Annotated in this window: 50 protein-coding genes; 19 read left to right on the top strand and 31 right to left on the bottom strand. The window is 45.1% G+C overall.

The window, feature by feature from the left end; genetic code table 11:
• Positions 1–190: 190 nt before the first annotated feature.
• Complete coding sequence (locus MHH92_RS22025) at positions 191–1,405, top strand: MFS transporter (RefSeq protein WP_340906291.1); 1,215 nt, start codon at positions 191–193, stop codon at positions 1,403–1,405.
• Positions 1,398–1,961 (top strand): TetR/AcrR family transcriptional regulator, encoded by a 564-nt coding sequence (locus MHH92_RS22030; RefSeq protein WP_340906292.1) that lies wholly within the window; start codon positions 1,398–1,400, stop codon positions 1,959–1,961. Before MHH92_RS22025 ends, MHH92_RS22030 begins: the two co-directional genes overlap by 8 nt.
• 85 nt (positions 1,962–2,046) lie before the next feature.
• Here MHH92_RS22030 and MHH92_RS22035 read toward each other — a convergent pair whose 3' ends face one another.
• Positions 2,047–3,681, bottom strand: coding sequence for a DUF1593 domain-containing protein (locus MHH92_RS22035; RefSeq protein ID WP_340906294.1), 1,635 nt, complete (start codon positions 3,679–3,681; stop codon positions 2,047–2,049).
• Between the two features lie 336 nt (positions 3,682–4,017).
• Between MHH92_RS22035 and MHH92_RS22040 the strand changes: the two genes are divergently transcribed.
• Genes MHH92_RS22040 through MHH92_RS22050 form a run of 3 tightly spaced genes read left to right on the top strand, consistent with a single transcriptional unit; the run spans position 4,018 to position 5,961 of the window.
• Positions 4,018–4,668 carry a hypothetical protein gene (locus MHH92_RS22040; RefSeq protein ID WP_340906295.1) on the top strand — a complete coding sequence of 217 codons (651 nt, stop codon included), beginning with the start codon at positions 4,018–4,020 and terminating at the stop codon, positions 4,666–4,668.
• Between the two features lie 34 nt (positions 4,669–4,702).
• Positions 4,703–5,260 carry a DUF1697 domain-containing protein gene (locus tag MHH92_RS22045; protein ID WP_340906298.1) on the top strand — a complete coding sequence of 186 codons (558 nt, stop codon included), beginning with the start codon at positions 4,703–4,705 and terminating at the stop codon, positions 5,258–5,260.
• Positions 5,261–5,313: 53 nt separating this feature from the next.
• A complete protein-coding gene (locus MHH92_RS22050) occupies positions 5,314–5,961 on the top strand; it encodes an Imm50 family immunity protein (RefSeq protein ID WP_036668648.1) in 648 nt (215 codons plus the stop codon).
• Between the two features lie 122 nt (positions 5,962–6,083).
• Here MHH92_RS22050 and MHH92_RS22055 read toward each other — a convergent pair whose 3' ends face one another.
• From MHH92_RS22055 to MHH92_RS22065, 3 genes are all read right to left on the bottom strand, one after another.
• Positions 6,084–6,527, bottom strand: a complete 444-nt coding sequence (locus MHH92_RS22055) for an Hsp20/alpha crystallin family protein (RefSeq protein ID WP_047843886.1) — start codon at positions 6,525–6,527, stop codon at positions 6,084–6,086.
• A 191-nt stretch (positions 6,528–6,718) separates the two neighbouring features.
• Positions 6,719–7,921, bottom strand: a complete 1,203-nt coding sequence (locus MHH92_RS22060; protein ID WP_340906300.1) for an MFS transporter — start codon at positions 7,919–7,921, stop codon at positions 6,719–6,721.
• A gap of 315 nt (positions 7,922–8,236) precedes the next feature.
• Positions 8,237–9,196: a helix-turn-helix transcriptional regulator gene (locus MHH92_RS22065; RefSeq protein WP_036617408.1), complete on the bottom strand. Its 960-nt coding sequence runs from the start codon at positions 9,194–9,196 to the stop codon at positions 8,237–8,239.
• A 320-nt stretch (positions 9,197–9,516) separates the two neighbouring features.
• Here MHH92_RS22065 and MHH92_RS22070 point away from each other — a divergent pair, with 320 nt between their 5' ends.
• Entirely contained in the window at positions 9,517–11,103 is a 1,587-nt protein-coding gene (locus MHH92_RS22070) for a choice-of-anchor I domain-containing protein (protein WP_340906303.1), read from the top strand.
• A gap of 133 nt (positions 11,104–11,236) precedes the next feature.
• Here the strand turns inward: MHH92_RS22070 and MHH92_RS22075 are convergent, their stop codons facing one another.
• The gene (locus MHH92_RS22075; RefSeq protein WP_340906305.1) at positions 11,237–11,443 is read right to left on the bottom strand and encodes a hypothetical protein; all 207 of its coding nucleotides are present in this window, start codon (positions 11,441–11,443) and stop codon (positions 11,237–11,239) included.
• Positions 11,444–11,588: 145 nt separating this feature from the next.
• Positions 11,589–13,832, bottom strand: a complete 2,244-nt coding sequence (locus MHH92_RS22080) for a carboxylesterase/lipase family protein (protein WP_340906306.1) — start codon at positions 13,830–13,832, stop codon at positions 11,589–11,591.
• 653 nt (positions 13,833–14,485) lie between these two features.
• On the opposite strand from MHH92_RS22080, the gene MHH92_RS22085 reads away from it, so the two are divergent.
• A complete protein-coding gene (locus MHH92_RS22085; protein ID WP_340906308.1) occupies positions 14,486–16,138 on the top strand; it encodes an alkaline phosphatase in 1,653 nt (550 codons plus the stop codon).
• Between the two features lie 164 nt (positions 16,139–16,302).
• Entirely contained in the window at positions 16,303–16,668 is a 366-nt protein-coding gene (locus MHH92_RS22090; RefSeq protein WP_036668661.1) for a VOC family protein, read from the top strand.
• 119 nt (positions 16,669–16,787) lie between these two features.
• On the opposite strand, the gene MHH92_RS22095 is transcribed toward MHH92_RS22090, so the two are convergent.
• From MHH92_RS22095 to MHH92_RS22110, 4 genes are all read right to left on the bottom strand, one after another.
• Positions 16,788–17,996 carry a GNAT family N-acetyltransferase gene (locus tag MHH92_RS22095; protein ID WP_340906311.1) on the bottom strand — a complete coding sequence of 403 codons (1,209 nt, stop codon included), beginning with the start codon at positions 17,994–17,996 and terminating at the stop codon, positions 16,788–16,790.
• 196 nt (positions 17,997–18,192) lie between these two features.
• On the bottom strand, positions 18,193–19,671 hold the full coding sequence (locus tag MHH92_RS22100; protein WP_076328198.1) for a methyl-accepting chemotaxis protein: 1,479 nt from the start codon (positions 19,669–19,671) through the stop codon (positions 18,193–18,195).
• A 303-nt stretch (positions 19,672–19,974) separates the two neighbouring features.
• Positions 19,975–21,018 carry a pectate lyase family protein gene (locus tag MHH92_RS22105; protein WP_445744681.1) on the bottom strand — a complete coding sequence of 348 codons (1,044 nt, stop codon included), beginning with the start codon at positions 21,016–21,018 and terminating at the stop codon, positions 19,975–19,977.
• Between the two features lie 290 nt (positions 21,019–21,308).
• Entirely contained in the window at positions 21,309–22,151 is an 843-nt protein-coding gene (locus MHH92_RS22110; protein WP_340030987.1) for an AraC family transcriptional regulator, read from the bottom strand.
• Positions 22,152–22,265: 114 nt separating this feature from the next.
• Here MHH92_RS22110 and MHH92_RS22115 point away from each other — a divergent pair, with 114 nt between their 5' ends.
• Positions 22,266–24,251: a beta-galactosidase gene (locus tag MHH92_RS22115; protein WP_340906312.1), complete on the top strand. Its 1,986-nt coding sequence runs from the start codon at positions 22,266–22,268 to the stop codon at positions 24,249–24,251.
• A gap of 123 nt (positions 24,252–24,374) precedes the next feature.
• Here the strand turns inward: MHH92_RS22115 and MHH92_RS22120 are convergent, their stop codons facing one another.
• From MHH92_RS22120 to MHH92_RS22150, 7 genes are all read right to left on the bottom strand, one after another.
• Entirely contained in the window at positions 24,375–25,514 is a 1,140-nt protein-coding gene (locus tag MHH92_RS22120) for a DUF4179 domain-containing protein (protein ID WP_076328200.1), read from the bottom strand.
• Positions 25,504–26,052: a sigma-70 family RNA polymerase sigma factor gene (locus tag MHH92_RS22125; RefSeq protein ID WP_340906315.1), complete on the bottom strand. Its 549-nt coding sequence runs from the start codon at positions 26,050–26,052 to the stop codon at positions 25,504–25,506. Before MHH92_RS22125 ends, MHH92_RS22120 begins: the two co-directional genes overlap by 11 nt.
• A 173-nt stretch (positions 26,053–26,225) precedes the next feature.
• Positions 26,226–26,627, bottom strand: coding sequence for a hypothetical protein (locus MHH92_RS22130; protein WP_076328201.1), 402 nt, complete (start codon positions 26,625–26,627; stop codon positions 26,226–26,228).
• Between the two features lie 34 nt (positions 26,628–26,661).
• The gene (locus MHH92_RS22135) at positions 26,662–26,988 is read right to left on the bottom strand and encodes a hypothetical protein (RefSeq protein ID WP_340906318.1); all 327 of its coding nucleotides are present in this window, start codon (positions 26,986–26,988) and stop codon (positions 26,662–26,664) included.
• Positions 26,989–27,002: 14 nt separating this feature from the next.
• Positions 27,003–27,650, bottom strand: coding sequence for an SMI1/KNR4 family protein (locus tag MHH92_RS22140; RefSeq protein ID WP_340906319.1), 648 nt, complete (start codon positions 27,648–27,650; stop codon positions 27,003–27,005).
• Positions 27,651–27,678: 28 nt separating this feature from the next.
• Positions 27,679–28,359 (bottom strand): hypothetical protein, encoded by a 681-nt coding sequence (locus MHH92_RS22145; RefSeq protein WP_340906321.1) that lies wholly within the window; start codon positions 28,357–28,359, stop codon positions 27,679–27,681.
• A gap of 28 nt (positions 28,360–28,387) precedes the next feature.
• Entirely contained in the window at positions 28,388–28,855 is a 468-nt protein-coding gene (locus MHH92_RS22150; protein WP_340906324.1) for a DUF6386 family protein, read from the bottom strand.
• Positions 28,856–29,043: 188 nt separating this feature from the next.
• On the opposite strand from MHH92_RS22150, the gene MHH92_RS22155 reads away from it, so the two are divergent.
• Entirely contained in the window at positions 29,044–29,421 is a 378-nt protein-coding gene (locus tag MHH92_RS22155) for a PilZ domain-containing protein (RefSeq protein WP_036617371.1), read from the top strand.
• A gap of 74 nt (positions 29,422–29,495) precedes the next feature.
• Here the strand turns inward: MHH92_RS22155 and MHH92_RS22160 are convergent, their stop codons facing one another.
• Both MHH92_RS22160 and MHH92_RS22165 read right to left on the bottom strand, forming a co-directional pair.
• Positions 29,496–30,839 (bottom strand): uracil/xanthine transporter, encoded by a 1,344-nt coding sequence (locus MHH92_RS22160; RefSeq protein ID WP_340906328.1) that lies wholly within the window; start codon positions 30,837–30,839, stop codon positions 29,496–29,498.
• A 50-nt stretch (positions 30,840–30,889) separates the two neighbouring features.
• The gene (locus MHH92_RS22165) at positions 30,890–31,477 is read right to left on the bottom strand and encodes an ankyrin repeat domain-containing protein (RefSeq protein WP_340906331.1); all 588 of its coding nucleotides are present in this window, start codon (positions 31,475–31,477) and stop codon (positions 30,890–30,892) included.
• Positions 31,478–31,661: 184 nt separating this feature from the next.
• Here MHH92_RS22165 and MHH92_RS22170 point away from each other — a divergent pair, with 184 nt between their 5' ends.
• Positions 31,662–32,564 (top strand): LysR family transcriptional regulator, encoded by a 903-nt coding sequence (locus tag MHH92_RS22170; RefSeq protein ID WP_340906332.1) that lies wholly within the window; start codon positions 31,662–31,664, stop codon positions 32,562–32,564.
• Positions 32,565–32,636: 72 nt separating this feature from the next.
• Here MHH92_RS22170 and MHH92_RS22175 read toward each other — a convergent pair whose 3' ends face one another.
• From MHH92_RS22175 to MHH92_RS22200, 6 genes are all read right to left on the bottom strand, one after another.
• Entirely contained in the window at positions 32,637–34,547 is a 1,911-nt protein-coding gene (locus MHH92_RS22175; RefSeq protein WP_036668683.1) for a beta-glucoside-specific PTS transporter subunit IIABC, read from the bottom strand.
• A 128-nt stretch (positions 34,548–34,675) separates the two neighbouring features.
• Positions 34,676–35,527: a BglG family transcription antiterminator LicT gene (licT, locus tag MHH92_RS22180; RefSeq protein ID WP_036668684.1), complete on the bottom strand. Its 852-nt coding sequence runs from the start codon at positions 35,525–35,527 to the stop codon at positions 34,676–34,678.
• A 233-nt stretch (positions 35,528–35,760) separates the two neighbouring features.
• Entirely contained in the window at positions 35,761–37,185 is a 1,425-nt protein-coding gene (locus MHH92_RS22185) for a glycoside hydrolase family 1 protein (RefSeq protein WP_445744682.1), read from the bottom strand.
• A gap of 48 nt (positions 37,186–37,233) precedes the next feature.
• Positions 37,234–38,916, bottom strand: coding sequence for an S-layer homology domain-containing protein (locus MHH92_RS22190; RefSeq protein ID WP_340906336.1), 1,683 nt, complete (start codon positions 38,914–38,916; stop codon positions 37,234–37,236).
• Positions 38,917–39,051: 135 nt separating this feature from the next.
• Positions 39,052–40,509 carry a glycoside hydrolase family 1 protein gene (locus MHH92_RS22195; protein WP_036668687.1) on the bottom strand — a complete coding sequence of 486 codons (1,458 nt, stop codon included), beginning with the start codon at positions 40,507–40,509 and terminating at the stop codon, positions 39,052–39,054.
• Between the two features lie 291 nt (positions 40,510–40,800).
• Positions 40,801–41,094, bottom strand: a complete 294-nt coding sequence (locus tag MHH92_RS22200) for an antitoxin Xre/MbcA/ParS toxin-binding domain-containing protein (RefSeq protein ID WP_340906338.1) — start codon at positions 41,092–41,094, stop codon at positions 40,801–40,803.
• A 147-nt stretch (positions 41,095–41,241) separates the two neighbouring features.
• Here MHH92_RS22200 and MHH92_RS22205 point away from each other — a divergent pair, with 147 nt between their 5' ends.
• The 3 genes from MHH92_RS22205 (at position 41,242) to MHH92_RS22215 (ending at position 43,986) form a co-directional block, all read left to right on the top strand.
• On the top strand, positions 41,242–42,306 hold the full coding sequence (locus tag MHH92_RS22205; protein WP_340906340.1) for a suppressor of fused domain protein: 1,065 nt from the start codon (positions 41,242–41,244) through the stop codon (positions 42,304–42,306).
• Between the two features lie 26 nt (positions 42,307–42,332).
• On the top strand, positions 42,333–43,094 hold the full coding sequence (locus MHH92_RS22210) for a LuxR C-terminal-related transcriptional regulator (RefSeq protein ID WP_340906342.1): 762 nt from the start codon (positions 42,333–42,335) through the stop codon (positions 43,092–43,094).
• A gap of 112 nt (positions 43,095–43,206) precedes the next feature.
• Positions 43,207–43,986, top strand: coding sequence for a hypothetical protein (locus tag MHH92_RS22215; RefSeq protein ID WP_340906343.1), 780 nt, complete (start codon positions 43,207–43,209; stop codon positions 43,984–43,986).
• Between the two features lie 109 nt (positions 43,987–44,095).
• Here MHH92_RS22215 and MHH92_RS22220 read toward each other — a convergent pair whose 3' ends face one another.
• Positions 44,096–45,847 carry an ABC transporter ATP-binding protein gene (locus tag MHH92_RS22220; RefSeq protein WP_340907744.1) on the bottom strand — a complete coding sequence of 584 codons (1,752 nt, stop codon included), beginning with the start codon at positions 45,845–45,847 and terminating at the stop codon, positions 44,096–44,098.
• Between the two features lie 150 nt (positions 45,848–45,997).
• On the opposite strand from MHH92_RS22220, the gene MHH92_RS22225 reads away from it, so the two are divergent.
• From MHH92_RS22225 to MHH92_RS22235, 3 genes are all read left to right on the top strand, one after another.
• Positions 45,998–47,440 carry an ABC transporter permease subunit gene (locus MHH92_RS22225; RefSeq protein ID WP_245838168.1) on the top strand — a complete coding sequence of 481 codons (1,443 nt, stop codon included), beginning with the start codon at positions 45,998–46,000 and terminating at the stop codon, positions 47,438–47,440.
• A 36-nt stretch (positions 47,441–47,476) separates the two neighbouring features.
• The gene (locus MHH92_RS22230) at positions 47,477–48,988 is read left to right on the top strand and encodes an ABC transporter permease (RefSeq protein WP_340906348.1); all 1,512 of its coding nucleotides are present in this window, start codon (positions 47,477–47,479) and stop codon (positions 48,986–48,988) included.
• A 76-nt stretch (positions 48,989–49,064) separates the two neighbouring features.
• Positions 49,065–50,885, top strand: a complete 1,821-nt coding sequence (locus MHH92_RS22235) for an ABC transporter substrate-binding protein (protein ID WP_340906349.1) — start codon at positions 49,065–49,067, stop codon at positions 50,883–50,885.
• 60 nt (positions 50,886–50,945) lie between these two features.
• On the opposite strand, the gene MHH92_RS22240 is transcribed toward MHH92_RS22235, so the two are convergent.
• From MHH92_RS22240 to MHH92_RS22250, 3 genes are all read right to left on the bottom strand, one after another.
• Positions 50,946–51,590: a sugar O-acetyltransferase gene (locus tag MHH92_RS22240; RefSeq protein ID WP_340906351.1), complete on the bottom strand. Its 645-nt coding sequence runs from the start codon at positions 51,588–51,590 to the stop codon at positions 50,946–50,948.
• Positions 51,591–51,648: 58 nt separating this feature from the next.
• Positions 51,649–52,656, bottom strand: coding sequence for an ROK family protein (locus MHH92_RS22245; RefSeq protein WP_340906354.1), 1,008 nt, complete (start codon positions 52,654–52,656; stop codon positions 51,649–51,651).
• Between the two features lie 547 nt (positions 52,657–53,203).
• Positions 53,204–53,659 (bottom strand): hypothetical protein, encoded by a 456-nt coding sequence (locus tag MHH92_RS22250; RefSeq protein WP_340906357.1) that lies wholly within the window; start codon positions 53,657–53,659, stop codon positions 53,204–53,206.
• 207 nt (positions 53,660–53,866) lie between these two features.
• Here MHH92_RS22250 and MHH92_RS22255 point away from each other — a divergent pair, with 207 nt between their 5' ends.
• Together MHH92_RS22255 and MHH92_RS22260 are read left to right on the top strand one after the other, a co-directional pair.
• Positions 53,867–54,067: a hypothetical protein gene (locus tag MHH92_RS22255; protein ID WP_026080945.1), complete on the top strand. Its 201-nt coding sequence runs from the start codon at positions 53,867–53,869 to the stop codon at positions 54,065–54,067.
• 189 nt (positions 54,068–54,256) lie between these two features.
• On the top strand, positions 54,257–54,757 hold the full coding sequence (locus MHH92_RS22260; protein WP_253502460.1) for an AAA family ATPase: 501 nt from the start codon (positions 54,257–54,259) through the stop codon (positions 54,755–54,757).
• Between the two features lie 388 nt (positions 54,758–55,145).
• On the opposite strand, the gene MHH92_RS22265 is transcribed toward MHH92_RS22260, so the two are convergent.
• Complete coding sequence (locus MHH92_RS22265) at positions 55,146–56,312, bottom strand: cation:proton antiporter (protein WP_340906361.1); 1,167 nt, start codon at positions 56,310–56,312, stop codon at positions 55,146–55,148.
• A 477-nt stretch (positions 56,313–56,789) separates the two neighbouring features.
• The gene (locus tag MHH92_RS22270) at positions 56,790–57,527 is read right to left on the bottom strand and encodes a cyclase family protein (RefSeq protein ID WP_340906363.1); all 738 of its coding nucleotides are present in this window, start codon (positions 57,525–57,527) and stop codon (positions 56,790–56,792) included.
• Between the last annotated feature and the right edge of the window lie 144 nt (positions 57,528–57,671).

Raw genomic sequence — 57,671 nt, forward strand, 5'->3', positions numbered from 1 at the left:
CTTGAATCATTTTATCTGGTTATTATACCGGAAAATGTTGGGATATGAATTAAAAATAATTAATAACTTCTCTCACCCATCAAAAAATCATGAACCCCTGCTCTGAATATGCGCTTTACAATCTGACCATCGTCAGGTAAAATCAGTTCAACATGTCGCGCGACAGAGATCAACATTACGGAGGAAAACCATGAGTACTTCAACACATAGCTCTACACCTCAGCAACTCTGGGGAAGATCATTCCTATTTATCATGTTAGCCAACGCATTATTGTTTATGGCATTTGAAATGTTGCTTCCCACCTTGCCTTTGTTTGTCTCAAGTCTTGGTGGCGAAGCCTCCCAAATTGGGCTTGTTACCGGCGTATTTATGTTTTCTGCCATCTTGATTCGACCCTTCACTTCTGTTTTGGCAGCTCAAATAGATAAAAAATATCTATTGATTATCGGCATCACTATCTGTGCATTAATGACAGGCGCATACTACCTATCGTCAGGTATTTGGATGATTCTTGTATTTCGAGTGATCCACGGATTCGGATTTGGTTTGGCAACGACATATTTTGCAACGATTGCCACTGAAAACATACCAAGAGATCGCCGGGGAGAAGGTATGGGGTATTTCGGCGTAGGGGAGACGGTCGCTATATCCATCGGTCCATTGATTGGAACAAGCCTGTTGTTCAGGTACGACTACCAGAGCCTGTTTATGGGAGGTATGTGCATTTTGCTGTTAGCTCTCCTAATGACAGTGTTTGTATCCAGAAAGCCGAAAACAGAAGGTAGTAGCGAGTCTATGCAAACTCATGTCCCTTCGGTGAAACTGATTGAAAAGAAGGTACTCTTCCCTTCCCTTCTCATTATGCTCGTTGGCATTGCAGCGGGTTCAATCATGTCCTTTGTGGCTTTATTTGCCGCCGAAAGAGGGTTCGAGAATATAGCCTGGTTTTTCTTCATCGTTGCCATCGCCAGCTTCGCCGTTCGACTGTTTTCGGGGAAAATGTTTGATCGATGGGGACCAGATTCCGTGTTGTTACCTTCTGCCGTGTTTGCAATCGCGGGGCTACTGGTTCTGATTATCGCCCAGAGTGATGTGCAATTCCTGATCGCCGGTGCGTTATACGGCTTTGGTTTTGGTGCTATATTCCCGGCGATTCAGACCTGGTGTGTGAATCTTGTAGAAGAACATGAGCACGAAAGTGCGATGGCTTCCTTCTTTAACTTCTTTGACCTCGGAATTGGCGGTGGTTCGTTGATCCTGGGCGTGGTGGCTTCTGCATTTTCCTATACGGTGGTGTATGCTATCTCTATAGGCATTTTTGTGGTATATATCTTGTTATATTTGGTATACTCCCAAAAACAGCAGAGGTATACAGCTCGCCAACTGGAGGTAGACATTGAGTAAAAAACGAATCAAAGAAATTGCCATTCAACATTTTAATCGTCTGGGTTACGAGGGGACAAAGATGGCGCAGATTGCCGAAGAGGCAGGCATTCGCAAGCAATCCCTGGCTTATCATTATTCATCCAAAAAAGCGTTATTGCTGGAGTTATATGAGGAAGTTGTGGAGGAGGAACAACAGTTTGTACGCCAATTCTTCAGTGAGTCTGTTACCCAAACTCTGGATCAGCAGCTATATGCCTTTTTGCATGAACACAAAAATCGCTTTCTGACTCACCCAAACGTTGCTTTTATGTATATCCTGTCCTTTATCACACCGCTGGAGGTGCATGATTTTGTACTGGCCCAGTATCGAACGTACCTCGGGACATTGAAAGAAGAGCTGGCAGCCGTATTTACCAGACATTCCGATATACGCCTGAGTCCGGAAGAAGCCACCGTAGCTTTTGTCACCGTGATGGATGGATTGGATGTACAGCTCGTGTATGAGACACGGCAATCCTATGAACAAGCTTTGGCAATCACCTGGAATGTCTTCTGGTCAGGCATCCAGCGTTAACGGATCAATTACGATCAGACTACACAAATAAGAGGGGCGTCCCACCAGCCATGTTGATGACTTTTGGGACAGCCCCTCTATTTCTTTATTTCACAGTTAGGATCACACGTTGATAATGCTTCAACTGATGCTCTCCATCATCCTGTACTTCGGCAACGATATGAAGAGTATCACCCGATTTGGCATCGTCAGGAACGGTAAATGTCACCGCTTCAGTGTCACTGCCCTGCAATTTTATCGTATCCACCTGCTCATCCTTGGCAAGTTCACGATGTAATCCAAGCTGCAGGTCACCCGCCATTTCAGGCTTAACTTTGTTCGGTGTTACTTTGGAATCCTCATAAGTGTCCGCTTCGAAATATCTCCACCACGTATAGGTCAGTTGATCTCCATCCGGGTCTTTACCCTCCGCGTGAAGAGTAACTTCCTCCCCAGGACTAACACTAAGATCCACCCCTTCCTTAATCGTTAAAGACGGATTATGGTTGGCACCTTCGTAAGTGTCTGCAACTGCCCAGTCTGCACGTGCTGCAAAATCATCCTGCACATCGTTAAACCATCTCATCAGAGAGTATTCGGCTTCATAGCGTTTGGTGTACGGATCGTAATCAAGCACATTGTTTCTAAACAGCTTGTCGTTCACAACTCCAAAGCGTCCACCCCAACCGCCGTAGGAAGGGTCTTCCATACTGCGCAGCCCATTATCAATCAGATAAAAGAAGGATGGAGAGTCACCCTCAGATATAAAATCGTACTTGTCATATTGTGGATTATTCTTCAGATACTCAGCACTTCCCCGTTGTTCTTCGGCTAGTTCGCCTTCGATCATTTTACCATCACCCATCGATGCATACATATCCATCAGCTTGCCATGTCCGTTCAGAATATTCTTGACCATCCAGTCGCCATGAAGTTCACTATTCACTTCTTCGGCATGCATCTTCCATGCATAGGCAAAATGCCAGAAGTTCGATTGGTCGTTGAGAATGCGGATATCCGGCCAATTCTTCGCAATGTATTCGTTGTAGCTGTCATCCTGATCGAGGATGATGTACAGGACCAGTTTGTCACTGACTTTTTTGCGAATCGTATCCCACTCGGCCGTATCTTTGTACTGTTCCTCAATCGACCTCAGCGCTCGGGCTGTGGTATTGGTGCCCCCCCATGTCTGAACAATCAGGTCTCGAGAGTCATCGTCGAGGAAAAGAGTTTCGAGGAACTCGGAACCTTCGGTTTCCTTCTCCATCTCCCCTTTATCGGATATATTACCGATCTTCGTCATCGCTCGAAGCTGTTCCGGCTCCGGGTACCCATCCGCATGTTTGGATAAGTTCGGGTAGATCTCGCCATAGGCATCGATCATATCGTACACCCACTGTGTGCCTGTCCAGCGGAAGGGTTTGATCCCCGCTTCCTCGTCTCCAGCATAATGATACACCGAGCTGGTCAGTACAATTCCGGCAAGGTCCATTTCATTCGAATATAAGAGGAAACGAATGACGGAGTTCATATCATCCACTTCACCGTCGGTTGTAATCACTGTTCTGCCTTTGGCAGCTTGGTTGTTTGCAGGTTCCTGGGTTTCATTCTCTGTCTGTTCTGTCGGCTGATTCGGTGTGTCACTCGCGGTTTGTGGCGCTTTGGATGCGCATCCACTAATCACCAGGATGATACTGAGACAACCTGCGGCAAAACCGCTTAACCATTTTCTCTTGTTCATAATGCTCCCCTTTCTTCTGTACAGCGTGATGTTAGTGTTGGGTTGGAAATAAGTTCGTCCTCTGTTTTTTCTATCCTTAATATGGACCGTAGAATGCAAAAAAACCCGAACAACATTATGAATGGAACAAAGTCCACGCATAGTGATGTTCAGGTTTTGCCTGCCCGAAGCAGTAACAATCCTTATTTGAGTGAAAGTATATCATGTCCACTCATGAATGTAAACGTATTCAAATGTTTTTTTGAATTTATCTTTGATATAGTATAATGCTTATAGCCAAGAATCAAACGAATCGGCCTGTTATTATATCAATGTTATTAGGAGGAATCAGACATCATGCAACAACTGAATGCGGCCTTGAGCCGTTTGGTGGAACAGCAAGATTTATATAATGAAGCTTATGGACTTTTCAAAAATCATGATCTGCGTCCACGCGAACAACATCACCAGCCGGAAGTGGATACACGAATACCTCTTTCTCCAGAACTTCAGTATCTGTACAGTCATTATGAATTGATGGATGCGGATGCGGAAGGTACACTCAAAATGAAAAATGCCGCCGTCGAAATCGGTGATGCAGCGCTCATTTCCTTTGTCGCACCTGAACATCTGCTTCGTCAGCAACTGGGATTCCGCTGGATTGGCATGAATGAACCTTATGAGGAGTCCTCCACTTGGCCAAAAAATCACGTTGTCATCGCAAACTTTAACGATGATCCGTTAATTGTAGATGTGGAAGCACCAAACTCTCCCGTATATGCCGCTTTTACAGGTGGAGAACCAAACCGTGTTGCTGATTCGCTGTCAGACTTTTTCAGTGCACTAGCCATCCTGATTGAAGCGGCGCGTACCTATGCCGGAGAAGTAAAAGATGAAGAAACCTATGAAACCAAGCCCGAGTATCTGGAGCAAGTGGAACCTTTATTGCAAGATCTGTTGGGAGAAGAGTATACTGCTCATCTGTTCGAATATCTGTCCTTTTGTTAAAACGGTGAATTGAAGGAATTGGAGGGGCGCCCATATGATCTATGTGGCTTTGCTACGAGGCATTAATGTAGGCGGAAATAATAAAATCAATATGAAGCAGCTGAAAGAAACGTTTGAACAAGTAGGCATGCTGGATGTTGTTACCTACATCAACTCTGGCAATATTATTTTTGCCGATCATCAGGAACGTGCCAATGCGAATGTGGAGATATCCCATGTGTTAGAACAGGCCATCGCCGCCGATTTTGGCTTACAGATCAGGGTAATGGTGCGGAATATGGATGAAATTCAATCCGTTATTCAGGCGCTGCCAGAAGAATGGGTTAATGATGACACAGCCAAAAGTGATGTGATGTTCCTCTGGGATGAGATCAATGAGCCCTCCGTGCTGGACCAGCTGCCCATCAAACCGGGAATCGGCACACTAATCTATGTTCCCGGAGCGATTTTATACTCAGTCAGCAGAGAAGATGCATCCAAAAGTGGCATGAACAAGCTTGTGGGATCCAAAGTATATGCCTATATGACGGTTAGAAATGTGAATACCACACGTAAGATCTATGCCCTGATGCAAGCAGCAGCAGAGAAATAATACAGACAGGTGGAGATGATGCCACGCAGCTTGTGGCAATTGGAGGTAGTCTAATGAACAGAGCATGGACATTAAACGTCAGCGTCCGATCCGTAGAGCGGGAACCATTCTGGTATGCACCCCAGACTCCCTGGCAGATACAGGGACAAGGTTTTCGAGTGAAATTCCATACCAATAGGGCAATCGACTTGCTTGCTCAAGATCAACTGCTTGTTACCGTTGGTGAGGAAGGTACCGCGAACTGGGCTGCTTTTATCGGAACAGTCGTGGAATGCGAACCAGACTCTCTCCTGCTCTATACAAGTCCTCAGTACGAGGCACAGTTAATGGATATTCGGAGGTTGGAACGTGAATTTTCTCCTTTGGCTTCCATCCTCGGAGCGCAACATGTAATCGAAACTCTGGGCTATTTCCCTCCCTTCCATTATGACGAAATTACGGATGTGCAGCTGGAAACAGTCCAAAATATACAATCCCTCTCTCTTGTGCTAACGCATAATGCTGATCAGGAATGGGAACAGCAGGTGCACTTCCATTTTGAACATATTCAGCAAGAGATGTTCTCCCCTGTGGAGGCATCTAACGTTTGTTTACAGCTAAGTTTCACTTATGCAGCCGATCAGATCCGTGTTAACTTGGATGCCGTATCCGGCTTCTCCGCTACATTCCTATGCAGCACAATTCATATTCAATTCCATTAACCCGGTTATGTAAAAAATCCCTTTATGGGACAACATGACAAAACATCTTTACAGATGTTCTTCCATGCCTATTACCATAAAGGGATAGCTCAACTTCTTCAGCTACACATTTTGCATCTGGTTTAGTCAATTTGAATGCGTCTGCGAGATTGATCATCACCAGGACGTTTCGGAATCTCGAGCTTCAGCACACCTTCTTCCAATCTGGCCTTAATGTGCTCCTCATCAATATGATCAACATAGAATCGCCGGATAAACTCGCCGGAACGGCGTTCCTGCCGTATGATTCGATTGGAGTCATCCTTCTGCTCCACTATATCATTGCGTTTGGCACGAATAATCAATTCATTACCTTGAACCTGAATGTCTATGTCCTCTTTGGCGATGCCCGGAAGCTCGGCTTCTACCGAATATTTGTCTTCTTCCTCACGAATGTCGGTCCGGAATGGCTGGGAGCCAGTTCCAAAAGGGGAGAGGAATGAGTTCTCAACCATGTCATTGAAGGATTTCAACATGTGTCCGAACGGGTCTTCATTTCGTTTACGAAACGGAATCAGATCAAACATGAAAATCAGCTCCTTTTGTGTGGTTGGTTTATTGGTGTTGCTTACATTGATTATTATAATACCCGTGCAAATAAGGCTCAAAGTCTGTAAAAGACCAAAAAAACCGATTTTCTTTCATCATGGTTCACTATTTTAAAATAGATCCTATTTTCTTTTGTTTTGACCTTATTTGATCTTCTGACTTTGTCTGACTATAACGAATGAATGGGGTCCGTTACAGTATTGGATTCATTCTTCCGCATTCCCATCATCATGATTGCCAGCAAGACAACCAGAACAGCTACGAGCATAAATGGAACATGTTTGTCCACCTGATAAAGTGTCGTTGTAAGTAAAGGCGTAATGACGGCGGATATCCCCTGAATCGCTGCTACCAATCCCGCTGCACCTCCCTGCTGTTCTTTGCTAACTGCCAGCGAAGCACCTGCCATGAACCCCGGCATCATCAGACCCGAACCCATGCCAAACAGGAAAAACGAGAAATAATACATGGATAACACATTAAAGACCAAAAACAGGATCATGCTTGCGATCAGGAAAAGGGACCCGAGCAAAATCATTGGGCGTGGCTGCCATTTCAACCATTTCATCTGAATGACCTGCATGATCAACATCGCTACTCCAGAGAACATGAGTCCAAACGAAACCATTCGAGCCGTCGCCGCTGAGGATAGAGCCAGTTGATCCTGAAAATAAAATCCCCCGACAACCTGTAGTGTCATGATACCCATCATCGTGACCAAGCCGGCAGCAAGGTACATTCGTAAACCACGTTGGAACGGGTTGACTTTAGGCGGTTTTACCTGAATGATCGGTTTCGCTGACGGGATTAACAACAAGGCAATAATAAACGCAGCTATCGCTATAAAAATGCCAAAATAAAGCGGCCAAAGCAGACCGATAAGGGTAAAAGCTCCTGCAATCGCAGGTCCAAATACAAGGCCCAGTCCATTCGCAGCACTGATAATCGCCATTCCACTTCCCCGCTCTTCACCTTCTGTCACATCACCTATATAGGCTTGGGCAGAAGACAGCACCGCCGGAATGAACATGCCGATCAGACTGCGCGTCACAATAAGAAGGGTTAACAGGAGCCCCCCTCCGATCCATGCATTTAATCCCCCGTACAATGCCAGTGCAAATAATGCACAGCTCACAGACATACCTATGAATCCAATCAATATGATGGGTTTTCTTCCTCTTATATCACTCCATCTGCCCCATACCGGAGCCATGACAGCCATCATAATGGACCCAAGCGAGATAATAAGACCGGAATGACTTTCTTTCATGCCCAACTCGCGAATAAGTGGCGGCATAATGGGTGCAATTAGCATCAGACCCAACATGGCTGCAAATACGCTAAAAAAAATACTTCCTCTGATTCTATTCATGTTTGTACACTCCTCTATATTTCAGTACAGTACCCACTGTACCTGGAGTATACAAGGCTGAATGAATCCCCACTGCCTCTATACGGAACAATTCACGGCAAGACGGATTATTAATTTTATTCTAAAAAAGATGAACCCTTAAAACTTTACACCAGACCACTACGATTACAGTACCATCTTCCGATCGCTGTTATCACCGGATTTCCGTGATTCCCTTCTATTAAAGGGAGAACTCCGTTGATAAAGGCGAATGCTCCGCTTCTCCAGACTGGTTCTGCACTCTTCGTTCTCGTGTAATGTTTCAGTTCATCTTACTTAATAAATCTTCTTCATCTCGGAAGGCTTCACGCCGAATTTGCGATAAAATTGCTGCGAAAAGGCACTGACATTGCTGTAACCGACCGCAATCGCGGCCTCGGTGACGTTGTTATCCTGATTGCGCAACAACTTCATGGCGTTGTCGAGACGAACCTGACGCAAATATTCGAACACCGTGCTTCCGAAAAGTGCCTTGAATCCTTTTTTTAATTTAAAATCGTTAAGTCCTACTTGTCTGGACAATGCTAGCAAAGATGGAGGATCTACCATACAAGCCTCCATAATCTCCCGTGCCGTATGTAACTTCCGGATGTCCTCTCTGGAGAATCCCGCGGGAATTGGTGCCAGATCAAACAATTGGATCATAAATCGATTCAAGATCTCCAACGCTGTCGCTTCCATCATTAAGGATGATCGATAACTGTTGTTTAATTCTACAATCAGACTGTCAATCATCGTTCGTATCCGGTTATCCAATTGAAATACAATCGGCTTGAACACTTTTCGTCCCAACACCTGATTAAACGCAATCGACTTGAAACCGCCCAGTTGTGCCGCAGCATAATTGAACAGAGAAACCGGAATCCCCAGCGAAAAGGACGTATACAGTTCCCTTGCCGGAGGATGAAACCACGCTTCGAAATCATGCATAAAAATAAGGGCCCCTTGCCCTATCGATAATGAATAATCCTGACCGGATATATCCACATTTCGCTCTCCTGACAAGGCAAATTGCAATTCCACAATGGGCGTTTCGGACGCAAAATACGTAGGATAAGGCTGATGATATTCAACCTGGGAATATAAAATCTCAATGCCACTGTATGTCGTTACTCTTTTAATATTGCCACTTCCCGCCTTGGGAGAGAGCAGATACGTGTGTTCATCTTGCTGACTGTAAGGCTCCTGGGTCAGGTAATGCTGATATACTACGCCTAATGCATCATCCGTGCGCATGGGTATTCACCTCGCCTATATCTTGATCAGACTTGTCAGTAAAAAAGCCCGAATTAATTGATAATGATTCTCAATTATAATTCTAGCGTATTTTCGCCCGTTCGACCAGTCCTATATATATGAAGGCTCACGTCTGCTTTTTTCTTCATGTGGCAACATCATTTTATACACTAACTTACATATCCAATTTGGAAAAATATCTCTTATCTAACCTTTTACACAAATCGCAGACTTCTCTTACCTCTCCTTAACATAAGCTCCCTATACTAAAACAATTGTACAACTCATTACACACGAAACGATAAAGGGGATCTGGAACATTGAAAAAGAGAAATCAATGGCTCGCCGTTCTGTCGATGACTGCCATTCTTACCGCAGGAGCAACCAGCTACACATCCATGATTCATGCCGCTGACGCAACTAAAACCACCAATGATCATGTCGTACTGCGCACAGCCATCCAAAATATGCAGGGTACGGTCACATGGAACGGAAGCAGTCGCAGTGTTGATATCCAGATCGCAGATACTAAAGTACAACTTCCAATAGGAACGTCTTCAGCCACCATCAACGGTGTGAAAACTCCTTTGGACAATAAAAGTTACATCACCAAAGGTACAACGTATGTATCTCCACAAACGCTAAAATTAATTACGGATCAACTGATCCTGAAACAAAATAAAACCGGTTTTGAACAGACCGCAACGTTTCAGATGCCTGGTGGAAAAGCAGAAATATCAGCCTCTACGCCAGATGGACAACGCCTGCTCGTAACCGAAGCAGACAATGGCAGCATTTCCGTACTGGACATTGCTGACTTGAAAAACATCAACCTATTAAAGACAGTCAGCTTCCAGGACCTCTCCGCCAAAGCTGAAGTCACAAGCGTAACGGTATCCAAAGATGGCAAATACGGTCTTGCTGTTATTCGTACAGGGGATACAGACAGCGAAGCAAACAAAGGGTTACTTGCCATTGTGGATCTGACAACCTACAAAACCGTCAAAACGTATGAACTGGGCATTGGTCCTGACTCGATTGCACTGTCACCTGACGGTCTGCATGCGGTGATCGCGATAGAGGATGAGGAGCTGAATAAAGCTGCAGATGAAATTGACTATGCCAACACCAAACGTCCGGGTAGCATTATGGTAGTATCTTTTGCTGGCGGGAACGTATTGGAGGGTGAAATCACCAACTTGCCAGTATCTCTGGACAATGTAGAAGGCGGCATCTATCCGCATGATCCACAACCAGAGTATGTTGCCATTAGTCCAGATAGCAAAACAGCAGCCATCACTTTACAGGAAAACAATGTCGTTGCCATCGTAGATCTGGAGACAAAAAAAATCAGCTCAATCTTCGCTCTGGGTACTACTTCACATCAAGCGGATCTGAAAGATGATGGTATCGTTCAGTTTAAAGAGACGTTGACCGCTCGTTATGAACCGGATGGAATTGCTTTCTCGGCAGATGGCAAATACCTGCTGACAGCTAACGAAGGGGATTTGGGCAAGAATGAATTTGAGGATGGTGTAAAAGCAGGCGGACGTAATATTGCTGTCTGGAATTTGCAAGGCCAGCGGATGTACGATAGCCAGAACCTCATTGACGAGGCAACAGCTATGGTCGGCTTGTATCCCGATGATCGCAGTCCCAACAAGGGAAGTGAAGTGGAGAATCTGACCGTTGCTACTGTAGACGGCACAACATATGCCGCGGTAGCTTCCGAACGGGCAGATGCCATTTTGTTCTTTGATCTTGCTGATCCGGTCAATCCGGACTACCTGGGTCTAATTCCTACAGCCGGAGAATCACCAGAGGGAATTCATCGTGTTAACGGACGTAGCCTGTTTGTGAGTGCAGATGAAAGCACGGGAACACTTAGTTTTTTTGCCAAGAAATAGATCAAGTGTACCTAGTATGTAAAGGCTGAAATGAGCGGTTTCACGTTATATTGAGTAGGTGGGGGCGTAGAGCCCCTGTCCTCTCATACTATTGTATGCGCTATTCCACGTACCACATATAATGCTGCTAAGGTTATCGACGTTTCATATTTTCCAATTCCCGCCTGTTCCGCTCGACTTCCTCTTGTAACACTCGTACTTCCATCCTTAATGCGGATACTTCCTCTTTGACGCCAGACTTCTTCATCACAAGATAGAAAACCAGATATAATACAAGACCAATCATAATAAAGAAAATTAATAGCGTTATAATACCTGCAATACCTATAGAGCTAATCATAACTTTACGTTTCCCCTTTCCGACATTCTATTAATTTATATTTACAACAATACCATAATTAAGCATAACGAACAGTATAAAAAGCCAAGAGAGCATGCTCCCTTGGCTTCAATTTATCTATATATACCTTCCTATCCGGTGATCCTTATTCCCAGAAGAAACGACCTGCGAACACTTTTTCCGTCAACAGTTTATACGTTTCTTCAGGCAATTCTTTTTTCATCTTTGCCATAACGGCGTCTTTGCCTTGATTATATTGTGTGGACATGCCAATCTCTGCCGTTGTATTGCTAGCATCCAGACGCATGATTGGGGCTTGAGCATCTTTCGTCCAAGGTGTCCATGCCGCTAGATCAGGTGATCCACCCGTACCTGGATTGCCTGTGTACAGGAACTGCTTCAGATATGCTGCCATCGCGGCGGATAACTGATCACGTCCTGGTTTGTTTGTATCGCTAAAGTACCCATCAGGGAAATAAGCAGCAATTCCGTCTGCGTGTCCTGTATAGAAGTCCATATCCGCACCATGTGGTGCGCCCAGTAACGTGAGCAAACGCTCAGAGATGACTCCAGGTTGTGTGCCCCATGCAAAACGATACGCATATACTGGTGGTTGACCTGCTTCACTCGTCAATTGCTCCGCTACACGCTCTGCATTAAAGCCTGCATAAGCTTCGCTACCATATTTCAACGCAGCAGCATATTGTTCCGCCTTGGTTTTATCAGTAAACAGAGTCTCATCCGTAATCGATGGAGAGAAGTTTGGATCACCGAAGGCAAAACCGGAGAACTCCGTTTCCAGGCTGCCGAGCAATACAGGGACTTTTTTATAATTGCCATTATTGATGGCGTCAAATCCTTCTTTTGGAATCACTGTGCCATCACGGAACAGATGCGGGAATGGGTCCATACGGATTGCGGTTGCACCAAACGCTGTGACCAACTTGTCCGCAGGCAGTCCACGCAGGTAGCTCTCCAGCTGTGCCTGAGATTGCTTGCCAATCCATGCTTTTGCTTCTTCTGGGTTAGCCGCTTTTCCCTCTTGCACGAGTAGCTTCACAAGTACATCCTCGGATTTTTGCTCACCTTCTTCCGGTGATGCTGTCGTCAATCCTCCGCTGAAAGCAACTGCTTTTTGATACAATCCTTTGCCAAGTGGAGAGATCAGAGTTGCCAGCACATCACGTGCACCAGCAGATTGTCCGGCTAATGTAACATTGCCTGTATCTCCGCCAAAACCTTCGATATTATCCTGTACCCACTCCAATGCACGGAATGCGTCAAGCAGACCATAGTTACCTGAGTCATCCAGGGCATCCCCTGTTTTCAGCGCTGCATTCTCGAAGAATCCAAGGGCTCCCAAACGGTAATTCACTGAGATGATAATGCTGTTGGTACTCCGTGCAAGCTGTTCACCTTGAAAATCTTTACCTGATCCGGTCATATTCCCACCGCCGTGCAGGAACACCATAACCGGAAGTTTCGAACTGGTTGTGTCGGGACGCCAGATATTGAGATACAGCGAATCCTCGCTGCCTACAGTATTTTTACCAGAGATCTGCAAGCTGTTCGCTGCAAATTCCTTAGCCGATCTGGTTCCTGTCCATGATTCCGGTTCTTGCGGGGCTTTCCAGCGCAGTTCCCCTACCGGAGGTGCCGCGTAAGGAACACCAAGCCAACCGAGCGTCCCATATTGCTCATAGGTTTTGCCATCAATCGCGCCATACTTGGTCTGTTGCACCGTTTGAGGTTGGAACGCTCCAGCTTCTTTATGTTTCAACCAGTTCTGCTCCAAAGTTCCACTGCCATTCTTGAGCTGTATCTGCAATGCCTGTGCGGTTGCCTCTGCCATCAGGCGGTTGGTAAGTTGACTCGCGCCCTTCCCTTGAAGCGCCTTGATTCCTTTACCAGCTGCATAGGTGGAAGCCGATCCCTGCTCATAATCCGAACCCGCTTCATATCCAAGCACCTTCAGCAGCATTTCGGCATAACCTTCCGCTGTAAGGGGTGCATTAGGTTCAAACTTCTCCGTTCCTGTTACGATCTCAGACACATACGGATGCTGCTTCAAGTAACCAACGACCGGTTGTAATACTTTGCCTGCCTGAGCCGCATCGTCGTACGTTTCCGATCCCTGATAAGCGAGTGCTTCTTTCTCCAATCCGGACAAACGCAAGTAAAGTACTGCGGCCTGAATGCGTGTTGCCTTTTTGTTCAGATAAGCTGCATTAACACCTTGACCGCTGCCGCGAATAAGCTCGGATTGGATCAGCTTGTCCATCGCTGCAGAAGAAGTAGGTCCTGTATTGCCTGCTGCATAAGCTGGTAGAGCGGATACACATAACCCCAGAATTGTTGCTACAGCAATCGAACGTTTAATAGTTTTCATGTCATAAATCTCCTCGCTGTCCAATAGTGTGTGATGGGATAAGTTCATTGGAAATGTTCAGTTGAAATGCGTATCTAAGAATCAGTATTCCAATGTCTGGATGAGTCTATATCTCTTTTTATAAAAAATTAAATCTGCTGCGCTCCTTTCTGCTCGAAATATCTGCTACGGCGCTTGCGGTCATGCCATCAGGCATTTTTTTATATAAAAAAACCTGAACCGAAGGCAAACAGACATCGCTTTAGCGTGGTCTACTGCCCTCAATTCAGGTTTTGCCTGCAATCAGTAACAACCCTGAGGAATGAGGTTCATTCCATATGAAAATGTAAACGCAATCAATCGTTTGATGAACAAAGAACCAACGAATGAACTGACACAGGTATTGCCCTAAACACGGTTACAATCCTGTTGTTATGGTGATGTTAGCACATAATGTAAGCGTTCGCAATATCTTTTTAATCGTCAATATATGATCTCTGAACTGTCTCTTAATTCGTCAACTCCTCACTTTGTCCAGTTTACCGGTATTCCAGCACCCTTCACTAATCGTAAATTTTACATATAGTTAACCCATTTCATACGTTAGTTTAGCAATTGTTGTATACACTTGGTTTGGGATACCAACTATACATATATTCTAGGAGGATGCATTCATGTTAAACAGGTTTAATGTCCGTGCAGCCAAAATGATGCTCGCGGTGACAACAATTGTTACGGCTACACTCGGAGGTAGCAGTGCAGCGTGGGCTGTGGAAGATACCACCTCAACAACATCTGCATCACCGATTAAAAATGTGATTATTCTGATTCCTGACGGTATGGCTAACGATGCTACCGCTCTGGCTCGTTGGTATAAGGGCTCGTCCCTGACGCTGGACTCCATGGCAAGTGGCATGGTTCGGACACACTCCGCCGATGCGCCGATTGCCGACTCAGCTCCTGCCGGAACTGCTTTTGCAACAGGTTATAAATCTCATACCGGATTTGTTGGTGTACTGCCGGACAAGGCTACGATGCCAGGGCAAAAGGCGATTGCGCCTGGAGACGAAAGAAAACCTGTTGCTTCCGTGCTGGAAGCATCCAAACTGGCGGGTAAAGCAACTGGCATTATCGCTACATCCGAGATTATGCACGCCACACCAGCGGACTTCTCCTCTCACTATCCGGACCGTAAAAACTATGATGCACTCAGCAAACAACAAGTCTACAATGGCATGGACGTTGTGTTGGGTGGAGGTAGCAAATACCTTGAGCCAGCCGGACGTAAAGACGGCGAGAATCTGGTTTCGTCTATCAAGGCACTGGGTTACGATTACGTCACTACACCAGCTGCAATGAAAGCATCCGATTCGAACAAGCTGTGGGGTATGTTTGCACCCGCAGGCATGGCTTATAATATGGACCGTGATCCTGCGAAGCAGCCAAGCCTTGCCGAGATGACATCCAAAGCCATTGAAGTTTTGTCCAAAGACAAAGACGGCTTTTTCCTGATGGTCGAAGGCAGTAAAGTGGACTGGGCAGCTCATGCCAATGATCCGATTGGTATTATCAGTGACGTGCTGGCTTTTGATGATGCCGTAAAGGTAGCCATGGATTTTGCCAAAGCCGATGGAGCGACTGCCGTTGTGGCTGTTACGGACCACGGTAATGGTGGACTCACCATTGGTAACAACGCAACTAGCGGCACATACGATAAAGAGCCGTTGTCCACATTTATCGGACCTTTGAAAAAGGCCAAGCTGACAGGCGAGGGCGTTGAAGCGAAGCTGAATGCCAAGCGTACAAACATCAAAGCAGTGATGAAACAATACTATGGCATTACCGATCTGACTTCCGAAGAGATTGCCACCATTAAAGCGGCCGAGCCGGGCAGTCTTAACTATGCAATCGGTCCAATGATCAGCAAACGGGCAGGGATCGGCTGGACAACCGGTGGTCATACAGGTGGAGATGTTGTGCTGTACACGTATGCTCCGAACAATGACCGTCCATTCGGTGTAATCGACAACACGGATGTCGCCAAATATATGGCACGAGTACTGGATCTGGATCTCGACAGCGTGAGCAAACAATTGTTTGTACCTGCCAAACAGGCATTTACGGCCAAAGGCGCGACGTACAAACTGGACCTGACGGACGCCAAAAATCCGAAGATCCTCGTTACAAAAGGCAACACCAAACTGGAACTGCAAATCTACAAAAATATTGCACTGGTGAACGGTAAAAAGACAACTTTGGAGGGTGTCATTGTGTATAACGGCGTAGAGGCATTTGTACCACAGACGGCCGTTGATCTGATTCAATAATTCGTTAGAACTACTGGGACTACAGGAGATTACACCATTTGGCTGCCGAATATTTCGGCAGCTATTTTACTGTTTATTATTAAGGAGTAGGTTCCTGCTAGCACCTATCGTATAATGAACGTAACAAAAATACATATGATGCAAGAAAAAGGAGAGATTCACCCATGTTGATCAAATTAAACTGGATCACGCTGAGGGTCAGTAATTTGGAAGCTTCGCTCGGGTTCTACCACAACATGCTCGGACTTCCCATTCAGCGCAGATTCGAAAGCCGTGGACGACAGATTGCCATGCTGGGCATGGAAAATGAAGCCAAGCTGGAACTGATTGAGGGCAGTGAATCCATTCTTAAACCAGAGGCCGGCGTGTCGATCGGCTATGAGGTGAACTCGCTGGATGAAGCCATGGAACGACTGGCAGAACTGAATATTCCGATTGTGCGTGGCCCCATCCAGCCCAATCCGCATCTGCGGTTTATTTACATTACAGATCCAGATGGCTTCGAGGTGCAACTCTCAGAGCATGTCTAATTAGGCGATTGCGCACAAATGTGCGTATCACAATAACCAGTTGTTAGTGCGTGTTTGCAGTCAAACCAGATGCAAGCTCATACCTGCATCGGGCAGCGTAAGCACGTTTTTGTGTCTGTTTACAGCTTCATGCGGCGCATCAGCGGCACACCTACGCGATTCAACAACCGATCAAGCAGCAGCCAGCACCAGCGTCTGCTCCACGGAAGGTGGCGCTCATACACAGCCGAATATTCAAAATCCGCCACAGCACCGCGATTGCGCTTGAACTGCGCAGCCCCGGCGCTCTCATGTAACAGATGACCGTTCTCGCGAGCCTGTCCGATCAGACAAGCTGATAACATGCGGTATAGTCCGACGGATTGGGGCACCGCTGTATCGTAACCGAACAGCGGCGTTGTCATAACTCCATTGCGGCAGAAATAACCCATGACCGCGTCCAGGCGCCCTTCCTTCCGCAATCCATAGAGCCTGAGTGTTCCTGATGCCAACGCAGCAGCAATGAACCGCTCAGTGAATTGCGGATTGTGATAGGAGTACTTTTCAAGGTATAACAGCTTGTACAATTCCACAATTCGCGGAATATCTGCATCCGTCATATCTAATTCGGAAACGAATTCGTATCCATGCTTGCCCAATAATTCGTAATCCCGCTTCAACAGCCAACGCGATTTCGAGTTGCCAAAATTCGGATCATGCGCATGGTACAGGTAGATTTGTCGGCTCGGAATTAGTCGACACCCCACTTCCGTTAGCCTCACCGTCAGATCGGGATGAAGTCCAGGGCACAAAGAGCGAAACACAATGACATGTTCAGGGTATCGCTCTTGTACCGCTGTAAGCAAACATTCTGCTTGTTCACCGGACATGGCTGGATACAGATTGGTGGACAACAACCAGTTGTTCACATGCACAACTTTGTTGATTTGCGATTGCTTCATTCCCCAACCTATTAGACTGAGCAGCACAGAAAGACCTTTTTCCAACACAGGCTTCTGCAACATGGTCAATTCTTGCTTGGCGTAACTCACATAATGCGTATATGGCGAACAAACGTAAGCATTATCATACTCTGTATCATTCACCGTCAGCGGAATAACGAGATCATCAATTCGGGCGAGCAACAATGTCGTTTCCACGTTGGACATAAAGCTTTGGGTCCCGTCTAGCATCATAGGTTCCAGATAGACTCTGGCATATCTGCCATCCTCCGTATCGGGCCAGTCCATGTCATTGAACGATTGCTGATCATAAAAACGTACGCGTGCAGCCCTATTATCATTCCTAACCTCATATGTACTGTCATCACAGTCCAATCTATCTTTCATTCCTTTATCCTTCAACCTTCTACTCCCCCATGAGGTTACATCTTCTTTTAACTACCATTTACAGTTTCAGTTCTACGCTCTTCATACTCTACACATCACTGTATAGGAAAAAAATGTCGGCATCAAGCTGTATTCCAGATGAAAAAAGCCCGTATAGTACGCTAAATACGTACCGACAGGCCCTCAACTATTAATATTAAAGTTTATTCTCAACGGAAGAAGCCTGATGATCCGAGACTAACTCATTCAGGTCTACAATCAGTTGCTCCAATTCTCCAAAGCTCTCTACCATCTTCTGTGTCAGGTTACGTTGTTCTTCCATGCTCGCCAGAATCTCTTCTGTCGCTGCACTGGATTGCTCCGTTACACTCGAAATTTCGGAAACTTCATTCACAACTCTGGTGGAAGATTCCTTCATTGTAGCCGAACTAGTCTCGATATCTGTCGCTTGATTCAACACATGCTGAGAGTTGCTGTTGATCGTACGGAATACTTCCTCTGCTGTATGGACGCTATCTCTTCCTTGTTGTAAAGATAGACGAATACGTTCGAATCGATCTGTCAGTGCCTGCGTCTGTCCTTTTAATCGAGACAGGATGGTTCCGATATCACTTGCGGACTGACCTGAGTTCTCTGCCAACTTGCGAACTTCCTCTGATACAACAGCAAACCCACGTCCATGCTCACCCGCACGAGCGGCTTCAATGGCTGCATTAAGCGCGAGCAGGTTGGTCTGACTCGCAATATCCGCTATGCTGTTCAGCATAAGCGTCATGGATTCACTTTCCTCGTTGAACTTTCGCATGTCATTTGCAGTTGTATTGATCGTTTCATATAGATCTTGCATCTGGATGTTTAGCTGGTCCATCTGTGTGCTTCCAGTTTGCGTGCTCGTTGCCATACTTGCGGACAACTCTTTCATCTGCTGCGAATACGAAGCAACGTCCTTGATATGCTGATCCGATACAGATAAGGATTCCGAGATCTCGGCCACACTGGTCGCCTGGAACTCAACACCTTTTGCAACCTCACTGAACCCAAGCGTCACCTCATTGGTGATAGAACCAGTCGCATTTACTTTTTGCTTCAATTGATCTGTATAACGTGATAGACCTTCGACCGATTCCTTCACACGCTCCAGCATGGTTTCCACTCTTTGCTTAGAATGCTCCACCTCATTCTGGCGTACTTCACTTTCATGGAAGAGCCTTTGATTCAGCTGGGAGACCAGCATCAGAATGGCCCCCGTGAGAGCGAATAGTCCCACATTTACGATATTACCTATTAGCTCAACAGAGTCAACGGTATTCATAACAAATAATTGAAGAACACTGTTGACTAGTAATACCGAAAATCCAACCACAAAAAATTTCTTGTTAGGAAATAACAGTAGAACTGCGGTTATGACCAAACTTAACGCAAAATTGACCGTTCCCCAACCGACATAGACTCCACATATTGTAAGTAATACAGTAATCAGCCATGGAATGAGATGAATATGTTTCTTTTTCGCATTAGCGTATGTAATCCAAACTACAAAGATCAGAGCTACTCCATTGGACACAAGTAACTTCGGCATCGTAAAGGCCAGCCCCATACCAATGGCAATAATAATCCACAAAATGATACCGATTAATTTGTTCCTTTTCCAAATAATTTCGTCCATACGATCCATGCATACCCCGTCCTTTTATGTAGGTTAAATGTAAGTTGTAGGGCCTTTCTGTACTACATCTAGTAGTCTTTGGTCCTGCTTATGTGCAAATCGCAAATACGCAGCGCCTTAGCATAGTACATATTAACTTCATAAGTATGAAACCAGCGCTACTTTATGTATATCGGTATTCAACATTTAAAATGAATATGAAATGTAAAATGATATGTAAGCATATCATTTTACAAACAAAAAAAGGTCTGTCTCATGCGTTATGGCGCACAAGACAGGCCTTTTGGGTCGTGAAAGGATGTGCAACAGCTCTTACTTTCCAAATACAAGTGTTGTATTGGAGGAGCCTGCATACTTGGTGACGAACTCACGCGCGTAGCTGGCACTTTCTACCTGATAACTGTAATTGGAGCTTGGTCTCCAGTTCGTTTTAGGAGAAGTCGGACTATTAAGCGCTGGTGTACTACCGCTATCCGTGAACTCCCCTTTTCCTTTGTCATCCAGGATGCCACCCTTTTCAGCGCCGGCACCAAAGTAGTTGTTTTCGGAATAAATTCGTGCTTTTTCACCAATTGTGATGGCCTGATTAAAGTTGTTTGCATAGTTGTTTTTGAGATGGAAGTAACCATATCTTAAAAGTCCAGGACCACGTACATATAAATTTTCAAAATAATTGTTGGACATCGTCACATGAGGTACTCCATTGTAACTGCTGTTACCATCATTCGGATGACCGAGGATGACGCCATACTTATGGTTCGCAAATTTGGAATTGCTAATCGTAATATAATCGGCGCGATCGCCAATATACAGAAGTTTGTCCAGATCATTACCGCCAGAGCTGTAGCTGTGACCAGCAAACGTCACATGATCAATCCAGTAATTGGAGCCTGAAGTGATATACATCTGGATATCATCATTGGCATTAATATTGGAAGCGTGTTCAAAAGTCAGATTCTGAAAAATCACATTGCTTGAACTGCTTGTGGATCTGAAATGAATATTCGTTAATGTATGTTTGCCAAAGGAACCTACAAGTGTCTTGTTCGCTCCAAATTCAACCTTTTGCAGCGTAGAGGAAGAAATATTCTGTTCAACAACGACAATCTTGGCTGTAGAGCCCGCCATATGTGTTCTCAAGTCATTGAGATTACTAACATAAACCACCTGACCGTTCTTGCCACCTGTCGTAGCTGACTTGGATACACCATTTTCATTCTTGGCACTGCCTGCAAAACCAGTCAACCCGTTCGTACCTGTGTTCGGATAACTGGCCGCACCATATGTAGACGGGGCTGTGGAGACAGTTAACAACAATAGAGTTACAGCGAGTAAAAGCATTGAAAATTTCTTCAAAATTTCACCATCCTTTATAATATTATCCTCAAAGACAACTCGATTATATCGTGTAACTTTGGCTGTGACAATACAAAAATTGCAAAAAGACAACAATTATCATTTTTATGCAACAGCAGATCAGATATAGTGAAAAAACATAAAACCAGGCCATTCGTTCACACAAAATAGAGCCGCTAATTAGCGGCTCTATTAACGAGTACTATGTGATCCAACTTGGAACTGATCCACCCTTGGATCAGTTCCTAAAGCCTCTGACGAAAAACCATTTGCTTGCGGATAATAATATGTCACGACTTCTGATAGCTGCGGCGGAAGGCGCCAGGTGTGATTCGTTCCAGCTTCTTGAAGATGGCTCCATAATAGCTGGTCGATTCGAAACCGACTTGACGAGCGATATCCTCCATCCCGCGTTGCACATTATCGAGCAGCAGTTCCTTGCTCTTGTTGACTCTTACCTGATTAACATAGCTGATGGGACGAATACCTGTCGTTTTCTTAAACAAATGACAGAAATATTCTGGTGTGACACAGATCAATCCGGCAAGCGTTGGCAAAGTAATCTCTTCAGCATAATGTTGTTCAATATAGTCCAGAACCGGCTTTATTCGCTCATACTGCTGTCCGACGGTATCGCTGCCCTCAACAGATACGCGTTGAATAATCTCTGTCAATAAGGTATAGAGGACAGCGGAGCAGGCGTAATTGCTTAATGTCTGCTCTTGTGGTGTTAAGGCAGCTTGTAGCAGCTCCCGCATTCGGGATAGAAGGTATTCAGGCTGTGCAAGCGTGTATACGCATGTGTGGACAATGCCAACGGTTTCAAACAAGCTTGCTGTCCCGTTGCCATCGAAAATGATCCAGTCGACTTCCCAACTGCCGGATAGCGCATAGTATTCGTGCTTCTGTCCAGGGAATAACAGCATGCCCATACCTGGCTTGACAATATGTTCCGTTTCACTGAGCTTGAACTTACCCACACCGCTGCGGCATTGTATCCACTGATAATCCTCAATGCCTTGGTCTCGGCGGATATGCTCCTGTTCATGATGCAGGCCGATGCCAAGTAAATAAAAAGGGAGCAACTTGTCTCGGGCAGATAACACCGGAAAATTACGATTGGGATGAGGCATACGACTAACTCTCCTGATCTTAATATTGTTATATCATATTAATTATTTAAGATATTCACTCGAATTAATATAACATATAATCGCAATATATTGATAAATAAAGGAGATCACAGGATGACAATTAAGATCGGAATTGATTATTATCCAGAGCAATGGACCCCGGAGTTATGGGAGAAAGATGCCATACTTATGCAACAGACAGGGGTTGCAGTTGTGCGAATGGCGGAGTTCGCCTGGAGCCGAATGGAACCGACTGAGGGTAATTATCAGTTTGAATGGCTGGATGCGGCCATAGAAGTATTCGCTTCACGTGGTATGGAAATTGTGTTATGCACCCCCACCAATACCCCGCCAAACTGGATGACAACCCGTTATCCGGATGTGCTGCCCATGGATGAACAACGCCACATCATTCGGCCAGGTGTGCGTGGACATCGTTGCAACAACAGCCCTTCCTTGAGAATGCTGGGCTCCAAATTTGTGGAAGCGATATCACAGCGCTACGGTAAGCATCCCGCCGTTATTGGCTGGCAAATCGATAACGAGATGCACTACCAGGAATGCCATTGTGATACATGTAATCGTTCGTTTGTCGCTTGGCTGCAAAAGCGTTATTCCAATCTGGAGGAGTTGAACCGGGAGTGGGGTACGGTCGTCTGGAGTGGTGAGTACAGCAGCTGGGCTGAGGTAACAACGCCACTCGGTGCCAGCAAACCGATGAATCCTTCCTATCTTCTGGAGTACAAGCGATTTTGTTCTGACAGCGTAGGCTATCTGCTGGGATGGCAGCTTGAGATTTTACGCCGTAACTGTCCAGGCCAATTTGCGACGCATAACATGTGGCAATATCCGAATAGCTTGGACTATTATGATATGCACAACGAATTGGACTTCGTCTCTGTTGATTATTATCCGAATGAGCTGTATCGCGATTATGGCGATCGGTTTCCGAGGAACGGAGCGCTTACGCTGGACTTGGTTCGCGGCATCAAACGCCGGAATTTCTGGGTAATGGAACAACTCAGCGGGGCACAGGGCGCCTGGATGCCGATTCAGCGCACGCCCTATCCTGGACTGATCCGAGCTCGCTCCTGGCAGACAATCGCTCGCGGTGCGGATATGGTTGTCCATTTCCGCTGGCGGAGTGCTACCGTCGGAGCGGAACAGTTCTGGCATGGGCTGATCGACCACAGCAATGTTCCTGGACGCAGGTTCAGGGAGTTCGCGGAGCTTACTCGCGAGGTGAACCAGTTAGGAGAACTCTTGGCCGACTCAACCATTGTTACCCAGGTTGCGATTCTGCATTCGCATGATCAGCACACAGCGCTTTCCCTTCAGCCGCAGGCGGAAGGGGGAATGCACTACTTAGACAACTTGTCCTCTATGCATAATGCATTTCTGAAAATGGGCGTCGGTACAGACGTTATCAACTGGACTGAGGAGCTCGATGGGTACAAGCTGGTCATTGTCCCTTCCCTCTTCCTGTTAAGTGAAGAAGTAGCACAGCGGCTGGAGCGATTCGCAGCCAAGGGTGGTACGGTTGTCCTTACCAATCGGACTGGCGTGAAGAACATGAGGAATGTATGTGAGATGCTGCCTCTGCCGGGGCTACTGGGTGAAGCGGCGGGTGTTGTCGTAAGTGAATATGATGCCATCGGCAACAGTGAGCATCGGATACGGAACGTGGAGGGCAAGACATTTGCTGCGAAGCAATGGTGTGATCTACTGGAACTGCGAGGTGCAGAGCCGATCGCCTGGTATGACAACGACTTTTACGAGGGTGTACCGGCGGTTACTATCAATAAGTTTGGTGAAGGTGAAGTGTATTATGTCGGCACTTGGCCGGAGCCATCGTATTTCTATCAGTTGTTTGAAGGTATATTGAAGGAAAGGGATTTGGCGGCCAAAATCCAGTTGCCGGAAGGTGTCGAGCTGTCGATTCGAACGAAGGGGGAGCAAAACTTCCTGTTTCTGATCAATTTGACGAATGAGCAACGAGAGATTACGCTGGACGTTCCTTATCGCAGCTTGTTGACCAGCGAGAGGTTCGATCAGAAGTTGACCCTTCCAACTCTGGGAGTAGATATTTTAACTGTATAAGATCAACCGTTTTCATATTTAAAAAGGGATGTCTCACAAGGCTTACGACCTTGAGGGACATCCCTTCTCTGCTTTCACTAACATTCACCTAATCTGAATAAGAGTATTGCCAGTTAGTTCATCTTATTTGATTTTGATTTCCAGTTCATCATTCTTGGCTTCCTGCAAATCATCATAGACCTTATCTGGTTTACCACTAAGTTTTAATACCATGGACTCTGGATGGTCCAACAGATTGCTACTGAAAGAATACATCATTCCATCTTCCGATCCGCTTCCACCTACCATGGATAACTTGGTCTGCTTCCCATTACGGGAGGTCGAAATGATCTCGATAGGCCGAACAATCTCGTTGAGCGACAACTTCGTTTTGTAATCAATTTCTTGATCAGGTGCATGGACAAATTTGACCCGAGTTACCAACGGAGACACCTCCACCTCCGACAAAAAGACCTCATACCCTCCAAGAGTAAAAGTCCGATTAACGTTAATGACTTCCGTTTTGGGGATAGAAAACTTGGGATCCAGAGGGAAAGAAACATTCATTTTTTTGGAAAATTGATATTTTCGTTCTTTCTCCCCCTTGTCTGTATAATCCCCCACATCTGGCACAACTGAAGACAGCTGGAATTGTAGATTCACTTGATCAGGCAATGGTTTATTTCGATTTCGATCAATTGTACTTCGACCATACACTATATGCTTATCCTTCGAAAAATACACACCGCCTGAGCTTCCGTTGTCAAGCAAATCGCCTGTCAATGCATCCGTCATCTTCATATTGACAGTCGAATACATCTCCTGCGAAGCATCCGTTTTGGCAGTATACAATACCGTTATTCTATTCTCATCTGCCATAACTGCATTCACAGTAAACGCATATATGCCCGATGTAACCGTCTGATCTACAAGTTGCACATACCCATTATTAATTGCTGATGTTATCGTGGTTTTTTCCACATCGGTTGCCAACTCACGAAAGGGTTCAAGTACTCCCCAATGGGTCACAGGCTCAGTATATGTTGCCTGCTCTTGACCATAACTCCCAAGCGGACCTAAGAGAAACCAACCCGCAGCCAGAACCGTGACCAGCACTGCCGTGATCCATTTGACACGAAAGGTCCTACCTGATCTTTTTGTTCTAACCATCGCGAGACCACGTTGAATTGCAACAGTCGTATCCGCCGGATTCCATTGCTGTTTCTCTCTTTTCACCTGATATGCATCTGCAAGAAGTGCTTTCTCCTCCGGGTTAGTGGTCATGCCAATCCCTCCTATTCCTCATCAACTTGCGCAACTGCTGGAGCCCCTTGTGCTGCCAGGTCTTGATCGTCCCTTCCGGTTTGCCGAGGATGGAGGCAATATCCGTCAGTGTCATGTCGTTATAATATTTCAGCAATAATACATGGCGATATTTCGGTTTCACCTTTTGCAAAAGAGATTTCATAGCGATTCGATTATCGTCAACGCTAATCATCCATGATGCCGGAATACTGCCCTCCATATCCTCCTTCGCCAGAGGTGTTGCCCGCTTGCGGCGCCTCTGTTCATCGATGCAGACATAGATCAGAATCCGAATGATCCAAGACTTGAACGCCTTCTCATTGTTCAGCGTACGACGTTTGATCCAAGCTCGGCACGTCATCTCCTGTACCGCTTCCAGCGCATCTTGCTGGGTACGCAGATAACTGTAGGCAATGGAAATGAGCGTATCTTGATGTTCCATAATAGATTGCACAAATTCCGTCTCGTCTTCGGTCTGTACATAGATCCTCTGGTTCATCTCTGCTTTTGTTTCCACCCCGCATCCCTCCTTCTCTCTCTTTCTGTGGTATAAGACGGGTGAGTGAAGCAAACGGTTTTTATTCATCAAAAAAAGCTCCGCCATCATCATGAAGGAGCTTGATTACATAGCACTTCGTCTGCCGATATACTGAATTACGTACACGCATGAACAATTCAAGATCAACTAACTTACAAATTGCCGGTGACTTCGATCCCGTCGGCCAATTGCAGATGATTTCTCACCCAAGTGGTGAACCGATTCAAAAAAATCCGTAATTCTGGCTCTGCAACCACCTGTTGATCCAGCTCTGATAAAATCCCCACCCACACTTCCTTCGTAATCGGATTCTCCCAGCAGGGATCAAGTACCTTCATCTCTTCTCCAGTTCGCGGGTCAATTAAGGGAAATGCGCGATCCAATGCAGGACGAATGTAGTCAAAGTCTTCATTATATATGAACAGCATGTCTTCCATCTCTACTTCAACCGATTCTTCTATGTATAAAGGGGATAAAACAAAACCCACATTCCGCTGTGGACCTTGATACTGATACATGAGCGCAGGAATTGTTCTCTTTGATTTTTTAGCCATATGCTCCTCCTGTTTCAGGCAAATCTCTTACCGATCAGAGTTCAAACCAGATTAAACCACCATCAAACTGCCTGGTTTCTTGCTCCATCTGATGCATCCAGCTCCGCGCCTCTTCACCCCAGATATGAAACAAACAGTAGATATACGAATCCCCATCGACAATCTCTTCTAACCCGGAAGCCTCTTCCATCCACACTTCAAGGGCTCTAGGCCAGGAAGGATCTTCACGTTTCAATACAAAGCCGTTGGAAAAACGTTCCAGGATGTACATATCAGTAAACGTTAATGCACTTGCCAAACGCTTCACGACTTCAGGTAAAATCGCAGACTCCGTTGTTCTAATCCCATATTCCCAGCCCATATGTACAACCTCCTTCAGACTTCGTTCGCTCCAGATTGTTGCTTTTGTTCATGCATTTGATGGATTGAACGATCCAACCACAACTCATACCAGTCCAGAAAATGCAATCGATTCGTATTGCCCCAATACTGATCAGGATAGATTCCATTGCGGTTAGCACGGTCATCAACCCAGATTTCTCCGTAGGAGGCTCCCTTAACAATCAGATTCATAGAGATGCCACAGCCAAAATCACTGATGCGCAGCATGCCTGCCGACCATTTTGGATCAAAATATTCGTGTTCCAGCGCTTCCCATTCCTCTTCTTCCTTGCTGTCATCGAACCAGTCATAGTTCCAGTTCCATGCTTCCGTGAATTGGAAAGGGTCCGAGACCGCGTTCAGCTCATCGTTATAACCCAGAACAGCGTATACGCCGTCATCCGGGTTTTCCAGACTATAATAAGGCCCTGCACCACCTGTTCCCATATGAAGAAGCCATATCTTATAGTCCTCCGGCAACTCAATTCGCCATTTCTGTTCAAATTGCGTAATATCCTCCTGCGTCCATACAGGTGCCATTTCATATTCATGGTTTTCTGCGCCAAACAGCTCCAGATCCGGGTCCAGACTTCGGAGAGTGATCAACTTTTCACGCATACGCTCCAGTTGCACTTTGTACATGGCTTCCCTACCTCCCTTCTTTACTCTGTTACGTTTGTTCGACGGCGTACTCGCGTTGCTGCAACTCACCCAGTGTGGCTGCCACATCTCGCTCAGGACACAACTGCTTAATCAGGCTGGCGGTCACCGGTTTTCCTTCATATACTTCAGCTACGGCTTCCAACGGCAGATCCGGCAAGTCATAGTACCCTTTGGCCCAATCAACGTAATCTACCGGGTTCTTCTCCAAATATCCCAGTAAAAATTCTGCGCCACCTCTGGCGTCCGCTTTGTCTTCCTTGGCCATCGCCAGCTGAATCCAGTTACCAACCTTCCATGGCAAGTCGTTCCCTTCCTGCCATAGGCAAAAGGTCACATCCTCCATATCCAACGTTTCCTCATGATCTCGCAGTACAGCCATTAAGGCCTCCGGCACTTCATCGTACATGCCCGGATAGATTTCTCCGTCCTCACGAGCATGTGGGCTCAAGGGTGACTCATGATCAAATCCTTTGATCAACGTGCCTGAGTTCGTAAACAAGACATGCAGATGATCACCTGCGCCGTTATTGATGTTTCCCCATGCCAGACCTGGCTGAATTTTATCTTCATAATGATGAACGCGTAGCCATTCTTCCTCCGAAAAGATGATATCCAAAGCAGCGAGTATTCTCATCCGTTTACGCAGGGCATCTGTATTCATCATCGTTATCTCGTTCCAATCCTGCATATGAATCCCTCCTGTTTGTATCTGTACACTAAATCCGGATTAATTCATCCAGCATGTTATTTCCTTGAATACTTGGTGTCATGACAATGGTGATCCGACTGGCTTCTCTGGAGACGATACACGCATAATTTCCGGGCTTTAACTGAAAGAGAACCCCTTCACACGTCTCATCCGGCTCCAATTCACCCCCAGTGACATCATCCGCCGCTCCCAGATAGACGTGTCCAGACGGAACTTGCAGATGATACACCTTTTCCCGTTCCGCTCCGTCATCTGGATCTGAATCCTCCTCTACATCCTCCAGGCTCCATTCCACCTCATACACTCCATCCGCACCCAGATTCAAGAACAGACAATGCCCTGCATTCGCCTCAGCCAGCTCATCCACTGGAATGGACCACCAGTCCGAAGTATCCTCAAGCCGATGTTTTAACGCTGCCAGATCATACAGGCACAATGTTGCCGTATCTGTAACCATTTGAAATGTTCCTCTCATATTCACCCGTCCCTTCTGCCTGATCCAGGTCTGACCTCAGAAATATATTCCATCATTATATCAAGCCTGATACACGTGTAAAAGGAACCCATGGACCATCTCTGCTTGCGCAACTCTTCATTTCTCGCTCCAAATGGTCGATATAAGCATAACTGACTTTTTTTGAACCTGATGGAGGAAGCCAAGCCATGTCAATTAACAATAGAAAAGAACCCTTTCGATACACATTGAAGGAACCGATCCACTTTGAGATCTATATTCTTAGCATCAACGGGGTTAACGCACCAGCCAAACCCATTCAGGCCGAACTCTGCGATATCAGTCGATCCGGCTGTCAGCTGTCATTTCCGCTATCCCTGCCTGTAGAGAATAACGATATTCGGATTGGAATGAATATGTTGCTTTTTGAAGACCCTCTATATATGGAAGGCACTCTCCGCTGGGGTCAAGAAAAAAATACCTCATGGCATTATGGTGTTCAACTCGAAATGCAGGATGGGAACCAGGACCGTCTCTCCCGAGAGATGCGAATGCTTGCAGGACAAGGCAAAATCATCGTGAAATAGTTAAATAGCCTTAAAGCCTGTAACAAAAACAAAAAACAGCCCACTCAAATTGGACTGTCGCAAGATGAAACTCTTTATGCCGCTTTACTAACTGTCGCTGGTTGTTCCATTTTGGACCAGTTCACAGTTTTTTCAAGAACCAGTGAGACCAATACCCCAATGACGAGACCATTGCTTATGATCGGAATGAGATACATGGGCAAAGTTTGAAAGGCCTCCGCAGGAATATTCATGACCGCAACTCCCGTGAGGACCGGCAGCGCTACACGATAGATCGTTTTAGAATTAAACGTTGTACCTTCAAGCGTTCTTAGTGCCGTGCCAAACATCTGAAGATAAGCCACGAACAAAACCGCACTGCCGACGCTTGGTGGTATTTGTGCAAAAAATGCTGTCACTGAAGGTGTAAGACCTATCACACATAACATCCCCGCTCCAATTATCAAGGCAGCACGACGCAGAATGCGAGTACTCTCCAGGAACCCGATCGATGATGCAAATAAACCAAAGGGCAGCACACCTACACAGGCTGACAACATCGTGAACAGACCCGTTAGCGCATAGGAATGCCTATACTGACGACTTGTTGTTTCTGTCCGGTATAGTTTCTCAACTGTGCTTAATGTGGTGATCGAATTCGTCATATTTACCAGTCCCACGAAAAATGCAGTAATGACAATACCCGGTTCCCATCTGGGTGTTCCCCACGGAAACAGTTCGAGACCAGCCGGGGCCTGATTAGGCTGTCCGCTATGCTGTCCAGGAAACAATAGACTATAAGCGATCCAGCCTGCCACAATCCCAATCAGGATCGCGTAGTTCCCCAGTTTCCCCCTACCCTTTAATTGAATCCATGCCACCAAAAATGCAATGACAACGGACAATGCGGCAACAGGCAGATTAAAGCGGCCAAACTCCGTATATCCAATCATACCTTTGAAAAAATTCATGGTTAATTGAATCGTCATTAGAAACAACATGGCACTCTTCACCATGGGTGTAAACAGCTTTTGCAGCACTTGCGCCGCTCCCAGCCAGCCCAGAATCACCATCGTTAATCCCGCTAATAGAAAACCTGCAGCCAGCCCACCGCCGATACGCTCCAGACTCATACCGGCCGATGAAGCAGATACCGTCAAACTTAGCGTCAATCCCCACCATAACCCTGACGGACCATCCATAATCGCATATCGATGACCAAATACGGCTTGAAGAATGCACACTGCTCCGGTAAGGATAAATGCGTGCTGCATGGAGGCAGCGATGGCATCCGGAGACAGATGAAAATTATGTCCAATGGATAGCGGAACAACAACGGTATTGGTAAACAGGAAGAAAAACCACTGTATACCTGCCAAAATCAGTGAAGATACGTCCTTCATATTCTTTTGTGAAAAATGCTCTTGATGTCTGTTCATTCGTTTGGAATATCCTTTCACTGTTCTGTATCATAAATGTATAAGTCTCTTCAGACTTGGGTTAATAGTCGTTCCATCTCGGCATACCGATGTCGGCTCGCATGTGCAAGCGGTGTAATCCCATCCCGATCCGCGATCTTTGGATCTGCACCATATTGCAAAAGCAAGGCAACAATCTGCTGGTGACGCGGCCCACCATCTCCCAAAATGACCGCTTCCAGCAAGGCTGTCCACCCCAGGTTGTTGATATGGTTCACATCCACATCACTGCGTGTCAGCAGAAGCTCCACAATGTCCACATGGCCCCGATCCGCTGCTGGGATAAGGGCTGTGCCGCCAAAACGATTCGTTAACCTCGTATCCGCACCTGCTGTAATCGCCAATTCGACCATGTCATACATACCCTCAGCACTCGCATATAACAGCAGGTTGTCCAATCGTGCATCCCGAAGATTAATGTGGGCTCCGGCATCCACTAACATCCTTGCCGTGTCTATCTTGTTACCGTGCACCGCAGCCAGCAGAGGTGTTCGCCCCAATGCATCCCGTTCATTCAACCGGCTACCCTGTTGTGTGATAAATCGAATGACCTCATCGGTATGGCCCGCTTGAGCAGCATCATGTATTGTTCTAACCACGTTGTTTTATCCTCCAATTCAAGGTCTTTCTCATGCAGTAATATCCATATAGAAACCAAGCCCTGTTAGTCAGGTATGCAAATCTAATGTATGGTAACATAAGATCGTAGTATATTAAAAATACATGTTTTGTTGGCTTTCCATACGAATTACATATACATTGCAGGCGAAGGAGAACAACCACTTGGATATCAAACAATGTCGCTATTTCATTGCCATTGCTGAGGAGAAACAGATTACAGCAGCAGCCCGAAGACTTCACATGGCTCAGCCACCCTTAAGCCAGCAGCTTAAGTTAATGGAAGAAGAACTTGGTGTGATTCTATTTGAACGCAAAGGGCGTATGATGGAACTAACGCAGGCGGGTCGCAGCTTCTATGATTATGCAGTTACCTTGACCAAATATATGGAGGAAGCTGTAATGGAGATGCAAAGTTTCCGTCACGGCATACGGGGCAAACTCGCCATCGGCATCAATACCATATCGGATCGCCTGATCCCGCAAGCACTGCAACAGTTTCGCACCACCCATCCACAGGTCACCTATAAAATTCAGCAAAATGAGTCTGCACAATTATGCCGATTGCTGGAAGATGGCAAAGTTGAACTTGCCTGTGTACGCATGCCTGTCCAGACTGAACGTTATGAGGTGCTGCATCTGCCACAGGAGCCCCTTTTCTATATTTCTTCAACACCGCTTGATAGTCCGACAGAGATGGGACCAGGAGCGGAGATGGGGACTTATTTTGAGCAGCTTACAGGTATCCCCCTACTGCTTCCAAGTACAGAGGGACTCGGCATGTTCGAGTTGATTCTGGACAAGTTCCGGGAGCATCAGGTTACCCCCTCCATCATGGGTGAGTGCTCAGACATTAATATGTTGCTCGAGCTGGTCCGACTCGGCTTCGCCAGTTCCATCGTGCCTCACACGGTACTACAGCTATATCACGAGCACCCATTTCACGTATATCGCATTCAGGACCAGCATTCCACGGTTGGCTCGGCGCTGGTCTGGTTGCAGAACCGTTATCTGTCCAAGCCTGCACAACATTTTGTGCAATTGGTTCAGGGGATGCTTCCCGTGTAAAAGGCTATAAGCAAAAAAAACAGCAGCTTTACCGGAATGTAATCCGGTAAAGCTGCTGTTTCATTTTTATGGTTAAGCTTTAGCTGTGAACAACAAGTCTTTTTCTTTGATCGTAGTGCGACCAGCAGACTCGATGGACTCATACTGATGCATGTTTGTAATAATGACTGGTGTTATCGTTGTGTAACCGGCTTTTTCGATCTGTTCCCGGTCGAACTCCATTAGTACATCACCTACAGATACCTTTGCACCTGCTTGAACTTTAGGAGAGAAGAACTGACCTTTCAACTTCACGGTATCAATCCCGATATGAATCAACATTTCTGCGCCTGTATCACTTACCAGACCAATGGCATGTCCACTCTTCGATAACGAGAACACGGTTCCGTTGATCGGAGATACGACGCGGCCTTCAGATGGTTGAATCGCGAATCCTTTACCCATAATCTCTTCAGAGAACGCAGGGTCTGGAACTTCGCTCAGCGGTTTAACTTCACCTGTGATCGGGCTGAATACTTGCTCATCTTGCGCTTTTGCTTCTTCAGTTACAGCAGCAGAAGTTGTTGCTGCTGGTGTTGCCGGCTCAGCTGCTGGTGCAGCTACTGGCTCCGATGCATTTTCTTCTTGGAACCCAAGAATGTACGTCAGTACTGCCGCAGCTACGATGGCAATCAAACCACCAGCCAGAGCATAGAGCAGTGTGCTAATTGCTGGACTGATAAATGCTGCCACACTCGGCAGACCTGCAAGTCCTGTAATAACGTACGATTTAACATTGAAGATACCCATGAACCCACCGGCAATCGCTCCCCCGATAAGGGCTGCAATAAACGGTTTTTTGAACTTCATGTTGATACCATACATCGCTGGTTCTGTAATCCCCATGATAGCCGTAAGACCTGTGGAATACGCGAGGGATTTGGTTTTGCTATTTCTCGATCTGAGACCTACACCAAATGCTGCGCCCCCTTGTGCCAAGTTAGCTGCAAACATCAGTGGAATGATAAAGTCGTAACCCAGTGTTGTCATTGAACCAACAACGATTGGCAGCAACGCATAGTGCATACCTGTAATGATCAGCAGTGACATCGTACCACCAATCAAGATACTTGCGAAGATGGACATGTTGTCGAACAACCATGAAATACCACCGGACAAACCATTACCAAGAACCGTACCCAATGGACCTACTGTCATCAACGTCAGTGGAACCATAATTAACAGTGTTACTGTTGGAACCACCAAGAGTTTAAGTGAAGCATGTGTTACACGATCAACGGCTTTCTCTACATATGAAGCAATCCAAACTGCTAGAACAATAGGAATAACTGTAGAAGAATACGTTGCCGCTATGACTGTAATCCCCATAAATGATGAGTTGTGACCATCCGCCAGCAGTGCTGTAATGGTCGGATGCATAATCCCTGCTGCGAGCGCTGCGGCAATATACATATTGCTACCCAGTTTACGGGCAGCACTGATTGCCAGAATGATCGGCAGGAAGTAGAATGCACCGTCACCAATCGCCGACAAAATGATATAGGTTGAACTAGTGTCGGACAACCACCCAAGTGCGACAAAGATGGCCACGATACCTTTGATCATACCTGCGCCCGTAATTGCAGGCAGGATTGGTGTAAACATACCTGAGATGAAGTCGAACAGCGCACTTATTGGATTTCTCTTTTTCTTCTCCCCAGTTGAAGCGCTTGAGGTTGCATTATCTGCGTTTGGTGATTTGGACATGTTGCCAACGAGTGCGTTATACACGATAGGCACATCGTTACCGATGATAACCTGGAACTGTCCACCGTTTTCCATCACGCCCATAACGCCTGGTGTATTTTTTAGCGTCGCTTTGTCCGCTTTTTGGTTGTCATTCAGGTTAAATCTGAGTCTTGTCATACAGTGAGTGACTTGATCGATATTCTCTTCGCCACCAACAAGCTTCAAAATATCCTTGGACAATTGTTGTTTATCCATTGTGTTTTGCTCCTTTTATGTGTAATGAAGGTTAAAAAAAAACCTAAACACTGAATAATGACAAAGCAGAAAAGCTTATCATTATTCAACGTTTAGGTTTTGCCTTTTTAGCAGTAACAATCCCAACTTTATTCAATTGTTTGTTCATTTCTGACAACTCGTTCAATATGAATGGTCAGATACAGTATTTCTTCCTTGGACAACACCCGATTATAAATCTTACGCGTATAGTCGCTGATCCTTACTGCACATGCATGTGCTTCCGGATACTGCTTGCTCACCAAGTCATGAAGCGGGTTATCTTCTTCTTTATCTTCAATCGCCGTTCCTTGCAACACACGTTGGGCAAAGAACTTCAGATGAGTTAAAAACCGATAATAACTTAATGAATCTTCATCAAGTTCAATCACAAAGCTACGTCTTACGATGTTAAGTATGTCCTTAACAATGTTTGTAATACTGATCGTTTCCCTCATCTCACCGTTCATCTGGGCATTAACCAGATGCATTGCAATGAATGCGCATTCGTCTTCGGGTAGCAGGACACCTAACGTTTCCTCAATAATCTGTAGCGCCTTGAGTCCAATGGCATATTCCTTCCGGTACATGCGCTTGATCTCCCAGAACAATGCGTTACGGATCTGCAATCCTTGACGATGTCGATCAATGGCAAAATGAATATGATCCGTCAGTGAAATGTAGATGCTTTCATGCAGCTTCTCACCTAACACCGTCTCGGCATAACGGATAATCTCATCCGAGCACTCGACATATTCAACCGGGATATCAGACAGAAGTGTTTTAAGTTTCTGTGATACTTCCTTACTTTCAAGCGAGAATATTTTTTCGACGAGACTCTCGTCAATCGATTCACCAGTATGCTTTTTGAAGGCAATTCCACGTCCCATAACGACCAGTTCGTTTCCTCCCGGATCAATTACGGTAACTACGTTGTTGTTCAGCACCTTCTCAATTTTCATTTCTTCACATCACCTTGCACCGTCAAAGTAGTAAAAGGCAAAACCAAAGCAGGTCACGAAATATGCCCCGCTTCTGGTTTTGCCTGATTGAACAGTAACAATCCAGTATTCATTAGCCTTAGGCCCATCTTACCATATAATTATCCATATGACAATGTTTTTGTGAAAGCGGTTAATGTGCGTTAATGTGACATCAGAAGGTGCTTGCACAACTATGCTTATAGAACTAGTATTTACTCGTTGTTGTTTTTAAGACTTGCGCCATTTGTACTAATAACTTCCTTGTACCAATGGAATGATTTTTTCTTGTAACGATCCAATGTTCCTGAACCATCATTGTTGCGGTCAACATAGATGAAACCATAACGTTTCTTCATCTCTGCTGTTGAAGCACTTACCAGGTCAATACAGCCCCATGACGTATAACCCATCACTTCTACGCCATCCTCAAGAGCTTCGCCCACCTGTACCAGATGGTCATTCAAGTATTGAATACGGTAATCATCGTTCACCGTTTTATTGCCATTTTCGTCCGTAATCAGCTCATCGACTGCGCCCAAACCATTTTCGACAATAAACAATGGTTTTTGATAACGGTCCCAGTATTTGTTCAAGGTTACGCGCAGTCCTTGCGGATCGATCTGCCAGCCCCACTCACTTGCTTTCAGATAAGGGTTTTGCACACCTGCGAACAGGTTTCCTTTTCCTTCGATACGTTTCTCGGGATCACCAGTCTCACAGATACTTACATAATAACTGAACGAGATAAAGTCTACGGTATGCTTCAGAATTTCAGCATCGCCATCTTCAAACTTAATATTGATATTATTCGCTTTGAAATAACGATTAATGTATTTCGGATAATACCCACGTGCATGGATATCAGCAAAGATATCATTGCGCTGTTCCGCATGCATCGCTGCAACCACATCATCCGGGTTCGGAGTTAACGGATACGTAGGCATGCTCAGTACCATACAGCCGATTTTGGCTTCAGGCATAATTTCATGACCCAGTTTCACAGCCAGGGCACTGGCTACCAATTCATGATGAATTGCTTGGTACAGATCCTGTTTGGACAGTTCTGCTTTTGGTGTATAGATGCCGCCACTCATGAATGGCTCCTCCAGGATGGAGTTGATTTCATTAAACGTCAGCCAATATTTCACTTTGCCTTTGAAACGGTTGAACAGCACTGTTACATAACGCTCGTAGAAATCGATCATTTTACGGTTAACCCAGCCATCATATGTTTTGGACAAATGCAGCGGTGTCTCATAATGAGAGATCGTTACGAGTGGTTCAATCCCGTATTTGTGGCACTCATCGAACAGGTCATCATAGAATTGCAGACCCTTCTCATTTGGCTCCAATTCATCACCTTTAGGGAAGATACGGGACCAAGCGATTGATGTACGGAACACTTTGAAGCCCATTTCAGCAAACAGTTTAACATCCTCTTTGTAGCGGTTGTAAAAATCGATACCGATCAGTTTCAGGTTATCTTCTGTAGGTGCTTCCGTTCTAGGCGTTGTAATCCCTTGTGGCATTACATCTTGAACAGACAGACCTTTGCCATCTGTATTATAAGCTCCTTCAAGTTGGTTGGCTGCTACAGCGCCGCCCCATAGGAAGTCTTTCGGAAATGGTGTAGTCATATCAATCATTCCTCTCATTATTTATCATTATAAAGTTGTTTATTGAACTTAGTTTGTTGGCAATTGTTCCAATCGTTGCAGAATCAGCTCCAGCTGAGCACCTGTAACCGACTTCGATGACTCAAATTGATCTTTGGAAATACCGGACATAATACCGGCTTTGGCACTATTTTGAACGGCTTCATAAGCCCAATGCTTATCATTCAAATCCTTGAACAATACTACAGTTGACTCGTCTGCATCATTCCAGCCGCGACTCGTCAAAATATGGTCTACGATCACTGCCATCTGTGCACGTGTTACTTCCTCTCCCGAGGCAAATATCTGATTGCTGACACCTTTCATCAATCCTGCCTTAGTCACTGTTGCGATGGCCTGACGAGCCCATTCAGGAGCAGAATCTGTGTACGGGTAAGCAGATTCGGATACTTCAGGAAGATTTAACTTGTCGGCAAGCACGAGGGCGATCTGCGCTCTTGTCACAGGCTCAGTTGGTTTTGTTCCATGCTCTATGTTACCTCCATCCTGTTCCCCTGTAGTTCCTTTGCTTAGTTGGAACAGGTCGGCAAGTACTTCTTTGTTGTCAAAAGCCGGTACCCATGACCAATGCTTCATGCCACCATACAGTCTTTGGCTATCCATGTATGCATCGTCATACAGCGTCATATTGACATGCTTGGCTCCAAGCTCAGTCAAAGCCTGATAAGCCAAAGAGCTTGTCCGGCTGTCAGTGGTTGGATCATTTTTGGCATGCATAATCCATACTGGGACATCCACAATATCTTTCAGTTCTTTTTTGAATGCTTCTACCGATCCGGTGTAATCCGCTACCGTATCCTTGGCCGCTACAATAATCGCTCCAGCAAACAGATCGGGATATTGTGTCAAGAAACGGAAGGCACCACCACCGCCACTGGAAACACCAGACAGATAGATCCGATTCGGATCAACTTCACCTTCAGCAACCAGCTTCTGGATTAACTCATATTGTGCAACAAAATATGCTTGCATTTTAGCCAGTTGTTCAGGGTTATCGTAAATTTTGAAACTGTAATTCTCGGGATACTGTACAGCAAGCACGGAAGTATCATACCCCGATTCTGTCCAGACTACTGCTCCACGATTAGCCGTAAGATGACTTCTACCATCCGTACCTACTTCTCCCCCGCCATGAAGCCATACGACAAGCGGTTGTGCGTTGGTGGAAGGACTACGCTTCAGACGGTAAGACAACGCTTCACCGTTGCTGCCCGTGTACGTACCTTTTTCAAAATCATCGACGGTTCGGGTAACAACCTTATCCACATTGGTCTCATCAAAAGATAGCTCTGGATACGTTTTGTTCGTAACCTTAAATTTTGAAATCATACCTCCAGGATATTTAAACGGCTCGACCTCCATATGGATGGTATGATCCTGAATCGTCAATTTTATCCCGTCATCTTCATACTCATTCTGTATGATCTCTTCCGCTTCATTTAAAGGATAGCCATCATAATTGCCAGTAATTTCGAAGTCTGAAGCTTTCAGATTCTGATATTTCTCCGGATTTGCTACAGTAATGTCAAAGGACTCTACCATCTCTCCAGGATCACCAACATAGGTATTGGCCTGGATTCGAGTAACCTGGTTGCTTTCCGCACCAACGGTTGCTGGCCAGATCACACTCAGACTTAGTGTCAGGGCAAGCATCCATCCCATACTTTTTGTGTTCATACTCCATCTTTTCAAAAGATATCCCTCCATATGTAATGTTTGCAGCACATAAAAAAGCGGACAAACGCTAATCAGCAGGCCCTCAGGAACATTAAATTCCATTAAACACTAACTGTTATATCAGGTTTGCCCGCTCAGAAAATGTGAGAACTACAGTTGCTCACCATTACTGGAGATTACGTTTTTGTACCAGTCGAATGAATCCTTTTTGGAACGTTTGAGTGTTCCGTTACCTTCGTCATCCAGATCCACGTAGATGAAACCATAACGTTTGGACATTTCGGAAGTGGACATGCTCACAAGGTCAATCGGGCCCCATGCTGTAAATCCAATCAGATCGACGCCATCTTTGATGGCTTCTTTCATTTGTTCAATGTGTTTTTTCAGGTAATCCACACGATAGGAGTCATGGATCGAACCGTCTTCTTCAACACGGTCATATGCACCCAGACCATTTTCTACGATGAACAATGGTTTCTGATAACGATCCCAGAAGTTGTTCAGGGTTACGCGCAGACCGATCGGATCGATCTCCCAGCCCCAATCGGATGCTTCCAGATAAGGGTTTTTCACGCCGCCAGTCAGGTTACCCGATGTTTCTTCCTTGTCTGCAGATGCAGATTTGGTTACGGACATGTAGTAGCTGAAGGAGATGAAATCAACGGTATTGTTCAGCAAGATCTCGTCATCGCCTGCTTCTTTTTGGATCACGATGTCGTTTTCTTCAAAATAACGAGCCATGTAGTTCGGGTATTTACCACGAGCATGCATGTCCGTGAAGAAGAGGTTAATCTGATTCTCGTGTTGAGCCAGACGAACATCTACCGGATTACATGTTGCTGCATAAGTTTCCATACGAGCAAGCATACAACCCACTTGGGAACCAGGCATAATCTCGTGAGCAAGCTTCGTTACCAATGCACTTGCTACAAATTGGTGATGCAACGCTTGATAAGTGGTTTGCAGTTTGTTGTCCACTTTATCGATCAGAATGCCGCCGCCAGTGTATGGGCTGAACAGCATTACGTTAATTTCATTAAACGTCAGCCAGTATTTCACTTTATTTTTATAACGGTTGAACACCGTTTCTGCATACCGAACATAGTGCTGGATTACTTCACGGCCAGCCCAGCCGTTATATTTTTGCGTCAAGCCAAGCGGTGTCTCATAGTGAGACAATGTAACGAGCGGCTCGATGCCATATTTCAACAATTCGTCGAATACTTCATCATAGAATTTCAAGCCTGCTTCATTCGGCTCTTGATCATAACCGTTCGGGAAAATACGTGCCCAGTGAATGGACAAACGGAATACTTTGAAGCCCATTTCAGCGAACAATGCAATATCTTCTCTAAAGTGATGGTAGAAATCGATACCAAAACGTTTCGGGAAACGTTCTTCAAATTTGCCGGAGAGGATCTCTTCGATTCGGGAAGAGGAAATTTCCATAGCATGTCCGCCTGTACGCTTCTCTTTGGGAACATGAGCGATCATGTCCGCTGTGGAGAGGCCTTTGCCGTCCTTATCGAATGCACCCTCCAATTGATTGGCAGCTGTAGCGCCGCCCCATAGGAAGTTTTCGGGGAATCCTTTTTTTGCCGTGGTCATGAACAACAACCTCTTTTCGAAATTTATTTTGGTTTTTCCAGGTAAAAAATGGTGTGATTTAGAGCAGAAAACAAGAAAAACCTAAACTCAAGGTAAAATAGCACCAAAAAAAGGAGCTTTCATTTCACCATCAGTTTAGGTTTTGCCTGTCTTCACAGTTACAATCCATCAAAAGATGTTATTGCATATTCTGTTGTGTTTGCTCTTGTAATGTAAGCGTAACATATCTATTTTGCAAAATCAACTTCACTGGATCATATGATCGTTCACACACTCTCACCATCGAAAAAATTAACGTGGCATACGCATAATCGCTGCCCTTAATGCCTGCGCTCCTTCCTCCGTTTCCAGGTAAACAGCGGGACTTTGGTCCCCTAAAGCCGGGATATCTTTCGCTATCCATTCAAAAACGTACTCCCCCATTTCACACAAAAGCACCCGACTTATATCTGCCGGGATCCCTTGTAATCGCGCACGTTCTACCCACGCAGGGTCCAACTTTTGTCCAAGTTCTTCAAACCCTTCGGAAAACGAGTCCCAGCTTGCCTGATTAAACTCCTTTAAATAGATACCTTTCATACTCATGTAATTTCACTCCCTGGATTGCAATTAATAACACCGAAGTCCTATCTGACACAATTCATCCTTAAGCCGCTTGAATCCGTTTCTGTAACAGGTAGACTTAATTTTAAATGTTTTTCGGGGGAAAGAACAGTCAAGGAGGATTCAATAATGACTCAGGAAGAAAACACATCCGGTTGGGATGCGATTGATCAATCCATGCGTGAATTGTATGGGGAACACGAGCCAAAACACTACGGCACTGCCCTTCCATATATTCTTGGAGGTCCCGATCCACTCGATGGCATTAGCGTTTATGAGGTGAACACACCTATGCCTCACTGGCATTTTGTTACCTACGGTTTCTCAGAATTATATGAAAAAGAGATGCATGATGCATCCAAAAGCGGGTATGGATTTGAAATCACCTTTCGTCTTACACGCAGTGAAGCAGAGACTGATCCGCCAGCCTGGGCGCTGAATCTGTTACAGAATGTAGGACGATACGTGTTCAACAGCGGAAATATCTTTCAGCCAGGAGATTACATGGACGCCAATGGCCCCATCTGTCTGGAATCCGACACTTTGCTGACAGCTCTCTCGTTTATTGAAGACCCGGATCTACCCGCGATCTCTACGCCTAATGGTTCAGTGCAATTTATTCAGATGGTTGGCATTACAGGTCGGGAACTGGAAATGATTCAAAGTTGGAATGCTCGTGGCTTCCTGTCTGCCTCCTCCATGTTCATGCCCAAATATGTGACGGATCTGATGAGAAATTCGTACGCAGATATTCCTTCGGTTATACAAGCGGTTGAGGATGGAATGGAACAGGACGGGTCCAGCACAGCATTTTTATTCATACAACAACTGGCTTGGGAATCTCCTCGCAAAAAATTGCTGCAAAAATCGATTCCGGCCAAACTCCAGCTTGGAGCCAAACAAGCCGTACTAGTTGGCACCATCCTTCGTAGCCGAATTTCGAAAGGTGCCTCTCTATCCTTGATCGGACCGGATACTAATATTCTGTTCGAAGCAGGAGAACATCCAGCTGTATTGGAATCGGACAGACAAGTTACCCTGACGGTGAACAAACAAATTGTTGATAAGCTGGCAGAGAACCTTCGCCCGTTTGAAGGAACATTTGAGATAACTTCATTGGATCATATTATCGTTCAGATTGTTAGAACAGAGATTAAGAACCAGGAAGGACACGTCATTCAAACGATTGGATGAGAACTGTGCAGCAAGGAGGAAACAACATGCCTGCCATTACATTTACCTCACGCCACGAAGAGTCTCCGACTTGCTCACATACAGCAGGAACGGCTCCGTTCGACTATTTACCAAAATCCAGTCTGGACAGGCTTCGTAAAATCAATCATTTCCTGATTCATGCATTCCAGAACAGTATCTCGGTCATCCAAGAGAATTTAACGGGCACTTATCTTTTTTTACTCACAGATAGCAACGGTGTGCTCCTCTCGATGAATTACAGTTCAGATCTTAAAGCTGTAGTAGAAGATTCCCCCATTCGTCCGGGCATGTTCTTCACTGCACAGAGCTGTGGAGTTAACGCCATATCTGTAACGATGGACAGCAACGAGCCTGTAGTGTTGCTGCCCGAGCAGCATGAAAGTCCTTATTTTCAAAGCTGGCATTGTTACGCCGCACCTCTGTTCATGGGATCGCAACATGTAGGTTATCTGGATGTGTCCACCATTAATGCAGATATGCAAGGTGAACTGATTGCCATTGCCAAGTTAATTCCAGCGTACATGCAGAACTGTTGCCAGAGTCAACAGACTGCTGAAGTGTGCGACAAACCGGCGGTGGAGTTCACCGAGCGTCAGTTAACCATTCTGGAGATGATAGCCGGAGGCCTCACGGTAAAAGCCATTGCTTTGAAACTAAAGATCAAGGAATGCACCGTGAATCATCACAAAAAAGTGATTTTCAACAAATTAGGTGTGCAATCCAGCACAGAAGCTGTTTCAATTGCCAGCCGAATGTCTTATGTATAGAAGACCCCTATAGATTCCTATAGGTAGTATATGAGAACGTTTGTGCTACAATTTAGGAAGCAGGCAACATGTAGAGAGAGAAACACACACACACACATTTCAGGAGGGTAATATGACAATTCCAAAAAAAGCTTCTTTATTCACCATGCTCATTATGATTATGCTGGTTGCAGCCGCTTGCGGTGACAAAGCAGATAACACAGCCGCAACAGAAGAGCCTACCCAGACAGAAACAACAACTGGAACTGATTCTGATACAGCGACTACAGAAGAAACAGAGAACACAGAACCAGCAAGCGAAGAGTCCAAGGAAACTGATAATTCCCAAGACGTTGAGCTGGGGACTACGGAAAAAGGTTCTTACACCAATGACTATTTCGGCGTATCTCTGAAATTCCCGGAAGCATGGGAGTTCCAGGATGCTGCAGGCATGAATGAGCTGACAAGTGCTTCATCCGAAGCGATTGCTGGTGATGATGAAACAAAGAAAAAACAAATTGAACTGTCTCAGACCAAAACATTGAATCTGCTTATGGCTTCAAAGTACCCATTGGACGGAGGTCAAGTTGGCCCTTCCGCTATGGCCATTGCTGAGAAAGTAAGCTTGTTGCAAGGCATTCGTACAGGTAAAGACTACCTGGAAGCAACCAAAAAATTCATGGTGGATAGCCAGTTCCCTTACGATTATAAGGAAATGACAACGGAAACCATCGGTGGTAAAGAGATGGATCTGATGCAAATCACGATGGATCCAGGTGACGGTTCAACCGTTACTCAAGATTACTATAGTACAATTATTGAAGGATATGCTTTCAACTTCATCTTCACTTACGTGGATGATAAGACCAAAGCCGAGATTGATACCATCAAGAAATCGGTTCAATTCAAATAATCGCTTTTGATTACTGCCATTATACAAAGAACATATAACTCAACCCCGATAACGATCTGTGGAGATCATCGTCGGGGTTCTTTTGTAGTTAAAAAGACTATATATTGCACTAGCTAGATATAGCTACCCAGTGCCCTTCCGTGACTTCTACCCACTTGGAATGTTCCAGATTATAACGGTCCTCTACTTCAACATTCTCTCTTGTTGTTTCTTTGACAACTTGTCTCTTTTTCTTCGCTTCTACCGCTGGGTCAGGCACAGGAATAGCGGACAGCAATGCCTTGGTATAGGCATGTTGCGGGTTGGAATAGAGTTCTTCACTCTCGGCCAGCTCCACAATTTTCCCGTTATACATGACAGCTACTCGGTCACTGATATGTTTAACCATGGACAAGTCATGCGCGATGAAGAGATACGTCAATCCGAGTCGCTGCTGTAACTCTTCAAGCAATTGTACGATCTGAGCCTGTATCGACACATCCAGTGCAGACAACGGCTCATCACATACGATGAATTCAGGTTCCACAGCCAGAGCTCGTGCAATACCGATCCGCTGTCTCTGTCCACCCGAGAATTCATGCGGATAACGCTGCGCATGAGTAGGATCAAGACCCACCATCTCCAGTAGTTCCTCCACCCGCTTCTCCCGCTGAGATGCTGTACCTGCAAGTTGATGAATATCAAGGGCTTCTCCAATGATATCCATAATCCTCATTTTGGGATTCAGAGATGCATATGGGTCCTGGAAGATGATCTGCATATGTCTGCGCATCGTTTTCATCTCCGAAGCTGACAAGCGATTGAGCGGGACTCCTTTAAAGAGTACATCTCCACCTGTTGGCTCATGCAATCGCAAAATCGCACGCCCCGTGGTTGATTTTCCGCTGCCGGATTCCCCTACAACGCCGAGTGTCTCTCCTTGACGAATATGGAAACTGATATCATTCACAGCCTTTAAGGTGTTGCCTTTCCCCAGATTAAAATGTTGTCTGAGCGATTTCACCTCAAGCAACGGCTGATCATCCTCGAGATCTCTCGGGACCAACGATACCGGTTTTGGCTTTTTCTTCTGATCCAGACGTGGTAATGCATTCAGAAGTCTGATCGTATACGGGTGTTTGGGATTAGCAAAAATCTCTGTTGTAGTCCCGGTTTCCACGATCTGCCCTTCTTTCATAACAACAACCCGATCACACATGCCTGCCACTACGCCCAGATCATGCGTGATCAGGATAATCGATGTGCCCAGTTGATCTTGCATATCTTTCATCAAATTCAGAATCTGAGCTTGAATTGTAACGTCCAGTGCGGTTGTCGGCTCATCAGCAATGAGCAATTCAGGACGACAAGCAAGTGCAATACCGATCATGACCCGCTGGCGCATGCCTCCGGAGAATTCGTGCGGATACTGGTTGTAGCGGATTTCGCTGCGAGTTATCCCCACCCGCTCCATCATCGCGATCGCCTGTTTCTTGGCTTCCCTTTTGGATACCTTCTGGTGTTTGATCAGACTCTCGGAGATCTGTTTCCCTACTTTAATGGTCGGATTAAGAGAACTCATCGGGTCTTGAAAGATCATACCAATATCACGCCCACGAATGCTCTCCATCTCTTTCTGCGTTTTATTGGCCAGATCGACCCCTTTAAATAGAATCTCTCCTTTTTTCATCTGCGAAGGCGGCGATGCAAGCAGCCTCATAATGGAACGTGCTGTTACACTTTTTCCGCTGCCAGATTCGCCTACAATGCCCAGCGTCTCGCCTTTGCGCACTTCAAAACTCACTCCTCGCACTGCCTGAAACTCACTCTCTCCAGAATGAAAAGAGACCGATAGATCATTAACTTTCAATAAAGGTTCCATATCATCACCAGCTCTCATCCGTTTTTCCCATTTACTCATCTCATATGTATACCATTTAATTCCTTGACAATTGTTTAGACCCTAAATAATATATACTATATCAATCGGAATAATGCAATTTAAACCTGAATGAAAGGAGGCACGCTTGGTTTGAATCTTGCAGAAGGCAGCAGACTCACGCGGTTGGTGCACAATTTAAGTTTTATTTATGGCAAAATGCTGCTTCATCCTTCCTACCGATATGTTCTGTTCATTCTTGGATTACCGATCAATCTGGTCGTGTTTCTAATATGGCGTTCGAATCGAAAAAATGACGGCTGGGTAGCTGCCAGGCAGAAGGCTGAGCAAGAACTGCTCGCTTCTTCCTATCGGAACAAGCTGAAGTTGGAAGTCGAAGAACAGCTGCGACGCAAACATCGTTTTTTCCAGCAACAGGTCAGTGAGGAAGAATTCAGACGTCAGACCGAGGAATGGTTGGAAGAAACGGTTCAGAAAGAGTTGAAGGAGCGGACTTCTCGCATACTTCAGGAACAGGGAAGTCAACGTCTTACGATGGCCAATACATTCCACACCCTTATCGACAAACCGTGGTTTTTCGCGATATCCATTATTCCTGGCTGTCTGATGTATGGCATCCTCTTTTTGTATGGAAATCCTTATCTAAAGTACATATTTGAAAGAATACTGATGACGGTATTTGTCATTCTGGGCGTAGCCACACTCGTATTTACGATTTTGTATATGTCTCCGTTCAACCCGGCAGCTAACATTCTCGGAGAGACAGCAACGCAGGAACAGATTGCAGCATTCAATCAGGTGTATGGCTTGGATCAGCCTTATCTTACACAGCTCTGGAACAATATTAAGGGAGTTGCTCTCTTCGACCTTGGCAAGTCTTTTGCAGGAAATGAAGACGTAACAGCAACGATTGCAAGGAAGTTTCCAATTACATTGACGCTGGCGGTTATCTCCCTGCTGCTAGCACTCGTCATCGCATTGCCCATCGGTATCATCTCAGCGATTAAGCCTAATTCATGGTTCGATTATACGTTTATGTTCATCGCTCTGATTGGATTATCGATCCCGAATTTCTGGCAAGGACTTATTTTCATTCTGAACTTTTCGATCAAATTACAGTGGCTTCCCGCCACCTTCAACCCGCAGAACTGGCTGTCGATCATTATGCCAACCATTGTGCTGGGCACAGGACTTACGGCTGCGGTGGCACGGATGACCCGGTCTTCTACACTGGAAGTCATTCATGAGGATTATGTGATGACCGCCCGCGCCAAGGGGTTAAGCGAACGTCAGGTCATGCTGAAACACGCTGTACGTAATGCATTGATTCCAATCGTAACTGTGGTTGGACTTCAATTCGGAGCCATGCTTGGCGGGGCAGCAGTGACGGAGAAAGTGTTTAATATCAGCGGTCTCGGCAGCTATATTGTGGATAAACAATTCATCCCCGATATTCCGAGTATCATGGGCGGAGTAATCTACACAGCAATTACGATCTCCATTATCAATGTAGCGGTTGATCTGCTCTACGCTTTTATTGATCCAAGAGTACGCTCCAAGATGAAACAATATTAAAGTGTGTGTTGAACTACCTCTTAAAGCAGGTGTATTATGACAAACTCGTCCTTAACACAAGAAATTCGTTTCCGGCTTAAGTCTTCTCGAGAATACAGTCAGGCTAGCTTCGCCTGGATCACGTCCCTTCTCTTGACTGCCTTGTTGCTGTTCAACAGTTATGACTGGAGCGGGCAGACGTTCAAACCATTTCTGCTAACGATACTTGGGATCTATGTATTCTTCACACTGGTCCAAAGTGTCATCACCCTTCGGATTCGAAAAGACTTGATCCGTACAGGTACGATCTCTACTTTGACCCGCAGGTTAGCCTGGGTTCAGCTACTTGCCATCATTTCTGGCAACATATTTATCGTAACGGCAGCCTTTCATCTGATTCGAAAAGCCAGGAATGTGGAGTACACCTTTGCGGTATATATGCTGTTAACCCAGCTGTTCGTCATCGGTGTATCTGCGTTAAATGTTTTCAAACCCTATGTGGCTGACAACTTTCTGCCAGCTATGGCGGTGCTCATATTTATTCTGGTCATCGACCTGGTCGTACTGATTATCGTATCCCGATATAACGCGACCTCTATCCTCCCTCGCTGGATGATCGGTGTCAGTGTAGTACTGATTCTGACCTCAATCACAGGTAATGTATTTGCCCTATTGCTCGGCATTTCCATTATTGGGCGCATTCGCAGACAGGGGAAACAAAAATCAAACTTCTGGAATGATCTGTGGGAGCGACTTGCTCCGAATATGACTGCCATGTCCGGTTTGTTTTTTATCATTTTTCTGTTCTCGATATCGATTTGCAGCTTTTTTACTTTTGATTACAGCATGGCTGTGGAAAACAACTACTCCGCTCTGCTTCAACCCCCTTCCCTTGCGTATCCCTTGGGAACGGACGACTTCGGACGATGTTTATTTTCCCGGATTGTATTTGGTGCCCGGATCTCCTTAATCGTAGGTTGCATGTCGACCATCATTCCTGTGTTGATCGGTGGAGTCCTCGGAGCATTCTCCGGTTTCTACGGAAGGCATACGGATAACATCATCATGCGGCTGCTGGATATTCTCTATGCGATTCCGGGAATTCTGCTCGCCATTGCCATTATTGCGGCGTTTGGAGCCAATACGGTCAATCTTATTCTGGCGCTGAGTCTGGGTTCGATCCCAACTTACGCCCGTACCATGAGAGCCAGTGTGCTCTATGTATCTACTTTTGAATTTGTGGAAGCTGCACGTGCACTGGGGTACAACAATCGTACGATTATTTTCAAACACATTATTCCCAACTCCCTTGCGCCCATGATTATCAAGTCCACACTCACGATTGGTGGAGCTGTTATTGCTACCAGCAGTTTGAGTTATCTGGGACTCGGCGTGGAGCCGCATATTCCGGAATGGGGTAACATTCTGAAGCTCGGCAGTACATACCTGGAGACCCACTCTTATCTGGCGATTTATCCAGGCTTGGCTATTATTCTGCTGGTTCTTTCGTTTAACTTTCTGGGTGACGGTCTGCGTGATGCGCTTGATCCCAAGCTGGAAAAGGCATAACTGATTCGTCATTGAAATGAATGATATAGAAAAAAAAATTCACACATCACACATTCAAGATATGGAGGGTAATCCCATGAAAAAACGTACACTGATCTCATTACTATTAATTCTCGTCATTGTGATTTCCGGTTGCAGTGTAAAAACGAAAACCGAATCCCAGGCGGAGACCACACCAGCGGATACAACAGAAACTGCACAAAAACCGGCAGACATTGAACTGCTCGCCATGAGTTCTTCCGAAAATGATGTAAACATTGTCCGCGACCAACTGACTAAAAACGGCTTCAATGTGAAGCTGAACCTGCAGCCGGATTACGGTAGCTTCAAATCCCAGCAGGATGCAGGGAATTATGACATTGCCTTGTCCAGCTGGACAACGGTAACGGGAAATCCCGATTATGCGGTGCGTTCCCTTTTCAAAACAGGTGGAGATTACAGTATCCTTGCGGATGGGGAACTTGATAAACTCATCGATCAGGCAGCTACTCAAACTCCGGATGAGTACAAAGACACGTACAAACAATTGGAAGATCGCTTGGTAACGGATCAGGCGTATATCGCTCCTTTGTACATTTCCCTGAAAAGTCAGGCTGTGAACCAAGACATTCTGAATGTCGACACCGTTCGTCTCTCCAAATCCCGCGCCATGGCTTGGGAACCGATTGAGTTCAAGGACAGCTCCAAAAATGCCACAGACCCGTTGATTCTGACGCAAAGTGCATCCGTACTGACTTCCCTTGATCCCATCAAAGGAAACGACGGCTCCATCAACCAGTTGAACACCAATATGTATGTACGTCTCGTTAACCTGACAGATGACGATCAGCTGACAGCAGAAGGATCACTATCCCATAATTTCAGTATTGCTGAAGGTAATTCAGACTACTACTTCATTCTCAGAGACGATATCAACTTTGCGAAGATTGATAACAAAAAAGCTGTAGATACAGGAGAACGTGTCGGTGCAGATGATGTGATCTTCTCCCTGGATCGCGCTAAAAATAAAGATTCCGTTCCGGATCACCGGACGTACAGTCTGCATGAACACATCAAAGAAGCTGAGGTTGTAACGGATCTGAGTGCATTGCAATCCATCAAACAATCCAGCGGTAACGGCACAATCCTCGAAGCATTGGAACAAGGATTGGGTAGCAAAATTACAGAACTCGTGACGGACAAAACCAAAGCAGATAATAGCGCAGGTAAATATCAGGTCGTTAAACTGACAACAACTGAACCTTTCCCGCAAGTACTGAACTACCTGGCTCACCAATCTGCGGGTATCGTGTCCAAAAAACAGGTGGAGAGCATCAACACATATGATGTAGCTTCCTTTGACGTCAACAAAGATATTCCTTACGGTGATCAGAACACCGTGACTGAAGGCGCAGCATACAATAACACCCTTTATACTAGCGGACCTTATATTTTGTCTTATAAAAATGACTATGAAGGTGTATTCTTAAAAAATCCGGCTTACCGTAAAGGCACGGAAGATGAGCCGAAAATTGCTCAGGTTAACGTCCGATTCATCGCGGATGCAGACAGCGCCCTCTCTGCTCTTCGCAGCAGTGAAATTCACTTATACTACGGTGTACCTGAAACCAAGTATGACATCATCGAAAATGACAGCAAACTGAAACTGCAAAGTCTGCCAAGTAACGCTGTCTCCTATCTGTTGTTTAATACGGCCAATCGTGAAGTTGCCAAGAGCAGTGACCTGAGAAAAGCCGTGCTGTACTCCATTAATCAGGATGAGATTTTGAGTTTCTACAAGAACAACAAACTCAAAGCATACTCCACAGTAAGCCCGCTCGTTCAGACCGGGAATGAATTGAAAGCTGATCCTGCAAAAGTAAAAGAATTCTTGAGTAACTACAACGCCTCCAAGTAAACGCATAACAAAAAAAGGTTGTCACCAGGATCATCTATTTGATCCTGATGGCAGCCTTTTTTATTCTTCCAGCACACGGCAATCTGCCAGAACATCGGGATAGTTTCGCATGCTGTCCGCATCAGTAATTTTGCGAATAACTCTGCACGGTACGCCTGCTGCAAAAGAATGCGGTGGAATATCACGAGTCACCACGCTACCTGCTCCAATCACACAGCCGTCTCCAATCGTTACGCCCCCGCACACTGTGACGTTTGCCGAGATCCATACATAGTTTCCAATCGTGACCGGTTTGGCATAACATAGCGACTTCACATCACCGTTCTGGTCCACCATCTGTCTCCGCTCGCTGGCAATCATGGGATGAATGGGGGTAACAATCGTAACGTTGGGTCCAAAACTGGTATAGTCCCCGATCGTCACTTGCGCGTCATCTTGTATCGTCAGATTGTAATTACCAAAGAAATGCTCGCCTATCCGGGTATGCACACCATAATGAAAAAAGATGGGACCTTGCATGAATCCACCTTCACCGATCTGTCCCAGTAACTGTTGTAATATCTGATTCCTCTCCTCAGTCTGTTCTTCAAAGGTCTGACTGTAACGCTGACTGAGATTATGGGCTCGCCTTTTGATGATCTTTAATTCGGGATCACTTGGACTAAACAACACGCCCTTCATGATTCTCTCTTCTTCACGCATCATGAATCCTCCTCTACAAGGGTTAGCTTATAAAATAAAAGCCACAGACATGGCCTGTGGGTTATAAGGCTTCTGATAAAATGCCTGACTTCAACGCCTGAAGCACCATTCCTCGTAACCCAGCATCAAAATCATGTTGGAACGAATCCTGATGTACAATCTCGGGCAATGACGGCATGGGGTGATCCTTCCCGTACTGCTTCCACGCCAAATCCAGCTCTTCTCTCTCCACCCGTTCCTGATAAATGACAATCTGGTGCGGGGCAACGACGGCATTAATCGTTTGCAAGATATGACATACCTGCACTACAAAATCATCTTTGCTCATGTCACGTTTCCAATCAGGTGAATAAGGAAGATACTTGATCTCACCAAACATCCCGTTTTTCCCGCGGATCATCTGTCCATTCAACATCATGCCCATACCCGGCGGGTATCGGTTCGGAAAATAAATTCCTGCTACACTCCGTTCCTTCATATCCGCATGCTGTGCACAGTATCCGCTAATCGCTGCATTCACATCATTCTCCACGAGAACGTTCAGTTGGAACTCGCTCTCGATCTCCCGTATCAGATGTGAATGGATAAGCTCTTCATGACTGCTCACCGTGATGTCCCCATCCACGGCTTGCCCCGGAATACCGATGCCGATCATATCAATGGAGGGATACTCCTTAATGAAACGTGCGATAAGTTGCAGCATATGCTGTTTATCAAAAGCAGGCAAGATGCGCTCTTCCTTCAACACAACCTTATTCTCCAGATTCATGACCGTTGCCGAAATCAACTCCTGGCCTTTCATCTCTTTGATGTAAAGAACCAAAGCAAGCTTGAAGTTATAATTATATCGATATGCCTGAGCAGGACGACCGCCGTTAGAGGGAACCACTTTATCCTGGAACAACTCTCCGCCATCACATAATTCCTGAATCAGCGCATTAATGGTAACAACACTAAGATTGGTTAATAAAGCTAATTGCGGTTTGGTCGCCGTCTCAATCTGCTGCATGACTTCACGCACATTATTCAAATTGATGTATTTCATCATTGTAGCGTTGGCTTTTTTCATAACCCTCTCGTTTCTACTCTGGTTCAATTGAGCCAAAGCAATGGTATGGATGTCATTCACACCATATCATAACATAATGCCTTACTCGAACACATGAGTTCCATCGTGTTGGAAAAGGATCGAAATCGGCCGAGCTACTTTGTTCACTCAAACAAATCATCCATCGATTTCACAGGTTTCACTTCAATCGATTGCTTTGACAAGACCATACTTGCATAGGTACCTGCCCATATTATAACTGCCATAATAACGTAGACCATCCATACTTACCTCCCTGTTTCATACGGATTAGGATTTTACGATACTTACCACATGTGACTATTCCTCTAGTTAATAAACAAACTTTATAAAGTATATTACGTAAGTATGCGAGGATAATAGTTCTTTGTCAATATGATTTAGATTTATCCGAGCCCTTTTCAGTCCAAGGAACATGTGGACAACAAGACTACAACAACGCGTATTATCTCGATGCCCATAAAAAATAACTGTCGAAAGAATCATTCAACGATTCTTTCGGCAGCCGTTTGTTCAATATACAAGCAGTTTATTTTGAATATATTCGTTGTACCCCGGGCAATAAGGTCACAACTTGAATACCCACTCCCCATGCAAAATAGACCAAGTGAATGATAGAGACATCCTGAATCCAGTACACCTGCACCATAATCCAGATGATGAGAGCAAACCCCGTATACAACGAAAAAGTCCAAGCCCAATAGCGGTCAGGATAGAGATTCAGTCTCTCACCCAGCCCCCAATGAACGTAGCGGATGAGCGAAATAGCAATCATTGTAGGCATCATGCCAAGAACCAGCAATAGGATGATCCCCGGGAACAAAAAACTGGAAAACGGGGAATCCCCCAACAAAGATGCGGGCAAATTCACCATACTTCCGGATGGGTCTATGATTAAAATGCCGCCTCCAACAATCGCCCCAATCCCCAGCATTCCATGCATCAACATAAGTAACCACGATCTGCCTATACGCTGCTTCATCATGAATGGCTCCTTCCGTTCTCTCGTTACTCAACCTCATATATGGACGATTATGCTCAAACCCTTTAGTACCATTCTCACACATGCCACGTATTGTTCCTGTGCTTCTTTTCACTATATTGATCTCGAAAATCATTCGTAATGGAAAAACTTGATAAAAGAACGTACGTTCGGTATAATGAAATTATCCTGAATAAGCGAGAGGCAGATATGGACGACAAATTTATTAAGGAATTACGCGAGATTAGTCGGGATGACAGACGAAGATCGGAATTTATGATTCAAGGTTTGAAGGAAACACTGCAAGAACGCAAAGAAGAAGGCATACTTAAGCGCTGGATACGGCGTAAGAAAACAGAGAAAAAAATCTCTCAAAGATTTAATCAAGATCCTCACTCGGATCAAAAGTAACAACATAAAAAGGAGGCGGAATACGCCTCCCTTGCTATTTACATATTTGAATCATTTAGACTTTGTTAGTTGTGACTTAACCCATAAGTTTGCCAAAATACAATTTTTTGTTTCCAATAGGTCAAATCCCAGCTGGACTTGGTTCCTGATAAGCTTACTTACCTGATTTCTTATAAAGGGAGTGAAAATATGACAAATACTTCGGGCTCAATATCAAAAAAGAAGGCGATAATTCTGGTGACAGGAATGTCGGGTACAGGTAAAACAACGGTTCTGGGCGAACTTGCTCATAGGGGGCATAGAGTTATCGACACCGATTATGATGGTTGGAGCGAGAATGTGGATGGTTCTGGGTGGTTATGGAACGAGAATCGAATTGATGAGCTGCTCACTGAACATACCAAAGGTACTTTATTCATTTCGGGTTGTGTATCAAATCAGGGGAAGTTTTACCCGATGTTTGATGCAGTAGTGTTGTTAAGTGCCCCCCTCGAAGTAATCCTTGAACGTATAAATTCCCGTAAGACAAACGATTATGGAAAAACTGTCAATCAACGTGAAGAAATTATACAAAACGTCGCTAGTGTTGAGCCTCTCTTACGTGCTGGAGCTACTGTTGAGATCGATACCAGGAAGCCGCTTGATGAAGTTGTAAACGAGCTTGAGCTCATTGCCAACTCCACTAGCTGATCACTTCTTCGCAACCCCTTTTACTGTAGAATCCTCACTTTTCAAAAAAAAGAAAACGAACTATCTATTGATAGTCCGTTGAAATTATTTAGAGTTGAAGCCATCTAGTCACTTCTTCAGATATAAGATTATTCTGACGATGTGTGACAGGCATTTCACTGATTTGTAATAAAAAGTAACTATCATGCGTACGCAGACACTCAAGAAGGTACTTATCTAACAAATCAATATCATCAGCTGTTTTAATTAAATACACTCTGTCATGAAGATGTTTGACCTCAAACAGGTGCTCAAGATGAAAGTTTATACACTCCTCGGTCCATCCTTCATTTTTAGGCTTATAAGAAAACAAATAGAGTTTAGATATAATATTCGCCCCCTTTTACTCTTATAGCCCGCCTTCTTTTGAAGCAGTTTCCTTACGTGGCTTAAATAATACCTTTAACATTGGTGGAGCTATTAAAGTTGTAAGTATCACCATTATAACAACTGAAGTGAAGTATTCAGGTAAAAGAAGCCCTGCTTGTATACCAGTTGAAGCAATAATTAATGCAACTTCTCCTCTTGATACCATCCCAGCTCCTATAGCAAAAGAAGATACATTGCTGAATCCTGTAATCTTTGCTCCCAATGCACCGCCCAGTAATTTAGTCAAGACAGCAGCAATGGTTAGAACGACAAGGAATCCTATCTGTTGTCCTACACCTTCAAATGAAACATTGAGGCCAATGCTCACAAAAAAAACGGGAACAAAAATTGAATATGCAATGGGCTCGACCTTTTTTTCAACAACATTCTTAAAATTCGTTTGTGAGATTGCAATACCGGCAGCAAATGAACCAATTATACCGGCCATACCCATCAAATCAGCAAAGTACGCAAATCCAAAACAAATGAAGAGTGCGATTGATATTATGGGTTCTGTTACCTTAAGAGTTGATAGCCACTTCATAACACGAGGAACTATAAATACCCCTGCAACAAACACACCTATGAAGAACAGCACTTTCTTCCCTACTAAAAGTCCTAACGATACATCCTGATCTGTACCCAAGAAACTCATCATAAATGCCAAAAGAATAACAACTAAAATATCGTCAACTACAGCAGCTCCGAGAATAGTTGTGCCTTCTTTTGAACTTAAACGATCCATATCCTTCAGCACTTGTACTGAGATGCTTACAGATGTTGCACTGAATAAAACCCCCATAAAAAGTGCATAGTTTGTAGATAATCCAAACAAATCTGCTACTCCAAATCCACCGATAAAAGGTAGGATAATTCCACCCACAGCAACGGCAACTGCTGATCTCCAATTTTTCTTTAACTGATCTAAGTCAGTTTCTAATCCAGCAATAAACATAAGTAATAATACACCTATTTCAGAGACATAATGAATGAACTCATTATTATCAATCCACCCCAGAATTGCAGGTCCCAATATAATGCCGATAACCAATTTTCCAAGCACAGAGGGTTGGCCCAATCTTACTGATACATGTCCTGCTATTTTTGTACTAACAATGATTAAAGCCAAATACCATACAAACTCCATTCTATCTACTCCTCAACAACAACAGATCAAACAATGCGAACGCGTTCCCTAACATAATAATAGACCTAAAAATGCAGGTCAATATAGCTTTTAAACCGCCATAAATAGCCCTACAACCCCTATAATAACCATCATTAATCCCTGTATACGTATTTTTAAGATAAGCCATTAAAATAAGTATCAGAGGTGTTTTTTAATGTGTAAAAGTAACCACAATAAACCATAAGAGGATCATATGTAATCAAACTCGTCCTCATGGTACATTTTGCTTCGCTTAAAGACGCCCTTATGAATGGCAGGTAATCTAAGTATCTTGTTTGGTCTTTGTAGCTTGGATTAACTATCTCTACACTTGTTAAATTAACCTGCCCGTTAGCTTAACTAAAAAACAGCCGACTATTTAGCCGGCTGTCTACTTGAGTATCATTCTGAGTTCTGTGCCTGATTTATCTATTTCAGCTTTTGATCTAGCTAGTTTTACGGCAAAATGGCAAAAGACCGGACTGGAAAACCAGAAGCTTTCTCCGCTTTGGGTACAATATTGAAAATAACAGCGCCCTTGGCCGGCACCTGATCCAGGTTTGTTAACAGCTCGACCTGGTATGTATCCTGGGCAAGTACATAATATTCTGCCAGAAGTGCTCCATTCTTCTGATAATCCACCGCTGAATCCGTGTCAAAGGTTTCATGACCGATCGCCTGTATTTTTCTTTCCTCGAATAAAAACATGAGCGCACTAACCGACCATCCGGGTGCATGACTGTTGCCCTCCGCATCCTTGTTATCAAATGTTTCATGGTTAGGCCAGCGTTTGCTCCAATCGGTACGTAAGGCTACAAAGCTTCCAGCTTCAATCACTCCATGCAGTCTTTCAAATTCAAGAATATGTTCCACATCCAGTGTGAAATCCGGATTGTTCTTTACTTCGGCGGATTGGTCAATGACCACAAGTGGCAATACAAGCTCCTTCAAACCTAGTTCATCCAGATACCGGGCATCCCGAACGAAGTGGATCGGCGCATCAAGATGTGTCCCGTATTGACCCGGGAACTTGAAGCTCTGGGCAAAGAAACCTTGATCGTGATCAAACAGTGTATCGAATTGTGCTGCCTCAAAAGCTGAAAAATGTGGAGAGCCTGGACCAAACGTATGGGTCAGATCCACCCATTTCTTTTCTTTTAACAATTGAATGGCTTGAATGAGTTCGTTGGACATCCTAATCACCTCATGCACAAAATGGAATAAATTTCTCCTATTATATCTTATTCCACTACAATTGGGGAGCAGTCCCTATATTGGTTCTTAGGGCTGTTAATTTTCAAATTTAAAAACTTCACTGACCGTAGATGTCAGTGAAGT

The sequence above is a fragment of the Paenibacillus sp. FSL M7-1414 genome (genome assembly GCF_038003195.1).
GTDB classification, from domain to species: domain Bacteria; phylum Bacillota; class Bacilli; order Paenibacillales; family Paenibacillaceae; genus Paenibacillus; species Paenibacillus amylolyticus.

Coding starts and splice junctions, on each gene's coding strand:
- MHH92_RS22135 (WP_340906318.1), bottom strand. CDS start 26,988: ATGGGCTGGGAATATGGGATTAGAACAACGGAGTCTGCGATTTTACCT.
- MHH92_RS22220 (WP_340907744.1), bottom strand. CDS start 45,847: ATGGAACCTTTATTGAAAGTTAATGATCTATCGGTCTCTTTTCATTCT.
- MHH92_RS22120 (WP_076328200.1), bottom strand. CDS start 25,514: ATGACCACTAACCCGGAGGAGAAAGCACTTCTTGCAGATGCATATCAG.
- MHH92_RS22215 (WP_340906343.1), top strand. CDS start 43,207: ATGACAATTCCAAAAAAAGCTTCTTTATTCACCATGCTCATTATGATT.
- MHH92_RS22100 (WP_076328198.1), bottom strand. CDS start 19,671: ATGGATCGTATGGACGAAATTATTTGGAAAAGGAACAAATTAATCGGT.
- licT (WP_036668684.1), bottom strand. CDS start 35,527: ATGAAAATTGAGAAGGTGCTGAACAACAACGTAGTTACCGTAATTGAT.
- MHH92_RS22090 (WP_036668661.1), top strand. CDS start 16,303: ATGTTGATCAAATTAAACTGGATCACGCTGAGGGTCAGTAATTTGGAA.
- MHH92_RS22040 (WP_340906295.1), top strand. CDS start 4,018: ATGCAACAACTGAATGCGGCCTTGAGCCGTTTGGTGGAACAGCAAGAT.
- MHH92_RS22195 (WP_036668687.1), bottom strand. CDS start 40,509: ATGACCACGGCAAAAAAAGGATTCCCCGAAAACTTCCTATGGGGCGGC.
- MHH92_RS22255 (WP_026080945.1), top strand. CDS start 53,867: ATGGACGACAAATTTATTAAGGAATTACGCGAGATTAGTCGGGATGAC.
- MHH92_RS22235 (WP_340906349.1), top strand. CDS start 49,065: ATGAAAAAACGTACACTGATCTCATTACTATTAATTCTCGTCATTGTG.
- MHH92_RS22205 (WP_340906340.1), top strand. CDS start 41,242: ATGACTCAGGAAGAAAACACATCCGGTTGGGATGCGATTGATCAATCC.
- MHH92_RS22250 (WP_340906357.1), bottom strand. CDS start 53,659: ATGATGAAGCAGCGTATAGGCAGATCGTGGTTACTTATGTTGATGCAT.
- MHH92_RS22245 (WP_340906354.1), bottom strand. CDS start 52,656: ATGAAAAAAGCCAACGCTACAATGATGAAATACATCAATTTGAATAAT.
- MHH92_RS22260 (WP_253502460.1), top strand. CDS start 54,257: ATGACAAATACTTCGGGCTCAATATCAAAAAAGAAGGCGATAATTCTG.
- MHH92_RS22075 (WP_340906305.1), bottom strand. CDS start 11,443: ATGATTAGCTCTATAGGTATTGCAGGTATTATAACGCTATTAATTTTC.
- MHH92_RS22025 (WP_340906291.1), top strand. CDS start 191: ATGAGTACTTCAACACATAGCTCTACACCTCAGCAACTCTGGGGAAGA.
- MHH92_RS22145 (WP_340906321.1), bottom strand. CDS start 28,359: ATGCAGGATTGGAACGAGATAACGATGATGAATACAGATGCCCTGCGT.
- MHH92_RS22130 (WP_076328201.1), bottom strand. CDS start 26,627: ATGGCTAAAAAATCAAAGAGAACAATTCCTGCGCTCATGTATCAGTAT.
- MHH92_RS22200 (WP_340906338.1), bottom strand. CDS start 41,094: ATGAGTATGAAAGGTATCTATTTAAAGGAGTTTAATCAGGCAAGCTGG.
- MHH92_RS22045 (WP_340906298.1), top strand. CDS start 4,703: ATGATCTATGTGGCTTTGCTACGAGGCATTAATGTAGGCGGAAATAAT.
- MHH92_RS22055 (WP_047843886.1), bottom strand. CDS start 6,527: ATGTTTGATCTGATTCCGTTTCGTAAACGAAATGAAGACCCGTTCGGA.
- MHH92_RS22160 (WP_340906328.1), bottom strand. CDS start 30,839: ATGAACAGACATCAAGAGCATTTTTCACAAAAGAATATGAAGGACGTA.
- MHH92_RS22060 (WP_340906300.1), bottom strand. CDS start 7,921: ATGAATAGAATCAGAGGAAGTATTTTTTTTAGCGTATTTGCAGCCATG.
- MHH92_RS22175 (WP_036668683.1), bottom strand. CDS start 34,547: ATGGATAAACAACAATTGTCCAAGGATATTTTGAAGCTTGTTGGTGGC.
- MHH92_RS22210 (WP_340906342.1), top strand. CDS start 42,333: ATGCCTGCCATTACATTTACCTCACGCCACGAAGAGTCTCCGACTTGC.
- MHH92_RS22155 (WP_036617371.1), top strand. CDS start 29,044: ATGTCAATTAACAATAGAAAAGAACCCTTTCGATACACATTGAAGGAA.
- MHH92_RS22085 (WP_340906308.1), top strand. CDS start 14,486: ATGTTAAACAGGTTTAATGTCCGTGCAGCCAAAATGATGCTCGCGGTG.
- MHH92_RS22110 (WP_340030987.1), bottom strand. CDS start 22,151: ATGCCTCATCCCAATCGTAATTTTCCGGTGTTATCTGCCCGAGACAAG.
- MHH92_RS22270 (WP_340906363.1), bottom strand. CDS start 57,527: ATGTCCAACGAACTCATTCAAGCCATTCAATTGTTAAAAGAAAAGAAA.
- MHH92_RS22035 (WP_340906294.1), bottom strand. CDS start 3,681: ATGAACAAGAGAAAATGGTTAAGCGGTTTTGCCGCAGGTTGTCTCAGT.
- MHH92_RS22095 (WP_340906311.1), bottom strand. CDS start 17,996: ATGAAAGATAGATTGGACTGTGATGACAGTACATATGAGGTTAGGAAT.
- MHH92_RS22050 (WP_036668648.1), top strand. CDS start 5,314: ATGAACAGAGCATGGACATTAAACGTCAGCGTCCGATCCGTAGAGCGG.
- MHH92_RS22115 (WP_340906312.1), top strand. CDS start 22,266: ATGACAATTAAGATCGGAATTGATTATTATCCAGAGCAATGGACCCCG.
- MHH92_RS22185 (WP_445744682.1), bottom strand. CDS start 37,185: ATGACTACACCATTTCCGAAAGACTTCCTATGGGGCGGCGCTGTAGCA.
- MHH92_RS22240 (WP_340906351.1), bottom strand. CDS start 51,590: ATGATGCGTGAAGAAGAGAGAATCATGAAGGGCGTGTTGTTTAGTCCA.
- MHH92_RS22140 (WP_340906319.1), bottom strand. CDS start 27,650: ATGTACAAAGTGCAACTGGAGCGTATGCGTGAAAAGTTGATCACTCTC.
- MHH92_RS22065 (WP_036617408.1), bottom strand. CDS start 9,196: ATGCGCACGGATGATGCATTAGGCGTAGTATATCAGCATTACCTGACC.
- MHH92_RS22080 (WP_340906306.1), bottom strand. CDS start 13,832: ATGAAAACTATTAAACGTTCGATTGCTGTAGCAACAATTCTGGGGTTA.
- MHH92_RS22230 (WP_340906348.1), top strand. CDS start 47,477: ATGACAAACTCGTCCTTAACACAAGAAATTCGTTTCCGGCTTAAGTCT.
- MHH92_RS22265 (WP_340906361.1), bottom strand. CDS start 56,312: ATGGAGTTTGTATGGTATTTGGCTTTAATCATTGTTAGTACAAAAATA.
- MHH92_RS22150 (WP_340906324.1), bottom strand. CDS start 28,855: ATGAGAGGAACATTTCAAATGGTTACAGATACGGCAACATTGTGCCTG.